Raw genomic sequence first — 57,671 nt, 5'->3', positions numbered from 1 at the left:
TAATGAACTAGACATTAAAGAAGACTGGGAAAAGAGAGATTTTAGAAGAATTTGGGGTGATGTCCAACTATTTGAACATACTAAAAACGGAGAAACTTCCGTTGTGCCAATACCTGGTCCCTATACCAAATTTTGGCGTGAGCATTGGCTTAGACGGTTATTAGAAGCGCAAACACAAATCCGTCACACAGCACCAGAAAATATGCGCGATATTACTTTAATAACTTTAGAAGAACTGAGTGCTATTCGCCGTATATGGCTAGAAGAAAAACATGAATTTGACGATAGCTTACCCCGCATTTATCAAGAAGTAACTGGCGAAGAATTTAAAGATCCGCGTCCTGGCGCTGACCTGAGTCTATTAGGTAGCGATGAATGGGCTGTACTAGAAGAAATTTGTGCAGATGATGCAATGCACTTGGAACTAATGGCGAAACTTTTGGATACAGAACGCCAATTTCGGAAAATGTCCCGTCGTGTGGGAATTTACGACACCTTAGAAAAATGCTTTGCTACCAGTTCCCGTTCTAAAGATGAAGCAGTGAAAAATGCTCATTTAAAACGAGATTTGAAAACAGCTGTTGAACAAGGTGATGTTGAAAAGGTCAAGCAGCTAACTTTAGCAGACTTTACCGCACCAGATACGCCAGTGGACACAACCAATGTTACACAATCTGATCTTGAAACAAAGACATGGGCAAGCATGAAATTTAAAAATCAACAGACAAAGCCATAAAGGATTTTCAAATGAAAACATCCCAATTGTAGGGGCACGGCACCGATAAGTTGTCTATCTTACCCCAAGTCTTTGGATGCCGTGCCCCTACTGATGATTCTCATCTTCGTCAGCGTCTCCCAAGTAAAGCCTGATAAACTCCTGCGCTGCGACTGGGTTAATTTTTTTCAATGCATCCCGAATTTCTAGCACAGTATCGGCAACAGGGTCTCTAATCTCGTTTACCCAACGGTGAACATTTGGTCGTCCTGTTCCCATCGTTACTGCTAACTTGTTTTGGCTAATGCCATAAATGTCTAACACCTGTCTCAGCGCTTTTCCTGCTTTTCCCATGCCTTTGATTGTGTCAAAGGCTTATGACCTAGTAAATGTTACCGATGGGTAACTAAAGGTTTAAAATAGTAATGTTGCCATTAGGTAACAGAGCATCTTACCAACAAACAGGTAAATCCCAATGACGAAAAGCTTTTTGGCAGATGCCTTTCCAGCATCTACACCTCTTGTTTCATCTGATAATTCTCAAGAAACAACGCCAGGAAGAGAGTCTGTAAAAGTAGTAATTTTTGGAACTAAATCAGGCGTCAACAACACAATTCTCACTCTCTACAAACTAGGTTTTGCGCAAGTCAACGAATGGAGTCCTCTATTACCGAGTCCTAACCCTGGCGAAGTCATGAGTATATTAACAAGGCATATTGTGACAACCTGATTTGATTTCAATTAATGAAAAATATGGTAGTGTGGGCATTGCCCACACTACAAAAAAGAGATGATATTGGGCAATTTTAATTTGCCGAAAATATTATTTTATCTTCACTCTAATTGCAATGATATTTCTTGAACTAGTTCTACAAAACTTTGGCCCCTACGCTGGAAGACAAGTAATCAAACTTGACCCAAGAAGTGGAGAAAATGCCCGTCCAATTATTCTTCTAGGTGGGATGAATGGTGGTGGAAAAACTACTCTTATGGATTCTATACGCCTTGCTCTATATGGGCAACGTGCTCAATGCTCTACTCGTGGTAATCTCAGCTACGCAGATTTTTTAACTCAATGCGTTAATAGTAAGGCTAACCCTACTGAAAAAACTAGGATTGAATTACTGTTTGAACATATTGAAGACGATAAGCCAATAAAATATCGCATTGTTAGAACTTGGGAAAAAAACCCTAAAGACGGTAAAGATGCACTAGGAATTTTAGGCGATGATGACACCTGGCCTGTTGATTCTCTAGTGAATATTTGGGATGACTATATAGAGAATCTTCTACCTTTAGGTATTTCTAACTTATTTTTATTTGACGGGGAACAAGTTAAAGAACTTGCAGAACAAGAAACACCACCCCAAATTGTGATTGAAGCTATTCGCGGACTTTTAGGTTTAGAGTTGGCGGATAAATTAGCAGTTGACTTGGAAATTTTAGTCAATCGTAAACGTAAAGAAATTGCTGATACTAAAGATTTAGCTGACCTAGAGGAAATTGAACAAAGGTTAATAGAACAACACGAAGATTATCAAGTTATAGAAGAAAAGTTAGCTAGTTACAAAAATCAAGTTGAAGAATTAGAAATTATCCAGCGAGAAGCTTTAGATAAATTTGTGTCTGAAGGCGGCAAAATCGCGGCTGAACGCAATCAGCTAGAACAACAACAAATGGAAAGAAATACCGCCGCCGAGAATATTAGACAGTCTATGTGTGACTTAGCTGCTGATGTTTTACCATTGGCGTTAATTCCTAATTTACTGAGTCAGGTACAAGTACAGGGAGCAAAAGAATTTCGCTATCAACAAGTACAGTTAGCCAGAGATGTTTTACTAGAGCGAGATAAACGTTTACTTAAATGGCTCAGTGAGTTAAAAATTACTTCAGAGCAGGTTGATAAAATTCAGTCTTTTTTAGTTGAAGATGTTGATAATTTATATACAGATTACTCTCAAGTGGAAGCTCCTTGGTTATTAGCTGACGAGGAAAGTTTAAGCCAATTAGATAATTTCATATACCATGTAAAAAATGCTAAAACTTCGGCAAAACAACAATTATCTAATCTCAAAAATCTAGAAGAAGAACTAATTGTTTTAGCTAGACAAGTGCAAACAGCAGCAGAACCTGAAGCTTATCAAAAGCTGCGTGATGCCGTAGAAGAAGCACAAAACCAAGTTGCTCAAGCTAAAGCTATTTATGAAACGACTCGCCAACACTTAGCTGAATTAACAGATACTCTAGAACAGACAAAAAAAGAATTAAAAGATTATACCGAAAAAAATATTGATACTAAAAATAGAGAACATATTATTACTTCAGCCGCTAAAGTTCAAGAAACGCTGAAAGTTTTTCGAGAAAAACTAACTCTGAGAAAACTTAATAAATTAGAAGAAGAGGTAAAAAATTGTTTCCTTTATCTACTACATAAATCTGATTTAGTCTATCGCATCGCTATTGATACCAAAACCTTTGCCTTATCTCTTTTCGATTTTGATGGTAAACCTGTCCCGAAACATCGCCTGTCAGCAGGGGAAAAACAACTTCTGGCGATCGCATTCCTTTGGGGACTTGCCAAAGTCTCTGGACTCCGCCTACCAGTAGCAATAGACACGCCTCTCGGCAGACTCGACTCCTCTCACCGCCAAAACCTAGTCGAGAAATACTTTCCTGCCGCCAGCCATCAAGTGATTTTGCTTTCTACTGACACCGAAATTGGTAAAAAAGAAGTAGAGACACTGAGAGAAAATGAAGCGATCGCCCACGAATATCTCCTCAAATACAACTCCAATACTCGCCAAACAACTATACAACCTGGATATTTTTGGTAACTCTATTTCTCTGTGTTCTCTGCGCCTCTGTTGTTCGTTACTTAATAACCTATGGAATCCCCAATCGAAAGAATAAAACTTTCTCAAACAGCCAAAGACCAACTACTCAAACTCCGCCGCAACACCAAAATTGACCAATGGAATATATTATGCCGTTGGGCATTTTGTCGTTCCCTTGCAGAACCCACTCCACCTTCCCCCGTACCCATTCCCCAAGATAGTAATGTGGAAATGACCTGGCGCGTCTTTGGCGGCGAAATGTCAGATATCCTCCTCCTAGCCTTGAAGCAACGCTGTCATAACGACGGCTATCTTACCGACAAAGAAACCCTGGCCACCCAATTTCGCCTGCATTTACATCGGGGAATTGGTTACTTAGCTGGCGATCCAAATATCAAGAAAATTGAAGATTTAATTGAATTAGCACTGAAAGATTGACAGGATATAAAACATGGTGCGTTATGCTGCTGCTAACACACCTAAATCCTTTCAATATCTTGAAATGCTCTTATGGTAGAGAGCTATGTAGAAATTGAGCGTCATCGAGCTGCGATCGCCCGTATTGACATCTCTCGCCCTGTACGATTGGCGATAGAATCGGCAATCATCAATCAAGAGACTACGTTTTTTGATTACGGTTGCGGCTACGGTGGCGATGTCCAGCGTGTGGCAAACTTAGGTTACACCAGCGCAGGTTGGGACCCATACTACTATCCCGATGAGCAAATTACCGCCGCCGATGTTGTCAATTTGGGTTATGTCCTCAACGTTATAGAAGACCCCCAGGAACGGCGCGAAAGCTTAATTAAAGCTTGGGAACTCACCCGCAAAGTCTTAATTGTCGCTGCTCAAATTCTCATTAATGCTCCCAGTAAGACACAATTAGCTTACAGCGATGGCATTGTTACCCGTCGCAATACTTTTCAGAAATATTACGAACAAGAAGAACTCAAAACTTACATTGATGAAGTACTGAATGTAGATGCTGTACCCGTGGCTTTAGGCGTTTACTTTGTATTTCGAGATGAAACTGAAAAAGAAAATTACAAAGCTATTCGCTTCTTTTCTCGAAGTTCTACCCCACGAATCCGCATCCCTAGCAAGCGGTTTGAAGATTACCAAGAACTTCTCGCACCATTGATGGCTTTTTTCACCAAACGCGGGAGATTACCAGTCAAAGGTGAATTGAGCAATGAACAGGAATTACTGAGTGAATTTGGTAACTTCCGCCGTGCTTTTAGTGTAGTATTACAAGCTACCGATGAAGCAGAATGGGATGCGATCGCCTACCGTCGTTCTTTGGATATCCAAGTTTATCTTGCCCTCACCCACTTCGAGCAACGTCCGTCATGGCATAAGCTAGCTCCAGAAATGCGACACGACATCAAAGCTTTTTTTGGAAGTTATGAAGAAGCTTGTGCAGTCGCCGACCAAAAACTTTTTAGCTTAGGTCAACCTAGAGTTGTACAAACAGCCTGCGAAAAAAGCAAAATTGGCAAACATACCCGTGGTGCTTTATATGTCCATGTTTCTGCCCTTACAGAACTCGATGCTTTGCTGCGAATTTATGAAGGTTGCGCCAGCCGTACCATTGGGCGTGTAGATGGTGCCACCTTAATTAAATATTGCACCGACAAACCGCAAATCTGCTATCTGTTTTACCCCGACTTCGACACTGATCCCCATCCCGCCTTAAAAGCCAGCATCATTATTGACTTTCTTACTTTAAAAATCACTCACCGCGACTACCAAACCAGAGCAAATCCCCCAATTCTGCATCGTAAAGAAACCTTTGTCACACCCAACTACCCGCGCTACGAAGAATTTGCTAAACTCACCCAACAAGAACAGCAATTAGGGCTGCTCAAGCAAAAAAGTGATATTGGCACCCGTGAAGGTTGGAAAAAATGCCTTGCCGCACATGGGGTAGAAATTAGAGAGCATCAGGTTTATCAAGTTTAATTTGGGCATTGGGCATTGGATATTGATGACTAGTTACCTTATCCCTATACCCCCTTCCCTATTCCTTATTTTGTATATTTGCGTGAAATCATCCGGCAGCTATGGCAAGATAACTGCAAATCACAAGAGGTAGGAAGGAAGTTTCAAGTATGAATGTAAATCAGTCGCTGCTAAAAGTTTTTAGCAGTCGTAAGATGGGAGCTTTGTTATTTTTGGGGTTTTCATCTGGGTTACCGTTATATCTAACCAGTCAGACATTACAAGCTTGGTTGACGAAAGAAGGAATTGGCTTGGCTGCGATCGCAGCTTTTAGTCTAGTAAAATTGCCTTATTCTCTAAAATTTCTCTGGTCGCCTTTACTTGATAGATTTGTACCCCCGTTTTTGGGGCGACGTCGAGGCTGGCTAGTGATTACCCAAGTAGCATTACTATTAGGTATCGTTGCGATGGCTTTACAAAATCCATCCCAAGGACTGCAACCTTTGGTAATTGCTGCGGTAGCCGTTGCTTTTTTTAGTGCCAGTCAAGACATTTTAGTTGATGCTTACCGTACTGATATAGTTGAAGCCCAAGAAAGAGGTGCTGGGGCTTCGATTTATCTATTGGGGTATCGGATTGCCATTCTGGTTACAGGTTATGTCACCTTGTTTTTGGCAGATAGAATGCCTTGGCAAGTAGTGTACTTATTGATGTCCCTATTAATGCTTGTAGGCGTGGTAAGTTCTGTATTTGCACCCGAACCAGTTTTACAGAATCGACCTCCTCAAACTTTATACGCTGCTGTTAAATTACCTTTTGTGGAATTTACCCAACGTAATGGTTTACTTCAAGCACTTTTAATTCTAATTTTCATTGTTATCTACAAGTTAGGAGATTCCCTATTGAAGAATGTATCTACCCCATTTTTGTTAGATAAAGGCTTACATTTCACTCAATCCGACATAGCATTTCCTGGAGCTTTAGGAATTTTTGCCACCATTGTTGCTACCTTGGCAGCAGGTGCAATAATGACCAAAATTGGTGTTAATCGCTCTTTGTGGATCTTCGCTATACTTCAAGCTGTCGGCAATCTAGCCTTCTTTGCATTAGCACTTGTAGGTAAAAATTACTATCTAATGATAGCTGCTGTAAATATAGAACAATTCTGTGCTGGCTTAGAAACAGCTGCTTTTGTAGCATTTTTGATGAGTCTTTGTAACCCTAGCTTTTCTGCGACTCAGTACGCTTTACTTTCCAGTTTGCAAGGTTTTAGTAGAGATATCCTTACGGCTCCCGCAGGTGTATGGGCCCAAGCCACAGGCTGGTCTACATTCTTTCTGCTCACAGCACTAGCAGCTTTACCAGGATTACTGTTGTTACCATTTTTTGCCCCCTGGAACCCCAAGCCAGTAGCAATTCCTAGACCAGGATTAGAAGAAGATGAGGATGTATGGGAAACCAAGTAGTGATTATTGTCGGGACGTTTATCCTCTTGCTGACTGGCCTGCTACTAGGCTACGTTCTCTCGCAGTTAGTATTAGGATTTCTAGGCTTTAACCTACTAACTTTGTTGGGAACACTCAGCCTGATTTTAATTTTTGGTACCCTGTACTATGTTTTATTTTGGCAATTGCGTAGAGAGCAGTCACAGTCATTTAATAGTGGAATTTCAAATCAGACAGATGACTTTCTTTATGAAAGCGATCTCAAAAATAGACTGATTGCTAGATTAGATGGTGACATAGACACTGCTGAACGCTTAATTGCGCAAGCCAAGCAAAATTATCCTGGTATGGAGGAAAATTGGTATGTTGAGAAAGTCATTGAAGACTGGGATCGCGATCAACGCTAACACGGCTGTGCTTCGCGATCGCTGATAGCTTTTGTTTGTTATTGCCAGAACATCGCTAAAATAAATCAAGAAAACTTTACAAATCTACAGCTAGTTTCTTAAAAAGCTACCTAGCTTTTTCTTATCCAAATATGGCTATTTTTCGTCAATACATTGCTCCTTTGCTGGTAGTGCTAGTATTTATCCTTGCCCTAGTAGCAGTCAGCGCCCGCATCTTTTTACCTTCTGATATGGCTGCACCTGCACCAATTGAAGAAGTAGGGTTAATTGTCCCAGCCCATAACTCAATTAGCTAACCCAAATTAGTGTCAAAAGTGCCTGAGCAACTGCTACCAGGGTACAGTATTCGCCTTGGCTCCGCCTTGGATCGGGCGCTACTGGTAAAGTTCATGCAACGAAGTTACCAGGATATTTTTCCGCAAGGGGATTTTTCCCATCTCGCCCAAACAGTCGAGCAATACTTTTCTAGTAATACGCCTTTGTGGTGGGTAGATGAGGAAGCAGGGGAAGAAGGTACAAAGAGGGGGGGACGGGGGGACGCAGGGAAAGAACTCTCCGTGTCTCCGTCTTACCATGTCTCTGCGTCTTCTCCCGTTGCTTGCCTGTGGGTAGGAAATGCCATAGATCAAGTCGGAGGAAGCCGTCATGCTCACATCTTTCTTCTCTATGTTGTGCCAGAACATCGGCGGCGAGGTATTGGTACAGCTTTGATGAGATATATAGAAAATTGGGCAACTCAAAGAGGCGATCGCCAGATTGGGTTACAAGTATTTCAATCCAACCAAGCAGCATTGAATCTTTACAATCAACTTGGTTATCAAACCCAATCCCTATGGATGGTAAAATCACTCAATATGGAAAAATAAACTAGTGCAGTCTGGCAGAAACGCTTAGGCAGTTAAAATGTGACTAAAAAGCAGCTTTTATAAACATTACACCCTTCTGCTACGGCAGTTGCCACAAGTCTGGGACTGAACGCACTGCCTCTTCTGCCCTTCTGCCTTCTTGCACTATTATGTATGACGAAGACGACCTAAGCCTACTCGATATCGAAGTGGAGCTAGAAAGCCCCTTAGATCGCATGGAACCACTTGCTGAATCAGAAGTGGCAAAACCCGATCCAGAAGTGATGCTAGCTCTGTTAGAAAATGCCCAGCCGCAGCAACGAATGCTAGCAGCGCGTGCTTTTTGTGACATTGAAGATGCACGTGCTACACCCCATCTCATCCGTTTGTTAACTGATACCTGCCCCTTAGTGCGGGTGAGTGCAGCCTATGGTATTGGGCGCAATCCCAGTGACGATGCAGTAGAGCCTTTGATTGCTCAACTGAACCGGGATTGGAATGGTTATGTGCGTAAAGGTGTGGTTTGGGCTTTAGGAAATTGCCGCGATCGCCGTTCTTTAGCACCCCTAGCCGACGCCTTAAGAACTGATATTTCCGCAGTGCGTTTGTGGGCTGCCAGTGCCTTGGCACAGATGGCAGAAGTCAGTTATGAAGCCATCATAGGCGCAATACCACCACTAATCGAAGCCTTAGTTAAAGACCCAGTAGCCCCGGTGCGGAGTAACTCCGCCTGGGCAATTGGACAGTTGTGCCGCGAACTACCATCTAACATAGTTTATGGCACAGCGATCGACGCTCTAATTCAAGCTTTTGCCGAAGACCAAGATTTAGGTGTCAGAGAAGACGCTAAAGCCTCATTATTAGGTGTAGGCGACCCCCGTGGTTTGCAGCTAATCGAAACTTTAGAACAAGAAGGATGGTTCTAATTTGATTGAAAATCCCTCGGCTATTTGTTGAGGGATTCTTTGATCGTGCAGTTAGCCATTTGCGAAAGCCTAGAGGTCACTTTTGGGAACTTCTTCACGAAATTCTATAACCAATTGCATAGTTTCCACTACCAAATCACGTAAATCCCGGTTGAGAGCTACAGTACCTTGAGGTCCAAACCAACGGTCAAAAATCGTGACATATCGTTGATTACCATTGACGAATCCTTGCATGAACTTGACAAGAGAATAGTTAACTGTATCCAATAATTTGGAGTTATTTTCAGGCACCATGCAAGCGATACCTTCTCGTGAATAGGGGCGATCGGGTACGATCGCAAAAGCATCTGAATTTTTTTGCTTTTGCAGCCATGCTTCTAAAAGAATGCTATCGGATGAGAAAGCATCAAGAGTGCCTTGTTGCAAAGCAGTGTATCCCTCTGCCCTAGTTTTAAAATACACCAGTTTAGCTTGAGGTTGTACACGAGCGATCGCTTGCTCATTTGTAGTTCCTGCTAGCACCCCAATTCGTTTACCAATCAGGGATTCAGGAGAACCTAGATTACTTCCTTTCTTGATTAATAATTGAGTTCCAGTCACACCGTAGCTGACAGAAAAGTCTACTTTTTTATCACGCTGCCATGTAAAGCTACTAGCGTCGCAGACAATATCAACTTGTTGATTAACTATTTTAGGAATCCGCTCAGACGGACTAAGACCCACTAATTGCAGTTTAATTTTTTTTCCTAGCTCTTTTTCTAATTGCTCTTTAATCAAAGTCAGCATATCTACAGAATAGCCATTTAACTTTCCTTGACTATCCACATAGGCAAAAGGCATTGCATCTCTACTAGTACCAGCTGTTAATACCCCCGTTCTGGCTACTTTTTGCATCACAGTCTCAGCAACTACCATATTAGGCATGAATGTTGCAAATGTGAGACTTAAAATAGGAATAGCGATTTTTTTATACATAAGCTTGAAGAGTAGGTCGTTTTTTCAAAAATTAAATCTGATTTATATATCAAGCTCAAGAAGTTATCACTATCGAGTACATAGTAAGGTTATCTAGTAACTATTCTTTATATTATTACCAGGGAAAGCACTTATTTTGTAGAGAGAAAATAGTTGATAGTCTTTCAATACTGACAAAAGCGATGTCTAACGACAAGCGGCTCCGCATCTATGTTCGATTAGTCGCACCATTCTATGGTGGTCTAGTCGGTGGTGTCGGTTTCTGTGCCGTTGAACTGGCGTTCGCGCAGCGTATCCGTAGGATTCACTCGAAGGGTGACGGCGGGATTTCGAGATCGGAAAGTGAGTATTTATTCACAAAAGATTGAACTATTAAAAAATAATTAAAAAATTTGCATAATACTTCTGTTAAGTGCTGACAAATAAGTGCTTCCATTTGAAGTACTGGCACAGTCATCAAGTGTCAATTCAGCTACAACAGGATTACAGTATGCTCCAATACACTGAAAAGCCCTGCTATGTTTGCAAGAAGATGATTCGTTACCGCATGGAGGTTGAAATTACCCCAGGTGGAACTAGTAAAATTTTTTGGCAGCCAATTGGTCTGACACCAGATCAACCAGATATCAACAAATGTCCCATATGTCGAAAGCAGGTGTCTAGATTCTTTGGCTATTCTTTGAGAGCATCGCTAAGTGCGAGTTAAGTAACTCAAACAGCAATTTTACATAGGTGGGCATTGCCTAGAAAGGCTGATGCGGTAAACATTTGAGGTATGATGCAATACCCACTTTATGACTTCTGTCTTAATTATTTTGCAAATCGCTGTAATTTACTAAAAAAGGTATTTTTTGAATTACTGTTACTCATCAGTTGAAACCATAAATATGAGTTTTGCCTGAGGATATGCTGTATTTATGTTGGGCTAATTTCTAGCATCTTTTAAGTCGGAACTCAGCCTGATATTTGGTAGCTACAGGATACTTCAGACAGCAAATTAAGGAACTCAATTATTGTGCAATTAGGCACGGGGTGATACTGATGATGAAAACTCCAACCCAGGAAGAAATCAGATTAGCAGCAGCCCACAATCATCAAGCCCATTGGCGCAGATGGGGCCCATATTTGAGCGATCGCCAATGGGGTACAGTACGTGAAGATTATAGCCCCAATGGTGCTGCCTGGGACTACTTCACTCACGATCAGGCTCGTTCTCGCGCTTATCGTTGGGGTGAAGATGGTATTGCTGGGATTTCTGATAATCATCAACGGCTGTGTTTTGCGATCGCGCTTTGGAATGGCGAAGATTCAATTCTCAAGGAAAGAATCTTTGGATTGACTGGAACAGAAGGCAATCATGGGGAAGATGTTAAAGAATATTACTTTTATTTGGACAGCACCCCGACTCATTCTTACATGAAGGCGCTGTACAAATATCCCCAAGCCGCTTTTCCTTACTCTCAATTAGTTACAGAAAATCAACGGCGAAATCGCCAACAGCCAGAATTTGAACTTTTAGATACGGGTGTATTTGACGAAAACCGCTACTTTGATATCTTCGTTGAATATGCCAAAAATTCTGCTGAAGATATTCTCATCCAAATTAAAGTAGTCAATCGGGGGACAGAAGCAAAGACCCTGCACTTGTTACCTACCCTCTGGTTTCGCAATACTTGGTCTTGGAATGGAGATAGCGATCAACCTACTCTCAAACAAATAAATTCAGGTAATAATTGGCAAATTATTGCAGCTTCTCACCCAACTTTAGGAAACAGGTGGCTGTATTGTCAGCAAGCAAGTGAGATTCTGTTTACAGAAAATGAGACAAATAATCAGCGATTGTTTGGCACTGTCAATACCTCTGCCTATGTAAAAGATGGCATTAATGATTACATTGTATCTGAAAATAAACAAGCAGTAAATCCTGATAAAGTAGGTACAAAAGCCGCTGTTAATTATATTGTTACTGTTGGTGCAGGTGAAACTCAAACTGTCAAATTGCGGCTGAGCGATGTACCAAATTTAACAGAACCTTTTAACTTAGAATTCGACACCATTTTTTTGAACCGACAGCAAGAAGCAGATGAATTTTATCAACGCATTACGCCATTTCCTCTGAATGCAGATATGCGTAATGTGCAAAGACAAGCATTTGCGGGAATGCTGTGGAGCAAGCAATTCTACCACTATATTTTAGAAGATTGGCTCAAAGGCGATCGCAATTCACCACCCCCACCCCCAGAACGTTGCAAGGTCAGAAATCACGAATGGTTCCATCTCTACAATGAAGATATTCTTTCTATGCCTGACAAGTGGGAATATCCTTGGTTTGCGGCTTGGGATTTGGCATTCCATACTATTCCTTTGGCAATTATTGACCCTGAGTTTGCCAAATACCAGTTAGATGTGCTGACGCGGGAATGGTATATGCATCCCAATGGGCAAATTCCAGCTTATGAGTGGCAATTTAGCGATGTTAACCCCCCTGTTCATGCTTGGGCAAGCTGGCGGATTTACAAGATTGAACAAAAGGTATATGGACGTTCAGATAGACAATTTTTAGAACGGGTGTTTCAGAAATTGATGCTCAATTTCACCTGGTGGGTGAATCGCAAAGATGCTGAAGGAAACAACGTCTTTCAAGGGGGATTTTTAGGTTTAGATAATATCGGTGTATTTGACCGTAGCGCTACCTTACCCACAGGTGGACACATCGATCAATCTGATGGTACCAGTTGGATGGGGATGTATTGCCTGAATATGTTGGCGATCGCGCTGGAATTGGCAAAAACTAATCCTGTCTACGAAGACATTGCCACAAAATTCTTTGAGCATTTCCTCTACATTGCCGATGCGATGAACAAAATCGGCGAACTAGAAGCCAGTTTATGGAATGCTCAAGATGGATTTTACTACGATGTGCTGCATTTACCAGAACGGCAGATTACTTTAAAAGTCCGCTCAATGGTGGGACTAATTCCCCTATTTGCAATTGAAACCATTGAACCAGATACCTTAAATATGCTTCCTGGCTTCAAAAGTCGCTTGGAATGGTTCATTAAAAATCGCCCTGACTTGAAGCAAAATGTCGCTTGTATGGTAACCAAAGGCGTGGGCGCTAGAAGATTACTAGCGATCGTCTCACGGGATAAACTCAAAAGCATCCTGCAAAAGATGCTTGATGAAAACGAGTTTTTTGGCCCCTACGGCATTCGCGCCCTTTCTAAATTTCATGCCGAACATCCCTATATTTTTGATGTGGATGGTTCTAAATTTTGCGTAGATTATGAACCTGCTGAATCTAGCAGTGGTTTATTTGGCGGTAATTCTAACTGGCGCGGCCCCGTTTGGTTTCCAGTCAATTTCTTGCTGATTGAATCCCTACAAAAGTTTCATTATTACTTAGGTGACGATTTCCAAGTAGAATGTCCTACAGGTTCTGGTAAAATGATGACATTGTGGGAAGTAGCATCTGAACTATCTCAAAGATTAATCCGAATTTTCTTGCAAAATGCCTCAGAGCAAAGACCCGTTTATGGTAGTACCCAAAAGTTCCAAACCGATCCGCACTGGCGAGATTTAATTCTTTTTTATGAGTATTTTCATGGTGATAACGGAGCAGGAATTGGTGCAAGCCATCAAACTGGATGGACAGGTTTGGTTGCTAAACTCATTCAGCAATTTGGTGAATATGAAGCACAAAATCAGGAACCTGAGATAGATAAGAAAACTCAAGCGATCGCCTTAGTATAAGAATCCATAAATCTACATTATTCATACCAGTAGAGCAGACTTGATGTCTGCATCTACTTGCTTGACATGGCTGGAAATTAAAATCTCACCTAATAACAGGAGACAAATAAATTGAAGACTGAACAAAAAGAGAATTCGCGCTTGCGTTGGATTAATTTAAATTCAGCGATCGCATCAGTCGATGAAGGTACAGATATAATTGACGGACTAAATCAAAATCCGAAAACTTTGCCCTGTCGTTATTTCTACGATGATCGAGGCTCAGAACTATTTGAGCAGATTTGCGATCTACCAGAATATTATCCGACTCGCACCGAGCAAGCTATCTTAGAAACCTACGCTGCCGAAATTGCTCAGATGACAGGTTCTTGTCATTTGATTGAACTAGGTAGTGGTAGTTCCCGTAAAACTCGTCTGTTACTAGAAGCATACAGTGAGATTGTTCAAGAACTAGAGTATTACCCAATTGATGTTAGTAGCGGTATCCTCAAAACCACAGCCTTGGATTTGCTACGTCAATACCCCAAATTGAAGCTTTGCGGTTTAGCAGGAACTTACGAACAAGCATTAGCCCAACTTCCCCCAGCAGAATTAGAGAATCGGATGCTGATTTTCTTGGGGAGTACCTTGGGGAATTTAAATGACGAGCAATGCGATAAGTTCTTAACACAAGTTCAACAAGCTCTAAAACCAGGAGAATTTTTTCTGTTAGGGGTAGATTTGCAAAAGCCGATAGAAATTATCGAAGCGGCTTACAACGATTCCCAAGGAGTCACCGCAGCCTTTAACCTCAATATCCTCAACCATCTCAATCAACGTTTTCAAGGTAATTTTTCTCTAAACAATTTTGTTCATTGGGCTTTCTACAATCGAGTAGACAATCAAATTGAAATGCATCTGCGGAGTTTGACAGATCAAACCGTCATCCTAGAAGCTTTAGAGTTTGAAGTCTCGCTCCAAGCCGGAGAAACAATTCGTACCGAAATCTCCCGTAAATTTCACATACCAACATTAATCTCGGTATTAGATAACCATGCATTCCAAGCATTACAAGTATGGACTGATCCCCAAGCATGGTTCGGCTTGCTACTTTGCCAACGCCAATGTACAACTAATGAGTGTCCATAAAGGTTTTTAAACGCAGAGGAATGCAGTGTTTTTCTGCGTTCTTCTTCGTGTCTATCCGCAAACCTTTATCCTTCTTTAATTTGCACACCCGCCTGAACTGGGTCAAAATCTTCAGGAAAATGAGTATTGCGATCGCAATCTGCTTTGTCTAACTTTGCTCCTGCTAAATCAGCTTGGCGAAGATTGGCTGAAAATAACAAAGCTCCCCTCAAATCAGCATCTCTAAGATTAGCAGCACTTAGATCGGCAAAGCTTAGGTCAGTACCTCTGAGATTAGCACCACTGAGGTTAGCTGCACTGAAGTCAGCATAGCTAAAGTCAGAACCTTTGAGATCAACACCTTGTAAATTAGCATCACCAAGTTCCGCTTTGCTAAAGTTTCGTTTTCCCAATGCGTAGCTCTCCAGAATCTTAGCTACAGTATTAATAGGCTGTTGAGAATTTATTTCAGTCATAGAACAGCCTCAGAGGTTGTTTTATCGGCACTTTTGGTTAATTTGCTCCTATTTAGGATTAGAGCACAAAAATCGTTTACTGTAACATTGCTTCAATTTTTCTCTTGATTTCAAAACAATAGCCATCGGTACAGTTTCATAAATAATTCAAAGGAGGGCGAACTCGTGCCATCCCTTAATTTATTGACTGTTTTTAATCCCTCAAACTATTGGCGAAGCGGTATTTGCAGTATACCCTGGCAAGCGATCGCCCAACAATTTCAAATTTCACCAGAGGAACTCGTATTAAGCGACTTGCGTGACCTTTCACATCAACCGCTAAGTGCTCAAATTGACCGAATTGATCCTGAAGATCCTTCCCGTGATACCCTGATTTTCCAATTACCCCGCCCCATTCCTCCAGGAACAGAAGATAATGTCTTAGCCTCAACCTTTATCCGCTTATACCGGGATAAACCAATACACCCAGAAATCGGTGAGCCATACTTAGAAGTAGTATATGGCCCTGATAGACGAGAGAGGGGAGTCCGGTTTGTAAATAACCGCTTGATTATCTGGTTTAATTTAATACCTGCACCAGAAGATAATGAACGCAACTGGTTTTCTGGTTCAGCTAGCAGCGTCCAGTTAGATCGCCAAGAAATGCTCGATCCATTCCCGGCCGCAATGGGTGAATGGTTAGATCAAGATCCAGAGAAACGTTGTATGCAGGTGAATAAACTCCAGTTACCGGGACTTTCTTATCCCAAATCACCTTACTATCAAGTCTCTTTGTTCAATCATTCTTATCGACTAGTATCTCAGTCAAGTGGTTCTGTCCGCGCCACAATTACCATTGCTTCCGAACCCTTTGATTATATGGGGCCAGATCCGATTACTGGTCACAATCGTCATTTATTGTGTGAACTTTATCGAGTTATTAGCTTATACGCTGGCGCAGATTATTTGATTGAGGAATTATTTGTCAAAGGAAAACCCAAAGCGGAAGAAGACAGGGTAGAAGGTGCAGAAATAGTCAATCTTGACTTTGGACTACAATACTTTGCTCACATGAATATGGGACAAACCCAGGAGATTGAGCAAGTCTTCCCTGTTCCTGATTGGTTCGCCGTCGGCTCAACAGCAGAACCCTATGCCGCTTACGGTTTAGCAACTAATTTGCATATCGAATCGGTAACACATCCTCATGAAGGCAATAAAAGTTGTTTTTCCTGGCAGTTATTACCTGGTAAATCTGCAAAATGCCTGCACTTATTTATGCGCGATCAACCACAAGGATTTGACGCACGAGTCGGTCATTATTGGTACGAGTTGATTTACAGGCCCCTTAAAGCAGAAATTTATCACGATACTGCTGTAAAAAGTCCAATTCAAAACAATAGATTGGTTCCTGCGCGATCGGGCAAATAAATAAGCTAACCTGCCTTTAAGTTGCATAATCCTTAGCCTCATACCAATTCCAGGAAAAAATGAGACGCGTAGGTTGGGGAGCCACTCACGTGAGCGGGTTTCCCGACTTGAGTGAAGTGGCGTTTGAACTCAGTGAAACCCAACAATTACAAGACTTTGAAGTGTTGGGTTTCGTTCCTTAACCCAACCTACATCCACATCATATTTTTTGTGAAATGGTATCAGAAAGACGCGATGAGGCAGTCGCAGTCCTGGTGGTTGCCGTCGGTTGCGTTGCAGTCAGTAACTCTGTTATGATTCGGGGTTGATCTCTGCCATCCGATCGCACAACCAGTCATCATGAGTTGGGTCTGGTCTAAGGAGCGGTTATGCCAAACCCAAAGACTACAATCGATGCTTAGGTCCAGCCGCCCAAAAGCCTCAACGGTCTTCGCTAGGGCCGCCTTCACATCCTCGGCTTGCGTCACGTCGCACCGGACGGCGATCGCCCGTTTGCCGAGTTCCTTGATCAGGCGGGCCGTCTCTTGGTTACCCTGTTCTGAAATGTCAGCGACCACTAGATTAGCGCCTTCACGTGCAAACGCTAGCGCCGTAGCTCGACCGATGCCGCTCGCTGCCCCGGTCACAAATGCAACCTTTCCTGTGTAGTTTCCATTCTTGTTCGTCGTCATTATTTTTCTCCTTTAATTTTTCACATAACAATTGCCTAACCCGCTGCTTGCACCTGTGATAACGGCTTTTCCTTTAGTGTTGTTGCTGATCATTTCTCCTCACTCGGTATCGGATTCCTGTAAACCTATTTCCCGAACTTTGAATTCTTCCACGTCAGTCAACAAGAGATACTTCCTGATCAACTCTTCGTCAAACTCGGCACGGCGATTCATTTTGTTCAATAAATTTCGTCGTTGCTCCAGCACTTCCAGGTAAATGGATTGATAGCCTTTTAATGAGTTTTGCCAGACGAAATTTGATTCTTCGAGTTGGCGATCAAAAAACTTCAGATCGATTTCGAGCTTCTTGAACAAATTATCCAAGTGTTCGTTGCGCGCCCGCTCTGGGCTGTATTTTTCTTCTAGGAAACGAAGCGAAGCCTGCGCTAATTTCTTTTGAATGATGATTTCCTGCTTTTGTTCAGGGATGAGGGTGAACCTATCCTTGAGGTTGACTTTACGGATCAGCCAGGGAAGCGTTAATCCTTGAAAAACCAGGGTGATGAGAATGACGATAAACGTGATAAAGAGAATTAGGTCACGATAGGGAAACGGCTGTCCTGCTTGAGTGAGTATCGGGACGGAAAGTGCAGATGCCAGCGATACCACACCGCGCATTCCTGCCCAACCGAAAATCAGCGGCCCTCTCCATCCCGGATTCGGGTCTGACACCGTGATAAAACGACTCATGAATCTCATCAAAACAGAAGTTCCTAATGTGCAAAGCAGCCTGGTTACAATCAGCACGAAAGCGATGATCGATCCGTACCAAACGGCACTGCCTAAACTAATGTTTCCCAGCTGCCGGATGACAAACGGCAATTCGAGTCCGATGAGCAAAAAAATCAACCCGTTCAAGACAAAGACCAGATTATTCCATACATTTAAACCCTCAACCCGGCTCCGATAACTCAGCAAACTATTGCGCTTGCTGGATAAGAGTAGTCCACCACTGACGACCGCTAGCACGCCCGAAACATGAAAGTGTTCGGCAAAATAATACATGCAGTAGGGCGTAACCAGTGTGAAAACGATTTCGATGCTGGACGTTGTGGGTAATAAACGGTGAATGCCGTAGAAAATCAATCCAACAACGAGACCGATCGAGATTCCCATTAAAATAACGAGAACGAAGTTGACGGCTGCCTCTTGAAAATGGAACTGTCCGGTGATGACTGTCGCCAACGCGAAGCGAAACACGATCAGCGACGAGGCATCGTTGAGCAGACTTTCGCCTTCGACAATGCTGACCAGCGACTTCGGCACGCTTACCCGCCGCATGATCGTCGTCGCGGAAACGGCATCAGGCGGTGAGATAATGCCACCTAAAAGAAAGCCCAGCGCTAAAGTAAAACCGGGAATCAACCCACTTGAGACAACTGCGATCGCGCATGACGTTAAGATGACGATCACAAAAGCAAAACCGATGATTAACCCTCGCCATTTCCAGAATTCTTTCCACGAGACTTGCCATGCCGCTTCATAAAGCAGAGGCGGAAGAAAAATCAGGAAAACCAGTTCCGGGTTGATGGTAATATTTGAAAACGGAGCGATGAAACTCAGCGCGAGTCCGCCCAATACGAGCACGATCGGGTACGGTAGTCGCAGCTTAGTGGCGATCATGACCAGCCCAAGAATGATCAAGATGAGGCAAATATATTGAATGAAAATGCCTTGCATAAAGTGAATGTTGCAAAGAAGAGTAACGCTTGTTTGTTACGAGTCTGGGGCTGGGAGTCGCTATTACTCCGTCGCCACTTCATTCAGGCAGTTCAAGGCATTCAGTGTGCGGGGATAGCCGACCCAGGGCAATAATTGCGTCATCAGATCCAGCAGCATATCTTTGCCGTTTCCAACATTGAGATTGCCTTGAATGTGTCCCTTTACCTGGGATTCAACTCCACCGAGAGCGATGAGGATGGAAAGGGTGATGAGTTCTCTAACTTTAATGTCTATGCCATTGCGGGTGTAATAGTCGCCAAAGCAGTTGGCAGATAGAAACTTTTGAATGTGTAGCTGATCTTTGGGCGATCGCTCATACATTTGCTCGATCGTTTCACCGAATATGGCTTTCTGCACTGCCAGACCTTTGTCATAGCGGGTTTCGAGGCTGGTGGTCGATTGCCCTGGCAACGGTAATTGAATGCCTCGGCTCGTCAGCACTTCATTCGTGGCATGAACGAAATCAAATGCTTTTGCCATCCCCACGTAGGGTACCGACTGGTACACAATCTCTTTGATTTCGACAGGTGTGACTCCGACATTGAGCGCAGCGCCCACCATGAATTTGAATTCGCTGATTGCCTGACTGCCAATGATCGATGCCAGAATCAGCATGATCCTTGTTTTTGTATCCAGCTTGCTCAATGCAATGACTTCATCGAAGGCGAAGTTGTCAAAGACTTCAATCAGTTCAGGGTCAGTGACTTTCAGGGTTGATTTGTGGTTAGGAAACAGTTCCTCGTGATTGTTGTGTGCCGCTTCGCTGACTCTCGCAGCTTGAGTTCTATCAGGCTGTTGTGTATTGGTCATACGTGCCTCCTTTGTGTTAAATGACAGCGACAGGCAGAATTTCTGGCTGCTGTCTTGCGATTATCGCTGTCATAATATCCGTCTACACTCCTGTTCGCTTTTCCAACTCTTCCGGATAGCGATCGCCTTCCACTTTAATTTGCGCCAATGCCTCGTCGATGCGCTTCAACTCATCCTGTGTCAGTTCGATGTTTGCCGCACCAATGTTTTCTTCCAGTCGATGCAGCTTAGTTGTGCCTGGAATTGGGACAATCCAGGGCTTTTGCGCCAGTAGCCAGGCGAGCGCGATTTGCGCTGCTGTAGCTTGCTTCTGGTTCGCTACCTCTTTTAACAGATCCACCAACACCTGATTGGTATCGAGCGCCTCTGGTGTAAACCGGGGAACGATGCTGCGAAAATCGGATTTGTCGAATTTTGCGTCTTTGCTGATACTGCCCGTCAAGTAACCTTTCCCTAAAGGACTAAACGGCACAAAACCGATACCTAATTCTTCCAGAGCAGGCAACAACGCTTCTTCCGGTCGCCGCCACCAAAGGGAGTACTCGCTTTCAACCGCCGTGACAGGTTGAACGGCGTGTGCCCGACGAATAGTTTGCACACCCGGTTCTGAGAGTCCCCAATGTTTGATTTTGCCTTCACGGATCAAATCCTTGATGGTTCCGGCTACGTCTTCGATCGGCACTTCGGTATCTACCCGATGCTGATAGTACAAATCAATCACGTCGGTCTGCAATCGCTTGAGCGACCCTTCTACAGACTCTCTGATTCGGGATGGATGACTGTCCTGCACTTGCTTGCCGTCTTGTAACTTGATGCCAAACTTCGTGGCGATAACAACGCGATCGCGATAGGGTTTGAGCGCTTCACCCACCCATTCTTCATTGGTAAAAGGTCCATACATTTCGGCAGTATCAAAGAAGGTGACACCGCGCTCCACGGCGGCTTGAATTAAGGCGATTGCATCTTGCTTGTCGAGGGTATTGCTGTAGGCAGAGTTCAGCCCCATACAGCCAAATCCAATCTCCGAAACCTCTAAATTGCTGTTTCCCAGTTTTCGTTTTTGCATTGTTTGAACTCCTGTCTTTGCGTTAAGGTCACGTCGCACCAGACAGCGATCGCACCAGAGTCTAACCGCCAGCACTATCCTTACCAAGGCTGGGTAGTTGGGCCAATCGTAAATTCGTTCACGTTTGTGTCTTCTGGCTGGTCAATCGCAAACGCCACAACATTGGCTACTCGATCGGGTGAGATGCCATGTTGCTCATACAAGGCTGTCATTTTTTCAGCCGCATCTTGGTGGGTAATCTGACTTAGCAACTCAGTGTTAATTGCAGCAGGATAAATTGTCGCAGTACGAATATTAGTTCCTTCTTGAGCAGACTCTATGCGTAGAACTTCCATGAAATCGCGTACAAACCATTTCGTCCCACCATAGATCGCGCCCCCTGGATAAGCTTTTAATCCAGCAACCGATGAAGTTGCGATCGCCTGCCCAGACTTTTGGCTAATAAACGTTGGTAACACAGCCGCGATACCATTTAGTACTCCCTTGATATTGACATCCACCGTTTGATTCCATTCATCAGTTTTCAACGCAGAAAGTGGAGAAGTGGGCATGATGCCAGCGTTCAAGAAAATAACATCGACGCCTCCAAATGTGTCCTTGGCAAGTTTGACAATATCAGCGTTATCTGACGGGTTAACCACATCCATCACTTGATAGATTGCTTGTCCGCCAGCTTTTTGAATTGCATCAGCCAGTTGTCTCAATTGATACTCGCGTCGCGCGCCCAATACGACTTTAGCGCCTTTGCTTGCAAGCAATTTCGCACTTGCTTCACCAATCCCTGATGACGCGCCAGTAATAATCACAACTTTGTCTTTAATCATCTTATTTCTCTTTTGGTTGAGTCACTACTGAGTTCCGCTTTCTTTGGACTTGCCAATAAGGCGAGGTTTCACCTCAGTTATTCCGATTTAAGGGATGCCATATCAATCACGAAGCGGTACTTCACATCAGACTTGAGCAGTCGCTCATAGGCTTCGTTGACCTTCTGAATGGGAACCACTTCGACATCCGCAGTGATGTTGTGCTTGCCGCAAAAGTCGAGCATCTCCTGGGTTTCGGCAATGCCGCCGATGCTAGAGCCAGAGAGACTGCGGCGAGCCATAATTAGGCTAAATGCTGCAACATCCAGAGGCTTTTCGGGGGCACCGACCAGCGTGATGTTGCCATCGAGGCGGAGCAGGTTGAGATAGGCGTTGATATCGTGCTTGGCGGAAACGGTGTCAAGGATGAAATCGAAACTGCCCGCGTGCTTCTGCATTTCTTCGGCATTGCGGGAGACGACCACTTCATCAGCACCAAGGCGAAGCGCGTCTTCTGTCTTGTCTGGCGAGGTGGTGAAGACAACGACATGAGCACCGAACGCATGGGCAAATTTCACCGCCATGTGTCCCAGCCCACCAAGACCAACCACGCCAACCTTTTTGCCCTCGGTAACACCCCAGTGGCGTAGCGGTGAATAGGTTGTAATCCCAGCGCAAAGGAGGGGTGCAACTCCAGCCAGGTCGAGATTGTCTGGGACGCGCAGAACGAAACGTTCATCGGCGACAATGCTATTGGAGTAGCCCCCATAAGTGACTCCTCCCAGGTGCTTGTCTGGGGAGTTGTAGGTGAGGATCACATTTTGGCAAAACTGCTCAAGTCCAACCTTGCAATGGGGGCAGGTCAAATCCGAATCGACCATACAGCCGATCGCAGCCAAATCGCCGGGTTTGTACTTCGTAACTGCCGAACCAACCTCAGTCACACGACCAACAATCTCATGACCAGGAACGATCGGGTAGACTGTGCCGCCCCACTCGTTCCGCACTGAATGGAGGTCGGAGTGGCAGACGCCGCAGAAGAGAATTTCAATTTGGACATCGTGTTCAGTTAGATCGCGCCGATCAATCGTGGTGGAGGACAGTGGTGATGTTGCACTGACCGCAGCATAAGCTTTCGTGTTGTACATAAATGGATACTCCTATTGATTTACGTTGAGTGTTTGGTATTGCTCGTCGCTGACCTGTTCCATCCACTCCACGGGCTTGCCGTCGAGTGCCTCCTGAATGGCAATGTGCGTCATCGCTGTGGTTGGGGTAGCTCCGTGCCAATGCTTCTCACCTGGCGCGAACCAGATTACGTCTCCAGGTCGAATTTCTTCCCTTGGATCACCCCATCGCTGCACCCAGCCGCAACCTGCCGTCACGATCAGGGTCTGGCCCAACGGGTGAGTATGCCATGCTGTCCGAGCGCCAGGCTCGAACGTGACACTGGCACCAGACGTGCGTGCTGGATCGTTTGCTTGGAACAGGGGGTCAATGCGTACAGTGCCAGTAAAATACTCGGCTGGCCCTTTGGCGGAAGGCTGTGAGCCACTTCTTTTGATGTCCATTTGCTTAATTCCTTCACTTGATGCCATTTGGGTTGCTAGCCCAATCGTAGAGATTGAGCACTTATGCTTGCTCTATCTGTAGGGATGGATTATTTTAAGTAGCAAGGTTAGCCTTAACAGCATTTTGGTTGTTAGTAGGCGAGTCTCTTGCCTAATCAAAACTGAGTTTTCTATTGAATAAAAATCTAGAATTGTTACAAGAAGCCGGAATCATTTTTCATTGCTTTAGCTTCATTGTAAGAATCCTCAAGGGCAAGCAATAGAACAATCGTCTAAGATTGTTGTACAATCCTGCAAACTTAGAAATGAATGCTGCCAAAACTAGAGAAAAGTCCGATCTAGATTTAATGAACGACCCGCAGGCAAAGCGCGAGGCAGACAGAGCGCAAGCTAACAGAGACGAATTGACTGAGCGTATTGCACGGGCCATTCGTGATGATGGGATGATAGAGCCACTGACAGGATTGCACTTCAAACGCTCCTCCTCACCTGGGGAATGCGCTCACGGTGTCTCTGTCCCTGCCTTTTGTGTAATTGCCCAAGGCAGTAAAGAAGTGCTTCTGGGCAGCGATCGCTATCAGTACGACCCGATGCATTATCTGCTGGCTACAGTCGAACTGCCGATTGTCAGCCAAATTTTGGAAGCGTCCAAGGAAAAACCGCACCTTAGCCTTCGTCTCGAGCTCGACCCCACGCTCGTTAGCTCGGTTATGGTCGAGGCAGGGTATCCTTCATCACGCAGCCGTACTGATGTCAAAGCGATTGACGTAAGTCCGTTAGATGCAAATCTGTTGGACGCTGTGGTGCGGCTAGTCAGGCTTCTAGATTTCGCTGCTGAAGCTCATGTTCTCGCACCACTGATTAAGCGGGAAATCATTTACCGACTCCTGATGGGAGAACAAGGTAACAGGCTCCGTCATATTGCAGTTCTGGGTGGCTACACTCACAACATTGCCAGAGCCGTCGAGCGACTTCGTAAAGACTTTAACGAGCCGCTTCGTATTGAAAACATTGCACGAGAGATGGGAATGAGTGTTTCAGGCTTTCACCATCACTTTAAGTCTGTCACTGCAATGAGTCCCTTGCAGTTTCAGAAGCAACTGCGGCTCCAAGAAGCTCGCCGTCTGATGTTGGGGGAAAACCTCGATGCTACCAGTGCTGCTTACCGTGTGGGTTATGATGATGCCTCGCACTTCAACCGAGAGTACAAGCGGCTGTTTGGTGCACCACCGATACGGGATGTGGAGCAGCTGCGAGAAGCTGCTAGGGAGACTGCTAGTTCAATATGATCTCCTCAAGACATCTAATCTTGCTAGAAATCGTTTCCACGATCACTCTTGCTACAGAGCGGTTGATTTCATCGCTCTGTAGGAGTTAATTGCAGCAAATTAGAAATGCTATATGTGTTCACCGACACAACAAAAACTGAAAAAATATTGTATTTTATGATACAAATATAAAAACTTCTGTCAAGTCTTGTCCACAAAAAAATGAGTTTGGGAAACCTCACCAACTATCCCTACCTTAGTACCCGACGAGTGATTATGGGTAGTCGCGGAGCTGTTGCAGCCAGTCAACCGTTAGCGACTATAGCTGGTATGGAAATGTTATGGGCTGGTGGTAGCGCTGTTGATGCTGCCATAGCTAGTGCGATCGCACTTACCGTAGTAGAACCTATGGCTAATGGCATTGGTGCCGATGCTTTTGCTTTAGTTTGGGATGGAAAACTGCACGGTTTAAACGCCTCTGGGAAAAGTCCGCAAAAACTCACCTTAAAACAATTTGCCGGACTAAATGCTGTACCGAAATATGATTGGCGTGCTGTGACTGTACCGGGTGCTGTTTCCGCATGGAGAACCTTGTGGGAACGTTGGGGACGTTTACCTTTTGAAAACTTGTTTGCACCCGCAATTCGCTACGCCGAGCAGGGTTTCCCGGTATCACCAATGGTTTCACTGGCTTGGAAACGGTTGGAGCAAAATTATCTTTCTCTAGTTGGTAAAGAATTTGACTGTTTTAAACAAGTATTTTTTCCCAATAGTAGAGCGCCAAGAGCCGGAGAAATTTGGCATTCTCCCGCACATACTCAAACTTTGCGTGAAATAGCTGCTACTGGTGGCGAAAGCTTTTATCGTGGGAAAATTGCTCAACAAATTGCAGACTTTGCTGCCGATACTGGTGGATACTTAACCAAAGATGACTTAGCTGCTCATAAAGCTGAATGGGTGCAACCAATCTCCACAAACTACCGAAATTTGACAGTTTGGGAAATTCCGCCCAATACCCAAGGAATTGCTACTTTAATCGCCTTAAACATCCTTTCTGGCTTGGAATTGTCTCGTTATCCCCGTGAATCAGCAGAAAGTTACCATTTGCAAATTGAGGCGATGAAACTAGCTTTTGCAGATGTGCATAGATACATCGCGGATGAACGTTTTTTAGCAGTAACTGCGGCGCATCTTCTTTCCTTAGATTATGCGGCAAAGCGCCGTGCTTTAATTACAGAACAAGCGATCGCCGTAGCTCAACCAGGATTACCAAAAGGTGGAACTGTATATCTAGCAGCTGCCGATGGCGAATTAATCGTATCTTTCATTCAATCCAACTTCACAGGCTTTGGTAGTGGCATTCTCCCTGCGGCTACTGGGATAGCTTTGCAAAATAGAGGCTACGGATTTAGTCTCGATCCCCAACATCCTAACCACTTCGCTCCAGGTAAACGCCCTTTTCATACCATTATCCCCGGCTTTTTGACTCAAGATCATCAACCGATTGGGGCATTTGGTGTGATGGGGGGAGCCATGCAACCACAGGGACACCTGCAAGTAGTGGTAAATTTGGCTGATTATGGTTTAAATCCCCAGGCTGCTTTAGACGCTCCTAGATGGCAATTTGTCTCTGACTCTACAGTGTTGTTAGAGCAAACTGCATCCCAGAAAATAGCACAGGGATTAGTCCAACGCGGTCATAATGTACAGCAAAATCCCGATGATTTCTTTGGTCGTGGTCAAATTATTTACAAGCAGAATCAAGTCTTAATTACTGCCTCTGAGTCTCGTGCCGATGGTTTGGCTTTGGCCTGGTGAATGAGGATAATCTGGAAGCGATCGCACTCAAAATAAAATATCATCTCAAAATCATTGGTAAGCTAACCCGCTTTTAAGTTGCAGAATCCTTAGCCTCAGAAAGACGCGGCGACGCGGAGAAAGGAAGACGCAAAGATGCAATTTTAATGATTATTAGCTTAAGAGTATAAAAATGTCATACCTTTACCAACGGAATGTTATGAGTCTAATACCAATTTGAAAAAAGAATGTGGCAAATACCCTTGTTGTAGCTTTTCTCTACATTCTCTGCGGTTTTTTTCTCCAAAATGCTCAATCAAAACCAAACACCATTAATAGACGCTATAAAAGCCTGTGCAGCACGTTCTCATGCTCCTTTTTACACTCCCGGACATAAGCGCGGTGAGGGAATTGCTCAACCTTTAGCTGATTTGCTAGGTAAAACTGTATTTGGCGCTGATTTAACAGAGTTAGCAAACTTAGATAATCTGTTTGCACCCCAAGGCACGATTCTCCAAGCGCAACAACTAGCGGCTGAAGCTTTTGGTGCTAAACAAACATGGTTTTTAGTCAATGGTTCTACCTGTGGAATAGAAGCAGCAATTCTCGCCACTTGTGGCACAGGCGATAAAATTATTCTGCCGCGAAATGTGCATTCTTCTGCGATCGCCGGTTTAATTCTCTCCGGTGCTATGCCAATTTTTGTTAATCCTGAATATGACTCTGTTTTAGATATTGCCCACAGTATTACACCAACTGCCGTACAATCTGCCCTGCAACAGCATCCCGATGCGAAAGCTGTGTTGGCAGTTTACCCAACATATTACGGCGTTTGTGGAGATTTAGAAGCGATCGCCCAAATTACCCATCAATACAATATCCCTTTACTCGTGGATGAAGCCCACGGCGCACACTTTGCTTTTCATCCCGAATTACCTACCCCAGCCTTAGTCGCAGGTGCAGATTTAACTGTACAATCCATCCACAAAACTCTGGGTGCAATGACGCAAGCTTCCATGCTGCACGTTCAAGGAAACAGGATAGACTGCGATCGCATCAGTATAGCTTTGCAATTAGTCCAGTCTAGCAGCCCCAGTTATATACTTTTAGCTTCCCTCGATGCCGCACGTCAGCAAATGGCACTGTATGGCAAACAGCTCATGTCTGGCACTTTGCAACTTGCGGATGCAACTAGAACCAAAATTAGCCAGATTCCCGGATTATCAGTTTTAGATATTTCCCAAGCGAAATCACCTGGCTTTGTAGCCTTGGATCAAACTCGCCTTACTGTCACCCTTTCTGGCTTAGGCTTAACAGGATTTGCTGCCGAGGAAATCTTAGACGAACAACTCGGCGTTACTCCTGAATTCTCATCACTGCAACATCTGACATTTATTATTAGTCTCGGCAATACCCAAGCGGATATTGAGCAGTTGGTTGAGAGTTTTACTACCTTGGCTCAGATAACCCCACCGCCACCAGAAAAAAAGGAGTTAATTTTATGGGATGATATTTTTAAGGTGAGTCATCCCGTGCAAATTTCTCCCCGCGAGGCTTTTTTTACCCCTACAGAAACTTTACCTCTAGAAGAAACGAGCGATCGCATCTGTGCAGAAATTGTTTGTCCCTATCCCCCAGGAATACCCGTTTTAATGCCTGGAGAATTAATTACCAAATCTGCCATTGAATACTTGCAGCAAATCCAAGCAACAGGTGGATTTATTACTGGTTGTCAAGATTTAAGCCTCACAACCCTTAAAGTTCTCAAATTATCAGCCTAGTTTGGAGAAAGACAGTCCACTAGACCAACGCATTTTATTCCATCGTTTTAAAACCTATAGGGCAGGTAAACTTATCTTCGTTGAAAACGGGTTTGGGAGGTTGCTCTAATGTGTCTTTCAGGGAGCGGCACATTATTGAGACAGTAAATTTATTCTTTTGATCGTAAGCAACTGCACCCACAAGGCTGCTACGGCCCTTCTTCATCAGACCTAACCCGAAAAAATCAGTTGGGAGTTCTTTAGTAGGAGTTGCATAGATAAATGACCTATCTTTACTCATTTCTACGGTATATCGATAGCGAGTCGTTGCTGGTGGTGCATCCCCATCTCCAAGCCCTAACGATCTATAAGATTCAGCAAAAGCTGATTGTTCCAAGAAATATGCTTGTTGTGCTCTGGTAAAACTGCCAATTGTCGCCCGACTGCCATCACTACAGCCACAGCTTGGTGAAACTTGAATAAAAAGAGTTAAAACTCCCACTGGTAACGCTCCAACTCCAACAAGTAAGAAGATTTTTTTTAAGCTGATTTGAGTACGGTCACTTTGCTCATTCACATCTGGCATATACAATTTCAAGAAGGAAAAAGTCTCTAGTTTAACGCTCTTCCGTCACTTTGGGGAGAGAAAATAAATGTAGGTTGGGGAGCCACTCACGTGGGCGGGTTTCCCGACTTGAGTGAAGTGGCGTTTGAACGCAGTGAAACCCAACTAGATCAAGGTTTAAGGATGTTGGGTTTCGTTCCTCAACCCAACCTACGCCTAAATTTATAAAAGTCCGGCATAATAAGGGTTGTAGATTTTTATCTCACGAGAGTGATTAAAGAGCGTTAAGTAGAACGTTGTGGAAAAACAAAACTATGTTTTGAAAAATCAAATAGGCTTAAACCCTCTTCCCTCCTGCCCTTTGGGTTCGCCAGTCGCTCATGGGGGAAACCCCCAAGACCGCGCTGGCTCACCTTCTAGCTAGAAAAAGAGCTTTGGGCGGAGGTAGCCAGCGTCAATGTTTTGCTGTGGTTGAAAAAATTCGCTTGACAGCAGGTAATTAACATCAGGAGTAGTTGAGGTGAATTATGATGCAATGGCAATCTCAGTTAGATTAACTTGATAACCGAGTTTCTCTAACTGTTTAATCAAACGCTTCTTCTTGAGCTGTGGTTTCTCATGGCACTCAAAGTAATCAGCACCGAGTTCAGAGTAAGGAGTATTACGTAGAATCAGATGATACGCAATCACTAGAATTGAGTGGGCTACGGCAACTGCTGCCCTTTTAGCCCCTCGTCGAGCAGACAAACGGCGAAATTGGGCAGCCAAGTAGGTTTTGGTTCTAGAGGCAGCCCATGCAGCTTGTACAAGGATAGTTTTTAAACTGCGATTACCTTGACGGCTAAAAGAAGATAATCTTTTGCCAGCACTCTCACAATTGCCAGGAGCTAAACCAGCCCAAGCAGCCAAATGAGCCGCGCTTTTAAACCGACTCATATCAGTACCGATTTCACAAACAATAACTTCCGCAGCTTTGCGGGCAACACCAGGTATGCTGTCAAGTAGTTCCACTACTTGCTCAAAAGGGCGGCAGTATTCCTCGATTTGTGAATCGAATTGTTGAATTACCGCGTCGAGACTTTCAACTTGAGAGAGTAATTGCGCCAGAATAAAACGATGATGAGGTTGAACTCGACCGATCAAAGCTTGGGTTAACTGCTCTTGTTTTGAACGCAATTGACCACGAGCTAATTGTGCTATTTGCTCTGGATTTGTATTGCCAGCAATTATTGCCTTGAGCATGGCACGTCCAGACACCCCCATAATATCTGTGGCCACAGATGCAAGTTTTATATTCGCTGCTTCCAGTACTTTTTGGATGCGGTTGACTAAATTTGAACGTTCGCGCACAAAATTTTGGCGGTGGCGAATCAAGTCCCGCAAATCTCGTTGTGGTTTCGGTGGAATAAAACTTGGACTTAACAACCCATGCTGTAATAGTTCGGCCAGCCATTGAGAGTCTTTAACATCGGTTTTACGCCCTGGAACGTTTTTCACGTGACGAGCGTTAACTAACATCACTTCTAAGCTCGTTTCTAATATGTTGAATACTGGTCGCCAATACTCCCCTGTACTTTCCATTGCTACATGGGTACAACCGAGACTCACCAACCAATCAAGCATATTCAAAAGGCTATTGGTATGGGTTTCAAATGTTCGAGTTTCTCTTCGACATCCTCCTTTTTCCTTGGGGGTAATTACACAAGCAGTTACTGTTTTTTTGTGTACATCAAGTCCTGCACAATGGGTGTAAACTACTTCCATAACTCACCTCATATCCAAACAAAGAAAACTTTTTTTTTGGTTTTAAGGTGGTACTCCAAAGATACTCAAATTGCTAAAATTCTAGCTGGCGTGCTTTGCGTGCCTGATTCTACACGCTTGCGACATTTGGTTGTGCTTGAATGAGTATCGCGGCTAGACTGACTTTCAGGCTAATTTTGCACTACTGAACCACAACCTCTATTTGGAGTACCATTGGGGAAAATATCATACTTTCATGCTTGGTTGTGGGTTTTTCCCGTGATTGACTGACTTGAAAATCAAACTTGGGCAAAAACTCAACAACGGTATGTGGCTGAAGTCGTTGAATGGCGACAGCCAAAACTAAAATATTGATTGCGGGTTTAACTTGCAACTGGAACAGGCTCAAGATTAACTTGATAACCAAGCTTTTCTAAGCGTTTAATCAAGCGTTTTTTAACACTTTCTGGTCGTTGTTTGTCAAAATAATCAGCTCCTAAATCTTTGTAAGGTTCTTGGCGGGATATGAGATGATATGCAATCACTAAAATTGAGTGTGCAACAGCAACCGCAGCGCGTTTTTTACCTCTGCGTGCAGCCAGACGACGAAACTGGGCAGCAAGGTAAGTTTTCGTCCGAGCCAAAGCATGGGCAGCTTGAACCAAAATAGTTCGTAAAACTCGATTACCTTTGCGGGTGCTGTCAGAAAGCTTTTTACCGCCACTTTCATAATTGCCAGGGGCAACCCCAGCCCAAGCCGCTAAATGTTCGGCACTGGGAAAACGGCTCATATCTGTGCCAATTTCCGAGACAATAATCTCAGCAGTTCGACGTGCGATACCAGGTATCGTGTCAACTAACTCAACTGCTGCCTCGAAAGGGTGGCAATACTCCTCGATTTGTTGGTCGAAAAGTTCAATCGATGAGTCAATACTATCAATTTGAGCTAGTAGCTGGGCAAGGATAAACTTTTGATGGGGACGAACTCGCCCCTCAAGAGCGGAAACGAGCAAATCATGCTTTTTGGTCATTGTCCCTTTTGCCAGACCCGCCATTAGTTCGGGAGTACTATTACCCTCGACAATCGCAGCCAGCATTGCTCGTCCTGATACCCCCATGACATCGCTTGCAACTGAGGCGAGTTTGATATTGGCGGCTTCGAGTACTTTTTGGACTCGGTTGACCAAATTAACTCGTTCGCGAATAAAGTTACTACGATGACGGGTTAAGTCACGCAAGTCTCTGTGCTCGATAGGTGGGATCAAACTGGGACGTAGCAGCCCATGCTGTAGTAGTTCGGCTATCCATTGAGCATCTTTGATGTCTGTTTTTCGTCCTGGCACCGCTTTCATATGGCGGGCGTTGACTAAAATAACTTCAAAGTTGCCTTCCAAGATATTAAAAACAGGCCGCCAGTACTCTCCAGTACTTTCCATCGCTACATGGGTACAATCATGACTTGTTAACCAGTCACAAAGATTTAACAAGTCTTTAGTCATGGTGCTGAATGTCCGAATCTCCTTGTGCCATCCTCTCGAATCATTGGGAGTGATGACACAAGCTACTACGCTCTTTTTATGTACATCCAAGCCCGCACAACGACTGTAGACTACCTGCATCTCCCTTGACCTACTACAAAAGCATCAAATTGATAGGGGAGCCAGTGCGGTCTTGGGGTCTCCCCAAGTTGAGCAACTGGCGTGGCTAATTCGTGGATATCTCTGTTGGTAGATTCTGACTTGCGTGCTTACTAAAACTTTCAAATAGTCTAGTAGCGACAATTGGCAATGCCTCTCGATATCCGGGTTCGACTGCCTCTCAGGCTCTGGCGCTCTACTGAAGGAACAACCTCGCTTGTATCAGCCTTATCTTGGAGGCTACCATATTTTCATTCATGGTGGTGAAATTTTTTCATTGGGACTGCCTCCTGCCTCATCCCAACGATAAATATTCACGCCGACCTACTTAGCTTCTCTGTTGAAAACTGATAACCACCTCAGCATTCATCACGAATTTACTACCAAAGTTTTTAAAGGGATAGTAAGTAATTTCAGCAAAGCCCAAAGTTTTCTTTAAGGGGAATCGCTAACTGCTTTCTAGGTATAAACTTTAGTAAATGGGCAAGGTATATTCGCCAAATGCCCACATAAACTATGCCACAAGAGTTAATTACTGGTGTAGATTTAGTGCTAGCTAGATGGTAATCTATTGTACATAAGTTAATAACTCTAGGTGTTATCTACAATGGGCAATTTGTAAACAAATCCTTTAGCATATCAAGTTAAGTTGAATTTTCGTTTGAACTAAGGATAGCAAACTCAACATTAATAATCTATTTGTTGGGTCCTGTTCTTTATATTATAAAAGTCTTCAAGCTTTTTTCAATTGATAATTGGTCCCAAATAAATAATATGAAAATGAAACTTTTAATTTCGGCTGTTGCTATTTCACTAATCGCCACTTTTAACGGAGTTGCTTTTGCTCAAACTCCTAATAATTCGACTGGGCCAACTCCAAATGCTCAAGATACAGACAAAATAAATAACATAAAGAAATTATTAGAAATAACTGGTGCAAGAAATCTTTCACGACAAGTCATCAATCAAATGTTCGTAGCCTTGAAAGGTGAATATCCTCAAGTACCGCAAAAATTTTGGGATACTTTTTTAGCAGAACTAAAACCAGATGACATGATCAATGAGTTTATTCCTATTTATAATAAATACTTTACCAATGATGAGATAAAACAAATTATTGCATTTTATCAAACACCATTAGGACAAAAAACACTTACGGTTATCCCCCAACTTTCAAGGGAATCAGCCGCAATTGGGATAAGATATGGAAAAGAAGCTGCCGCAAGAGCTATTAAGAAATTAGAAGCGGAAGGATATACGCCTCGTCGTCAATAACAACAGTTTATATAAATTAAACTCATCCCACCTCTTGTATGGGTGGGATTTTACATTAGACTTCTTGCATAAGTCGATGTTTTGAAAATCGAACCACACATAAATATCTGTGTTTATCGGTTTACCCTACGGGAAGCCACTTTGTGTCTACATCTGTGGTTTTTTTATTCTTATTCGGATTTTTGCAAGAAGTTTATTAATGGAAACTAGCCAGTTAAAAACGAAGGGTATACTCCCGTTAGTTAGAAACGTGGAATAAATAAAATCCAATTACCAAAATTAGATGGCTATTAAATCAAAGCAAAGTTCGATTCTGTATCTACTTCAAGTTCATAACCATTAGCTAATTTTTCAATTGCTCGATCAATCAAATCTAAACCTTGATTGACAGTTTCTACTAAACTTAGCTGTCCCCGCAAATCAGCAGCACCTACAAACCCTTTAGCATACCAAGTCATGTGCTTGCGAGCTTGACGTACACCGCGATCGCCTTTATATTCCCACAAAGCCTGTAAATGTTCTCGCGCGCATTCCAGGCGTTGAATTGGCGTTGGTGGTGGTAATAGTTCTCCAGTTTTCAAGAAGTAATCAACTTCTCCCACCAAAAAGGGATAACCTAGGGTTCCACGAGAACACATTACCCCGTCAGCGCCAGTCTGCTCTAAGCATTTCACCGCCGCCTCAACTGAGAAAATATCTCCATTACCAATGACTGGGATAGAAAGTACTTCTTTAACACGCGCAATCCATTCCCAGCGAGCATGACCATTGTACCCTTGGGCACGGGTGCGTCCATGCACCGTAATCATTTTCGCTCCGGCATCTTCCATCCGCTTGGCAAAATCGAGAATAGTAATTTCCTTGTCGTTCCAGCCAATACGGGTTTTTACGGTTACTGGTACATCAACAGCCTTCACCACTTCGCGCATAATAGCTTCTGCTACTTCTGGTTGACGTAATAGCGAAGATCCACCACCATTTTTGGTAATCTTATTTACTGGACACCCCATATTGATATCAACAGTATCAGCACCTTCCGCAACCGCTTTTACTGCTGCTTCTGCCAAAAAATCTGGACGACAATCAAATAACTGGATGCTAATTGGTCGTTCATTGGGGTCTACCTCCATGATTTTCGGCAACTCCTTGACATAATGCAACCCCGTAGCATTTACCATTTCTGTGTACATCATCGACTCTGGTGCATAGCGACGTACCAAACGGCGAAACACCATATCCGTCACCCCAGATAAAGGCGACTGCAAAACCCGGCTGTTGACTTCAAACGATCCAATTTTTAGGGGTTGGGAGAGTCTAGCTTTGAGACTAGGAGATAGAGTAAGCATACAAAGAATTCAAAATGCAAAATTAATAATATTTCTCTAATCAAGATGCGTCTTGATTGAATTTACTTGTAATTGAAGCGATAAGCCTTCTCCTAGCGGAGACGCTGCGCGAACGGCATAGCTTTGCTTAACGCCAAATATAATTTTCGTACAATCAAACCTGGCCCTGGTATTGGAATGATTCCCACTTGTTGCATCAAGCCTAGCAAGTCACTTTGACCCCAGTGTTCCACGAGTTTACCATCTACGATGCGATCAATATGAAAGAATGGGATGGTGATTTGCTTACCTGTGGGAGGAATACCTTGTAATTCTCCAAAATGAGTACCGCTAAAAGTACCGCGCGTCACGACTTTATCATCCTCAGCAATTACATCTTCAAATCGGTGCATCCCATCAGGAAAGGCAGAACGAAAAGTCATCAGTACAGATTGCATGAACGCTTCACGATTCAGCGGTTCGCTAGCACCTGGTATGTGAGCAACAAAATTTGGGGCAAGAGATTCCTGCACTTTGTCTAAATTGCCTTGATCGAAGGAGTTGTACATTTGCAATACAATCGACTTATTTTGTTGATCTGACATAGACATCCCGGACTAGCATCAAATAATTCCAAGCGAAAATATTCTCAATCTCCTCTCAATTGAGCAGCTTGTTCAACTTGTTCAATTTCCAAATCTAAAACTTGTGATATTTGTTCTATTGTCAAACCCAAAGCTAAAAGTCGACTTACAGCTTCTAATTTTGCTTCCAAGCGTCCTTCTTGCTTGCCTTCTTTCAAGCCTTCTTGTTTAGCTTCTTGATAGACTCTTGTCTGCTTCAACTCACTTAAACCAAACATACCTTCTATTTCCTCTCGACTCATAGTCGGAAACTTATAAACCAAGATTGTCTCTATCAATTCTAATAACTGCCGTTGTTTTGATTCTGTATTAATTTCTTGTTGGCTTCTGTCGATTAGCTCCCTAGCAGTGAGAATTGCTGTATCTTCATCTTCGACTATTAATTTAATCGTAGCAATACCAACTGGTAGTGATGCTGTTTCACCTAATTCATCAAGATAAATACGAGTAACACGCTGACTAGTAAATAATTCGCTGTAATTATTGATATCTGATATGTCTAGACTGCGCGTGGGAAAAATCACTACTCCTTGCCAGGAATTCTGCGGTTGATTTTGACGCAGGTATAAAAAGATTTCTGACAATAAGCGTGAGTAGATTTCTGTGTCGGGTTGAAATTGGACTTCGACAAAGTAAATTGGGTTTATTTCTCCTTGTGTAGGCAGAAACACACCATCTATGCGAAATGCAGTTTGCTTAATTTCGATCGAGGAGAATTGATAAGCCTCCGCAGTTTGGGATGGGTTGCCAATTAATTCAAAAAATATCTCTGGAAATTCTCGAAAAAGACGATAAAAAATGCTGTCAGTTTTCACACTCAATGCATAGCTTAAATTTGCGCTCTTGCGATTTTACCGCGTTGGGGATGGGGGGTGGAAAGTCCAATTTAAAGTGGCGATCGCTTTCTGAGTCGTTTCTACTAAAACGAATGGCTTTGCCAATCCTCACAATCAGCAAAGCCATTTTTATGTGTCCCAGCTTGGTTGAAGATTAAACGAGTGTGTAAACCTTAGCCTCCCAAGGGAAGATTCCTTCTCTACCTACCCATTCTGATGGCACTATTCGTTCTTGAGTAATTTCTTTCCACTGCTTACCAGATGGGGTTGCAGGCCAATTAGGAACTTTGTATTCATAACCCCCAGGAGTGCCGTAGTCAGAGAAATTTGCCACCACAACTACTAAATTATCGGCTTGATTACCACGCTGCCAAACTAAAACTCGTTTGCCGTCATTGAAGTCACTATGAATAAACTGAGTATCATTCACAGCTAAAGCATCAGAAGATTTGCGCAAGTGAACCAATCGCGCAACATATTGAAAAATGCGTTGTCGCCAATCGTCTTTCACACGGCTGTAGTTAACTGGGTCAATCTGTTTATAGCTACCATGCTCGTCTGTGAGTCCTAAATCCTGCTGATCGGCGAATTCGTCTCCAGCGAGAATCATCGGAATGCCCACAGCAGTTAGCAAGCAGGCAAAGGCTAGCTTAATGCGTGGTTCAGTATTATTAATGCCATTACTAGCCAAGTAATTAAAGAAACGTTCGTTACCATAACCACCAACATCATGGGAAGTTAGGTAATTCACAGCTTGAGAACCATCTGTAAAGCCTAAGTTCTGGCAATCAATAAGTTTGCGGACACTCCATTCAAAGCTAGGTTCATCCCAAGCACTTTTACCTAAAATTACCTGGCGGATGATTTGCTTGAATTTTTCGTTCCAAAGTCCATCTAAACGATTTTGATGCACCAGAGATAAAGGTACACTTAACTCTTCTCCAACTACGAGGAAGCGATCGCCTCCTCCTCCCCTTTTATCCCATAAGGTGCGGGCAAAGTCTTTAAACTCTTGCAAAAAGTCGTAATTGGCAACATTGTTTACACTATCCAACCGCAAACCATCCACCCGGTAATATTCCAACCAGTGAGCTATATGGGTCTTCAAGTATTCACGAGCTGGCACAAACCACGATTTTTGCCCAGTAATTGGGTGGTAACCCTCCACCCAATAGTTGTACTTAAATAAATCTCCACCAAAGCCATCTCTATTACCTTGCTCTGGATCGCCACTACCCCACTTGAGGTAAAAATCCAAAAAATTAACGTTATGGTAAGGATTATTTCGCGAGAATGCCATCACAATGTCGATAAAAAACCGCAAACCATGTTGATGACAAGCTTTAATCAGGTTAGCTAAATCAGTTGAAGCTGTAGGTGCTGACTGACTATCTGGGCGTCCTAAATCGAAATCCGCTGCAAAATAATTTGCAGTACCGTAACCCCAATTCAAATTATCATCACTATCTTCAGGCGGTAGGAGTTCCAAAGCATTGACTCCAAGTTCCACAAGATGAGCACGGTTATTTAAAGTCCGAATTGCCGGAAATGTCGGTGCGATCGCTTCTGGGATCAACAGTGCTAAAACATCGCGAAATGTGCCATTTCCTTCTTCAATCGATCCATTGGAACTAATTTTTGTCCAACGGGTAGGTAATTCATAGATCACCAAGCGATTATTGGTTGGTAGCGTATCTAAAGAGGTATCGCCTTCCCAATTCACAGTTTGTCCTTCGGGATCGCAAGGAATCAGCGTTCCATTTTGATATAGCACCACGCTTGCGGGATCAAAGCTGGCAACTCCCCCTGGTTCTGACGGTGTAGGTGCAGATTTCCGCCGATCTACAGTTGTAGCTGTGGGATCGGTGCAATAAAGAATTTGGCTGGCATTGGCGGGGTCATAAGGTTCTGTGTTGCGGACTTTAAACCAGTAAAAGTAAACTTGTCCTTCTTTAAGACCACACTCTTGCGGTGAAACTTCCCACAGTTCTGGGAATTCTGGAGATTGATGAAGCGGAAATTCTCCTAATTTAGTTATTTGACTGGAATCTTTGGGATTGCTGCTGCCAATGTAGAGAGAGGGAGCTGTTGCTAAATAGTTGGGACGCCACAAGACAAAGTGAGTCTTTTTGCGGCTCAATAAATCAATAACCATTGCAGAAACCTCTGATTGATAAAAGTTAGCTAAAGGATGAAATGTAAACTATGAGCTTAGAAGTGGCGAAATGTTCATCCTTCCACCTTTTTTGGTCAGTTATGTAGTTCTTACAAAACCGTCGAGTGTTATTCCAGATCGGGCGTTAAATTTTTCCGACAAATGTCTCGTGGATAACTTGCAGAGATTGCTTATACAACTCTGCCCCTAATGAGCTAGCTTTTAATCTAGTTCATTAGAGAATGTAGCAGTAAAAATACTGAAGCACAACCCATAGTTTCTCAGTGTGCCAAATTATAGTTATTGGCAACTTTTGGTGCTCCTGGTTGGGGTAACGCAGAAGGCAGATATTTATATTTCACAAGATGTTAGCGCAATGGTATAACTCAAATTTATACTGAGGCAAACTTGCATATTTAGATACTATTACTCACCTCTAGTATTGCCTACATCCAGCCGCAGATACTCAACTTTGATACAAGCATCCATGATGACGTTTAACCCAGCATCTAAAGCTTTTTGTGCTGATGCACGATCCGATATACCTAGTTGTGCCCACACAGTCTTAGCATTAATGGAAATTGCTGTTTCTATAATTTCTGGTAGATACTCAGAACGACGAAAGATATTCACAATATCCACACTATCTGGAATTTCCGTCAGGGAAGGATAGCAAGGCTGTCCATCAATTTCTTTAACTAATGGGTTAACGGGATAGACGATGTAACCTACTCGCCTCAAAAATTGGGCGATTTGATAGCTGGTACGATCGCGTTTATCCGAATGACCAACTACAGCGATCGCTTTGGCATGGGTTAACACTTCACGCAAGGCGTTGTGATCATCTTTAAGGTTTGGCATAGTCAGTGAGCAGCGATCGCTTAACCAAAGTTACACTTTTTATGACAAATCAAACTCTGGGACTCGAACCACATCTTTATAATTATTTACTTTCTGTCTCTTTGCGAGAATCAGAAATCCTGGCTCAATTGCGCCATGAAACAGCCCAGCATCCGATGGCTAGGATGCAAATTGCTCCTGAACAAGGACAATTTATGGCGTTGCTGGTGCAATTAATAGGTGCTAAAAAAACTTTAGAGCTAGGAGTATTTACGGGGTACAGTACGCTGGTGGTGGCTTTAGCTTTACCCAGTGATGGCAAGGTGGTAGCCTGTGATGTGAACGAAGAGTTTACAGCGATCGCTCGTCGTTATTGGCAGCAAGCAGGGGTGGCAGATAAAATTGACCTGCATATTGCCCCAGCTTTAGAGACTTTGGATAGTTTGCTAGCAGCAGGTGAAGCCGAAACCTTTGATTTTGCGTTTATTGACGCTGACAAGAGCAACTACGATGCTTATTATGAGCGATCGCTGCAACTGGTACGTGCGGGTGGGCTAATTGCGATCGATAATGTGCTGTGGTCGGGAAGAGTTGCCGATCTTCAAGTGCAGGATAACAGAACCCGCAAAATTCACACCTTTAATCAAAAGTTACATCAAGACCAGCGGATTACTCTGAGTCTAATACCCATTGGGGATGGTTTGACACTGGCGCTAAAAAACTGAACTTTCTTGGAGAGCATACTTCTAATCTTAAGATTTACTGCGCAATGAATTTTTATTCTTTGCGTATCTAAATGTGGAATAAATTTCTGTATTTATATTGGTGTTTATTAATACTAAAGTTATAAAGATGAGATAAATAAGAGATTTTTTTAAAAGAAATTCTCAATTATTAAAAACTAGATTTAACAAAGATTATATGAAGTTTTCAATCTTGTTTAAAATAAAGCTAAAATACCATTTCCAATTAAAAGTTTTAAGCAATAATGAAGAGAATAAAACTCCGCCGCAACTTCTAAAGTCTTGCTGCAACGAAGAAGGAAGAAATTGAAACACCAAGATAGAGAAGGTAAAATGCTTGCGCCTCAAGCATATTAATGAACTAAAGATTAATCAGGACATTTACCTTTTACCTTGTCTCTCCCTCGGCGTTTCCTACTGTGCTAGATGTACACAATATATAGTTTTTCATTTTCGGTAAAAGTATTCTAACGATCAGTTTTTATGTATAATACTGAACCTGAAAGTATACAACTCATACAAAAAGGTTAATTCACGCTTATTTCTGCAATTTAGAGAAAAAATAAAAATTTTAAATTTAATTGGAGAGTAAGCTGATAGTGAATGAAAAAGTTTTTTGGGTAGGAATTGGTTGTCAGCGAGGTGCATCAACACAGTTGATTGAAAAGGCAATTCAGCAAGTGTTTAAAGAAAATCAACTAAACCAAAGTGCGATCGCAGGTATTGCTACCATCGACAATAAAGCCTCAGAAGTCGGTTTAGTAGAATTTTGCCAGCTATACAATTTATCTTTAAAAACCTTCCCTGGAGAAATTCTTCGTCTCGTCAGTGTCTCCAACCCGGCTAAAATCACCGAGCAAGCAATAGGAACTCCTAGCGTAGCCGAAGCCGCTGCTATTCTGGCAGCTGCTAATATCGAGTGCCAATCCAAGACAGTAAATGAGATATGTTCAACTCATGAGTTTCTCAAACTAAATGCAAGTTCATTTAACCTCACTCCGTCTTTGACTGCTGTAGGAGTAAGGTGCTTAGTTCCTAAACAAATTTTTCGGGTAGAGGAGGAACCAGGAGCAGTTACGATAGCCGTTGCTCAAGGAGTTTAAACAATGGCGAGTAAGCTAATAATCATTAAAATTGCACCGCGTCTTCCTTTCTCCGCGTCGCCGTGTCTTTCTGAGGCTAAGGATTCTGCAACTTAAAGGCGGGTTAGCTTATTATTCAACCACTCTCAGAAAATAGTTAATTACACTAGAAACAATCGCTAGCACAATCGATCCCAACAAAGCAGGTAAGAAACCTTTAATTTCAAAACCAGAACCAGGAGTCAGCGCACTAGCTAACCAGAGAGTCAAAGCATTGATCACAAAAGTGAATAAACCAAACGTGAGTAAGGTAATCGGAAACGCTAAAACACGCAAAATAGGTCGAATAAAAGCATTAACTAGCCCGATAACAACAGCAGCGACCAGAGCAGCCACGAAAGTCTTGATCTCGAATCCGTACACGATTTTAGAGGTGATTAATAAAGCCACCGCAGTACCGAGCCAAGTTAAGAAAAAGTGTTTCATAAGCAAGTTGTCATTGGTCATTTGTCATTTGTCATTTGTCCTTTGTTAAGAGTCTAAAGTCAACAGTCAACAGTCATTTCTCCGTGTCCCCGCGTCTTTGCGTCTCTTTGTCTTCCTCCTGCTTCCTTGTCCTCTTTGCCGTTAACGCTGGCGCTGCAATCGCCCCAAAAACACCTCCCATGTACCGCCACCAGCTACGCCATCAGCCTCTAGACCATAGCGGCTTTGTGCAGCTTTTACTGCTGCTTCTGTTGTTGGGCCAAAGTCTCCATCTACATCACTGTCCAGGAAACCCAACCTTTTTAATACTTCTTGCAATTTGCCTACTTCAGACCCACGGTTCCCCAAACGCAAAATTGGTAATCCTTCTGTGGTGTATTGAATACCAGGGGTATGTTCAAAACGAGGGATTTGTGGAGTACTAGTTGGCGTAGTCCGAGTTGTTGTAGTACGAACTGTAGTTTTTTGTGGCTTGGGATTTGTAGTCTGTCTTGGCTGGGCAGGTCTAGGCTCAGGTCTAGGAGTAGTTGTAGTCCTCCTAATGTTATTCGATTGGGAAGGTACAATTACTGTCGGTTTTGAGCTAGAGGTTGGCTTAGGTGAAGGAACTGTCGATACCGCTATTGGTTGGCTGGGGAATAATCTTTGCCAAGTAATGGGATCAACAATACCGTCTGGATTCAAACCAGCTGCTTGCTTAAAGCGAGAAACGGCACTAGCGGTAGTGGTGTTATAAATCCCATCCACTGCACCTGTGTAAAAGCCTAACAATTTCAGAGCTGCCTGAAGTTCAGATACACGTTCTCCTTGGCTACCAATACTCAGGGTAGGGCGGTTGATGTTTGCTGCCGGAGTTGCTTGGGAGATTATCTGTGGGGCTGCAATTGTTACCACGGTAGATGCAGCAATGAACACAGGCACAGAAGAAAATAGAAGTAACCAATTAAACTTGTTGGCGTTCAACAAGGAAAAAGGTTTTAAGAAATCTAAGTAGCTCAAGATACTTACTGATAAGCTGCCTTTCATGGTATATGCCACCGGAATCTTCTGATGCTAATAGTACAGCCGCTTGAGCCTAGAAAAAAGCAGGTGCGTTTTTCTTACGAACAAACTAAGCAATTGCACTATTAATTGCTTCTTCTGGACCCACTAAAGACAAGTAAGGTTCCTGTAAATATCGGCAAGCTGCTGCCATTGCATCTGCTACATTCACAGCAGCAATTAGCTCCTGAAAATTGTGGTCATATTCAATTCCCAATCTCAAAGTTTCATACCAGCCATATATGTGAGCAATTTGCCCGTTGGTTTGTTTACCTAGGGCGTACTGTCCCAATATCTTGTTCTTAGCAGCCTGGAGTGCGTTGGGGGATATCTCAGTACTACACAATAAATCTACTTCTTTCCACAACCCTTGGAGAGCAATACTGGTATTTTCTGGCGCTGTACCCATGTAAACTACAAACGATGCCGGATACAGCCTGGTGGGATAAAATGCGGATACTTCATAAGCTAAGCCTTGCTTTTCGCGCAATTCCACAAACAAGCGGCTAGAAAGCCCATTACCCAAGTAGGTAGACAGCAATTTCAAGGCGGCATAATCAGGAGAATTGACTGCTGGTCCTAAGTAACCGAGCATGACGATGGATTGCTGTGTCTGTAGAGGCTGAAGCTGGGACTGCGGTTGCACTTGAATTTCGGGCAGATTCAATATTGGTGACTTTTCAGATGGAGATTGCCAATCACCAAACACTTCTTCTACCAGTTTTACTGCATCAACTGGTGTAATTCGTCCAGCAATACTAATTACCACATTATCTGGACGAAAATGAGTCTGATGATAATTAACTAAGTCCGCACCAGTTAAGCTGCTCATAGTTATTTCATCGCCCAGTACCGACATCGCGTAGGGATGATTTTGGTACATTGCTTGTCGCAGTTGGTCGAAGGCAATGGTAAACGGTTGCTCTTTTTGAGAGCGAATATCTTGGAGTGCTAAACGCCGTTCAAGTTCGACTTGGGTTTCAGGAAATGTAGGCGATCGCAACATCAATCCTGCCAATGCTAAGATTTCCTGAAAATCTGAGGTAACAGTTTTCAGCGACAGCAAAAAATAATCATTGGCGGTATCAGTACTTAAACTTGCTCCGACTGATTCGACTCTTTCAGCAATTTCTAAACTGGAGAGTCCATCACATCCTTTTGTCATGACTGCTGACAACAGATGTGCCAGTCCGGCCTGTTCCCGGTTTTCAGCACAACTTCCAGCACGGACAAAAATTCGGGCTGCAATGATATCTGCCGCAGGGTTTTCTGCCACTAATACGACAATGCCATTGCTCAATACAGTACGGTGGATCGGAGAATGAGATAAAGATGGGTTCACAGTTTGAGTCATTAGTCAAGAAATGAAGCAGTCAATAGTCAACAGTCCTTAGCTAATGACTAATGACTAACAGGGTTTAAGGATAGTAACAGCGTAATTTTGCGGTGAAAGATACTGTTTAGCTAATTGTTGCAGTTCTTGGGCATCAAAAGATAAAACTTGTTGAGGATATGTAACTGCTAATTCTGCTTGGGCGATCGTATTGTAGTAACCATAAAGCCCAGTAAGCTGATTTGGCGTTTCTGTGGAAAAAGCATACTCATTACATAGCAGCCTGCGCGTGCGGGTAATTTCATGCTGGCTGATTGGTGTATTCTGCAATTCTTCCAAGTGAGCGCGAATCAAAAACTCAACTTTTTCTAAATGTTCTGGTTCAACCCAAGCAGTAATTGTAAATAAACTCGATTCTCGCTGTAAGGCGAAATTACTACAAATACCTTGTACTAATTGCCGTTCTTCCCGCAGATCGCGCACTAAGCGTGAGGTTCTGCCTTCCGCCAGTAACACTGAGAGCAAATCTAAACCATAGGCAGTCCGGAGTTGTTCTACTCCAGGTGCCAGCCATGCCATCAGCAACCGCCCTTGCTCTAGTCTTGGTAAATGCAGTTCTTGACGATGAATTCCCTGGATTACTGGCTGTTGTATTTTTTGCGACAGGGGACAATCAGAGCGTTCGGCAAAATTATCAAAAGAGCAATTTACCAAATCTAAGGCTGACTGTTCATTGATTCCTCCCACAATTACCACCGTCATATTTTCCGGTTGGTAATGGGCACGATGGAAACAGCGCATAGCTTCTGGAGAGTGCTGCATGAGTTCTTGCTCTGTACCCAGCACTGAACGTCCGTAAGGGTGATCCTGATAAACGCTCTGAATTAAAGATTGAAATCCTAACCAATCTGGATCGTCGTGATAAGAGCGAATTTCCTCTAGTACCACATCCCGTTCGCGGCTAAATTCATCTTCTGGAATTGCTGCATTCAGCAACAGATCCCCCAAATGCGGTAAAGTCTCTTGCAGGTAAGGAGCTGCTGTTGTCAGGGAATAATGGGCATAATCATAACTTGTAGCCGCATTACTCACTCCACCTTTATTTTCAATGTTATAATCAAAGACCCCAGGCGGTAATGTCGCTGTACCTTTAAAGATCATGTGTTCTAAAAAGTGAGCCATCCCAAACCAAGGTTCAGGCTCTAGGGTTGCTCCAGCACGCACCCAAACATCCGCCACAACTACAGGGGTAGTCGGAATCTCTTGGTGAATCAACGTTAAACCATTGTCCAGATGGAAAACCGAGGCTGGGAACACGCAATGAATAGGTTGTTGTTTTGACAATTTTTTGTAGCTTTAACCACAATTTAACGCAATTTTGCAATATTAACTCTGAAGCGTAGCTAATTCAGAATCAATTTATACAGATTTGGTTTTGATGGGTGGCTATTGTTGATTCTTCATACAATTTGGCATTTGATATGTGGATGATGAAATTATTTAATAAATTTATCTTTCTATATTAAATAATTAAAGCTCCCAAAGTTGCACTTTACTTTGGGAGCTAAAAATTTTTGAGTTCACCGCGACGCCGTTTTACCTAAGTTTATGACCTGGTTAAACCAGGTGGGTATCTAAATCTCTCGTTTAAAGTTTCCGGGTACTTGCCCGGTCTACTGCCACGAGAACTCTTGATTCCCTTTTCTTTAAAGACATAGATCAAAAAACTTGATGGCAGTCACCAACGTCGTAGTGCAACTAACTCATTATAGCCTTCAAAACTTGTTGTGTGCTCAATATAGAAATTTTCTAGCAAATTCAACCGGGATACCAGATAGATTCTATGGTACGAGCGATCGCAATTGCCGCATCTCGATTTTGGCTATCGAGTAAAACGGTGACGTGTCCTAGCTTACGCCCAGGACGGGATTCTTTCTTGCCGTACCAGTGGATATAGGATTGAGGAATTTCTGCTATTTCTTGGCGTTTGCTTTGGTAGTCGCTTTGGGAAGTTTCGTAACCGAGAAGGTTAACCATAACAGCACTAGGAGTCTTGAAAGCAGGATTACCCAAAGGTAAACCACAAACTGCTCTTAGCTGTTGTTCAAACTGGGATGTTTCGCAAGCGTCTAGGGAAAAGTGTCCAGAATTGTGGGTACGGGGGGCGATTTCATTGACTAAGACTTTACCATCTGTGGTCAGAAATAGCTCAATCCCAAAAACTCCTACCACTTGTAGATTATTTAATAAAGTGTGTGCGATCGCGTCTATTTCTGCCGCGTGATTGGCCGTAATGTCTGCTGGTGCAATCACACGCCGACAAACCTGTTGTTCTTGTTGCGTTTCGACAACTGGGTATGTAACTACCTCTCCATTCACAGAACGAGCTGCAATTACCGCCAGCTCTCTTTCAAATGGTACAAATTCCTCTATTAAAAATAGTGGTTGATTGACAGTTTTTTCTGTACTAAAGCCAGCTAGCTTTTTCTGTAAACTAGCCCAATCCCTAATGATAAAAGTACCTTGGCCATCATAACCGTGGCGTCGGGCTTTGAGGACTACAGGAAAACCCAAATGTTCAATTTTAGATTGCAGTTCTTCTGGTTGGACAGTATTATCTAGAGCAAAAAAATGGGGAACTGGTAATCCCAATTCTTGTAAATAGCAACGCTGGTGATATTTATCTAACAAGGGAGCCAAAGCTGCTAATCTGGGACGAAAACAAACACCTTGATTTTCTAAAGCAGATAAAGCTTCTAGGTTGACAAACTCGTTTTCAAAGGTGATGACATCGCATTTTTTGGCTAAAACCTCTGTAGCAGCAGCGTCATCAACGGTCGCAAAAACTGTTTCCTGGGCAATATTTACTGCTGGATCTTGCCTACTGGGAGTTTGTACTATTAATTCCAAGCCTAACTTCTTTGCCCCATCCCCCATCATCCAGGCCAGTTGCCCGCCACCAATTATACCAACACGCTTCATTGACATCCTAAAGAATCACGAGTTTGCACACCAGTCTTGGAATTGACACCACTGGCTTTGGCGCACAGTTCTTTGATTTGAGCCTTATCCAAAACGGCATCAGTGAAATCTGCACTGCTGATGTTCACATTAGTAAAAATTGCACGTAATAAAAGGGTTTCTTTTAAAACAGCATCGCTTAAATCAGATCCAGTTAAGTTTACCTGATCCACCATTGCATTTGTTAAGTCTGCTCCGTGCAAATTTGCTTGTGTCATCACCGAAGCACTCAAAACTGCTCCCCGCAAATCCGCACCTGCAAAGTTAGCCAGCTCTAAATTGGCATTAGAAAACTCTGCTGCTTGTAAACTTTGCCCCGAAAAATCACGTCTTGTTAACTCTGCATTGCTAAATGACAGCGGATGAGTCCAATCTGCCAGTGCAGGGGAAGCAATGAACAATACCATCATCCCCAAAATTAATGCCAACCCTTGCCGCCAAAACATATCCGCTAGCTCATTTGGTATCTAGTCACTGACTTGAAATAGTACTGAGTACTGAGTGCTGAGTAAAAAATATCAGCCTTTTTCCCCAGCCTATATTATGTAGTTCGCGCTCACTGCCTTTTAGCTTATCGCATTTCGACAAGAGTCATATAGCAGAGTTAAGGAGAGTAATTGTCTGACTACAAAACTAAATGGGGAGAAATTAACTAGCGATCGCTTAATATTTTGTTACATTCTTTAGGTATCACTAAAATACTAAAACATTGCTGGTTAGAAACCGTTCCAGATTTATCGGGTTGAAATAATCGCTCACCTACAAGCAATCAGCGATAATTTGTTTACAATTCTTGACTTAAAAAATAGGTTTTTAGAATATATATTTTTTTTATGACTATTTTAGATTTCAGCAACCACCCATAGAGCTATTTACAATAGTTTACTTATTTAGCTTCTGGTTAAGATTATTGTATTTTGATTTAACCAACCTCAATCGGCTGTTAGTCTTGTAATTAAGCTAAGCATTGTTTAAGTGTATTTTTATAAGTCACAAATGCTTATAAAGCTTTATTTAAGTGGAGAGTCAGCTTTAAGTTTATAGCAGTTAAATAACTGCTGTTGGTTCTCCTAAGTATTTATATTCAAAGAACTACACAAATTCAACAAGTTACACTAGCAACCCGATGATGAATCATTACGCTATCGAATGGATTGAGGCATGGTGCCTAGAAAATGGCTGGACAGATTTATTTGTTGAGCGACGCAATAACTACTGGGCTTTTCCTCCAGGCGGTGTAATGCCTGAACCAATTCCAATGCACGTGCTCAGATTGATTAAAGCTGAAAAGGGGCTAACTGTTGAAGAAAGATGTTGGTCTATATCAGCAATAATTGGCACGCTTGTAGCTGTATTATCTACGATCTTCTTTAAGTGCCCTATGCCATTAGTATTAGCTTTTGCTTTTAACGCGATTACCGTGGCCCAATTTGAACTTGAAGATGCCTAGATTCTTACTCTGGGTCTCACTAATCATCAAGCATAATATTTTAAAACTGCTCTTAACTAAACACTCAGCAAGAGCAGTTTCTAATTTATATAGATAGCAAATAAGCAGATTTACAAAAAAGCTTGATTGAAAAGTAGTAGGAAATAGTCAAGAACTTCCAATTAAAAAATGTCTTATTCTCCTGGAAACAAGGGAAGAATCAGATATTTTATTAAGCTAATAATCATTCAAATTGCATCCCCGCCTCTCTCTGAGGCTAAGAATTATGCAACTTCAAGACGGATTAGCTTAGTTCTAAGAATTGAATAACTTATTTTTTGCCAGGTCATAACATGTTAAAGTCGTTATTTAAACATGACTTATTAATATATAAAAGTTAAGTTAAAATTAACTCTTCCTTTGTATAGAATTAATGTCTACCCAGTAATTTTGGTCAAGCAAAGTAATATCTGACACATTCAAATTAGCAGAAAAATCAGGTTGTTAAAGTCTGATTTAGCAAGGGTATCCTTGATAGAGTTTGCCTATCATTGCCCTATTTTTGTAGTGTCATATGTTTCTCTGCTTTCATTGACCTATTTATTCAGGGATAAAGGAAGGATGCTAAAGTACGGGAACTTTGAGCGGTTGCTACACAATCCCATCAAGCGGCGCAACCTGATCGTTGGGGCAGGAGTATTTACTGGTTTAGCGATCGCTAGCCAATTTTCTCATCAACGTGCGATCGCTAAAGGCAGATTTTCTGATTATCCTTTTAAGCTTGGTGTGGCATCAGGCGATCCTGATGATACCAGCGTAGTTTTATGGACTCGTCTAGCGCCCGAACCGTTAAATGGAGGTGGAATGCGACCTGTGAATGTGCCAATTCGCTGGGAAGTAGCAACCGACCCCAACATGAAGCGGATTTTGTCCAGAGGTACAGAACTGGCAACGCCAGAACTAGCTCATTCAGTTCGGGTAGTAGTTGAAGGACTCTCACCTGATACCTGGTACTGGTATCGGTTTATTGTAGGCAATGAAGCTAGCCCAATTGGCCGAACTCGTACTACTCCAGCATTGGGTAGCAACTCCAATAAATTGAAGTTTGCACTAGCAAACTGCCAAAATTATCAACAGGGATACTATACTGCCTACAAATACATGGCTCAGGATGACCTCGATTTAGTAGTCCATGTTGGTGACTACATCTATGAGGGAGGAATAAGTCCTATCAGTCCTACCATTCCCAGACAACATAATAGTTCAGAAATTCTGACCTTGGAAGATTACCGCAACCGTCACGCCCTCTATAAATTAGACACCAATCTCCAAGCTGCTCATGCAGCCTTTCCTTGGATTCTAACTTGGGATGACCACGAGGTAGAAAATAACTACGCCAACTTCATCTCAGAAGTTGATAACGAACCAGATCAAGATCCAGCAATTTTTCTACAACGGCGAGCAATTGCTTATCAGGTTTACTACGAACATATGCCACTGCGTCCCTTCTCGCGCCCAGTAGGCCCTGATATGCAACTTTATCGGCGATTGAATTTTGGTAATCTGGCGACATTTCATGTTTTAGATACTCGTCAATATCGTACCGATCAACCTTGCGGTGATGGTACTAAAGAACGTTGCCCAGAAAATCTTGACCCACAAGCAACTATTACTGGTAAAGCTCAAGAGGAATGGTTATACGATGGTTTAAATAAATCAGCCGCTAAATGGAATATTCTGGCTCAACAGGTGATAGTTGCTCAAATCGACAGAACAGCAGGAGAAGGCAGTACTTACAGTATGGATAAGTGGGATGGGTATGTGGCTTCCCGCGATCGCCTGATGCGTTTCTTAGAACAGCGCAAACCATCTAATCCTGTAGTTTTAACAGGTGATGTCCATAACAATTGGGCAATGGATTTAAAGGCTAACTTTAATGACCCAAACTCCGCTATAGTTGGCAGTGAATTCGTTGGTACTTCAATTAGCTCTGCTGGAGATGGATCGGATACTATCCCCAGCTATGTCAACAGCACTGATAATCCACACATTAAGTTCTATAACAATCGACGCGGCTATCTCCGCTGTTCTGTAACTCCCACCACCTGGAGGACAGACTATTTGGTGCTATCAAACGTCACAACTCCATCTGGTACGATTAGTAACGCTGCTTCATTCATAGTTGAAGACGGTCGTCCGGGAGTACAGCGCATTTAACTAGCTGCCTTGATTTTGGATTGTAGAGACTTTCTATACAATGTTTCTACAATCCAACAAGTTGTTGCAAGAATCTCAATACGACTGATTAGCGCTCTTCCGTCACTTTGGGGAGAGAAAATAAATGTAGGTTGGGGAGCCACTCACGTGGGCGGGTTTCCCGACTTGAGTGAAGTGGCGTTTGAACGCAGTGAAACCCAACTAGATCAAGGTTTAAGGATGTTGGGTTGAGGAACGAAACCCAACCTACGCCTAAATTTATAAAAGTCCGGCATAATAAGGGTTGTAGATTTTTATCTCACGAGAGTGATTAAAGAGCGTTAGGCACTGAATCACGCCTGCTGTAAATAATAATTAAACCGTTCTTGGAGTTGTTCAATTGTGAGGTTTTGAGTCCAATATTCAACTAAAGCATGACCAAAAGCCCAAGCGTTGCGATCGCTTGGGGTAGTATTTTCCAGCAGCAAGGGCCAGAGAGCTAGTAAATCAAAGTTGGGCTTACTAAAGTCACCTGTATTTAATAAAGAGAAAAGCTCATAAGCTATTTGCAGCTTACCAATCACAACCGGCAACTGTTCCACGGGAATTTTTTCTGCTAGCAAATATGCCAGAGTAGGCGAGCCGGTTGATATGGTGGAAATAAACTGAAGGACGGGACTTTTGAGCAGTGAAGTCAGTCCTTGAGTTGTCGCCATCTGGAAGGTGTAGTTGTCGATAATTTTCGCAGCCGCAACAGTACGGGCTTCCAGGTTACGTAAAAAACGAGCTAGACGCAGTTGTTTTGCAGGTGCGATCGCATCTACTAATCCTAAAGATAAAGTTTCTATTCCCCAAGCAGATCGATTAGTTTTGCTATCAGCTGTTACTACAGGCAAAACTAACTTAGAAAAATCCCCCAGCAATTGCACCCGATACTGTGTCGCTTCTCGAATCGAAATTTCCTTCGGGCGATCGCCCCATTCCCAGTTATAAGGAGGTTGCCATTCGCGGATCGGACGCAGACGATCTACTTGGGTAACTATCGTAATTACAGGTAGATCTTTAACTTCTGCCTTCATATCTTTGAGAAAGTCTACATCCATTTGCAGGGCAGGATCGAGAGCAGGTGTGACTAACAGTAGTAAATCTGCCTTTGTGGCATAGTCTAAAACTAGTTCTCGAAAATCAGCACGGTCGACTTGCTCATAACCAGGAGTATCCCAAAGTGTCAGGCTTTCTTTACTGGAAGTCTGCCATTGATAACTTTGAATTTGATCGGTACTAGGCAAAACATCAACCGCTGCTAGTTCTGACTGAAATAAAGTGTTAATTAAACTGCTTTTTCCTGAACCTGTGCGTCCTACAAGCAGAATATTCACAGGTTTTTGGGCAACTGCTGCCGTCGGTTCTGCTTGGGCTAAGATGTCTCGTAGGGTTTGAGTTTTAACCTTGGGTAGCGTCGGAGTTGGGGAAGAGAATTCAGCAGTTGGTAAAGTACTACCACTATAAAGCGCGATCGCCTGTCGGCATAAATTCCGCAAAGCGGCTTCCCGCAGCATTTGACTTAAATTTACTAATAATTCCTGATTAGCTTGGCTTGTGTAGCGTTGACTGGCTTTTTTTGCGAAAGCTGCTGCTGGATTTAATAGCCATTGTGCCCAGTTCCAAGCTTTAAATAGTTTCCGGGCGGATGGTTCTAACTTCCGGTAGACTTCGTATGCTTGGTAAGCTTGTCCAACTGTCACCTGATTGAGGGCTGGTGATAGCTTTTGTATCCATTGATCCAAGTCATCTACTGTTCCCCGGATTAACCCGTAGGCTTGGGTAACGTAAATATTTAATAGAGGATATTTAACCTCAGGATGGTAGATTTGAGCGATCGCTACAACCAAATTTTGACATCGCGTCCAGAAAGTTGGCCAATCTTCCCAAATCGGGCGATCGTTTTGTGCTGCTTGCAAAACTTCATTTAAGACTGCTTGGGCTTGAGTAGTAACGTCATTTCCGCTTGGTAATTGGTTACTATCTCCAACTGATGCCAATTCTTCGCTGACTTGTGCTAATGCTGCTTCTAGTTGCTCTACCTCTGGGCGAGTCCATTTAACCAGCAACCAACGCCAGCCGACAAATATCAGCGTGAACACAGCCCAGATCCAATTAATCCTCCATGCATGAATCTGGGAACCTGCGGCTACCAGTAAAAAAGTGATGATAAAAGCGATCGGTGTTGCTAGTACAACCCATTGCCAAAGTTTTAAACGCACCATTACCCCATACCTACCTGGATTAGACTTTTTATGCAACCTGCAAAAATCTTTCTATAAGAAGTCTATCTTCTCCAATCGGGACAGGATGTTAGTGTTCATGAAGCGATCGCCAACGCAAATGAAGAGAGCGATCGCAATTTGAATTTTAAATTTTTTGGGATGCTGTTCGGGGAAAGGCGGCACGACTAGCTAGGACGATTTCACAGATCGGGTTCGGAAGTCGCACCAGAGTCCCGCGAACAGCAAGACTGAGTTACTGAATAATCAAACGTAACATAATTGTTCTGTTTGTGAGAGTTGCTGAAGCAATAACTCCGCAGATTTGCTCAGTGAAGTGACGAAAATACCTGTTTCACCGTCTTGATGAGAAGTTATCCAAGTACCTTTGAGAATAACTTCCGTATTAGAAGCATCACAAGGGTAGATTTCTAAAATATTTTCTTGCTTTAGTTTCTCTAAACTTGCCAGATGAGATAATTCAGTAGGTAAAACAAAAGCAGCGTTACTAGATTCGATGTAAATATTAGTTGCAGAATGCAGAGCTAGTACAACTCTTTGATTTACCCAATCTACCAAAGATTCTTCAAGATATTCTAAACTAAAGCTATTTTCGGTGTAGGTAAGTTTTAACATATTGGCTGAGTGATATTTAATTTTTAGTTGTTTCATCTATGTATTGAGAATATTTCAGGGAATTTCCCCTAAGCCAACAAAGTGTCAGAAAGTGGAAAAGCTTGTAAAATCTGGCTTAGACAGTAAGGGAAGTTATCAAACTTGGGGGAATCCCCGAACTTTGTTTAGCTGAATAGATGCATTTAATAATCGCTATAGGTAGCCATAAAGTCTAAAAACTCTTTTACTACCTGCAATTGGGCTTCGTTGAGTAACCGCAAATGCTCACGATAATAACCATCAGAGTCAGTGAGAACAAAGACTATATAGCTTGTACAAACTAAATTTGCAGACTGATAATGTTTTAACCCCCAAACCATGTAAGCGGGAATATAGTAGCGAAAGCCTTTAGGATCGAAGAACGCAAAAACATCACAAAACTCTGCAATCCACTGTTCGGGGACATCTTGCCATTTGCGATCGCAATCTATTTGACGACCAATCTTTTGCGCCTCTTCCATACTATGCCAGTCATCTAGTGCCCTGGCTGCGTGTAGCGAAATACCATCTTCACGCTTGACACCATCAAAAGCAGCAGTAATCTTCTCAATAAGAGTTACACTAGCTTGTTTGCCTAAAGTCTCGATAGTTTGCCAATTAGGAACCCGCACATCATCAGTATTAGGACGACGTACATAGCCCAGCCATTCTTGCTCGCAAGCACCAAAAGCAATAAAGTTAAGTTGAGCTTGGCGTAAAGATACATGATTAGATCCGCCCCAGCCATATCCTGATTCATTATCATCATCTTCCCAAAAGCAAATTGGACAGATGAGGTACGTACCTGGTGGCTTTTCAGTTAGAGTCATGTAGCCACAACAAGGACAAGGATAAATTAGTTCGGTGTCCATGTTTCTATTGAGTTAGATTAATTAAATTGAGAGTTCTAGCCTGAATCAATGGCTATAAATTTAGATTACTCTGGCAAATTTCCCCTGAGCCAATAATATGTACATCATCTAAAAAGCTTACAAAATCTGGCTTACAGAGCTAGTAGAAGTTGTTAAGCTTGGGGAATCCCCGAACTTTGTCTTTCTGAATTTCACCAATGCGATGCCTTCGGCAACGTCTTCGACGAACGCGCCAGAGAGCAACTCTCTTTTGAGCCAGGGTTTCAATCCTCAATACGCTTGGTGTTAAGGATAATCGTAGCAACTGTCTTAAAAGTCAAGCGAGCATTGACCCACCATTTTGTAGATTTGTAATGAACTGTATCTATTAGTATTAAATATTGATTTTTTTTGTCATCAATTAAACTAGATAAACTTTTTTAGATGTTTTTATCATTGCTCGGAATTATCATTATGACTGTAGTTTAATTTAGGATAGTTAGAAAAGTTTATCTTTTTCTTAAATGCACTGAAGTTAAGAGAGGGAATCATACCATGCGGGAAATAAGTTTTAAAGCTTTAACTGAAGAAGACCGTCAGAGAAATCAATATCTAGACAAAACTAATCACGCACCTTACCCCACGATTGTCTTGATAGCAATGGGGACGTGTTTGCTGTTTACTCTAAGTGTATTATTAGGTGCTTTTTAGCTCCGATTTGTAGTGTTACAACAATTTAATTTTTTTGTAGTGAACTTCCAAGTACCCTCACCTAAATGACAGGAGAGGGTTTAATTTTGTTTATAGATAAAACGTTAAAAAAGATAACCAGCATGACCAACCCCATCCCTTAAAAATCCTGCCAATTTATTGACGGTAGTACAAACTTGTTATCGTCACAGAAGCCATACTGAAATCCCGCGAATAGCAAGACTGAAAAACTCAAGGTTGCGGCTGATAGTTGGGTGCAAAGCTAAATTAATTTAATCGCTTTGCCATTTTCCGTAACTAATAAATTATCAATAGACCCCTTGCAAAAATATATTTTTGCAAGGGGGGGAAAGGGAAAAGGTTAAAGGGAAAGGGTTTTGAGTTTCTTTCCCCTTTTCCCCTTTCCCTTTAACCGACTTCTGCAAGAAGTCTAATGCGATCGCGTAAGTGGGTTTTCTGAGATTTGTTCTCAAGCTGAGGCAATAAGAAATTAAAACTAAGTAGCGTTGTCGCGCAACGCACCGCTAACCATTCAAGATGCCATACCCTCAGCAATAACACACGTTACTAAATTAGGTTATTGCGTCCAGCTTGGAATATTCTTCTTCCTTAACTTTTGGATAACTGAAAATTTACTAATAATCGTTATTCATTGTGATAAATTCCAACTTTGTAATTGATACATTTTTGTAGTACTTCTACTATTAGTAATTTTTGCAACTTTGCTAAACACAAGTCATATAATTTATGGAATCTAAACCTCTACTGAAGCTAAACCGTCGCCAATTCTTGCTAACTTCAGCGCTTACAGGCGGTGGAATTATTGCTCACAATCTTGTATCACAATCAAGAGTTTTCGCCCAAGCACCTGCCATCATTACATCAGAAAAAATGCGCCCTGGCATACCCTATGGTGTAGCTTGCGGAGATATCAGCAATGATAGCGTTCTCATTTGGAGTCGTAGCGATCGCCCGGCACGCATGATTGTAGAATACTCTACCAACGAATCTTTTCGGCGGGTGCAGCGTGTTTTCGGGCCAAATGCTTTGGAAGATAGCGACTTTACAGCAAAGCTGAATCTCGAAAACTTACCCCCAGGTCAGCAAATATTTTATCGCGTAATATTCCAAAATTTATCAGAGCCAAATATATACAGCGCTCCTGTTGCGGGTACTTTCCGAACTCCCGCCAAACAGCGGCGAGATATATTTTTTGCTTGGAGTGGAGATACCGCCGGACAGGGATGGGGTATTAATCCTGATTTCGGTGGAATGAAAATTTACGAAACTATCCGCAAACTTAATCCAGATTTTTTCATCCATTCTGGCGACAATATTTACGCTGATGGCCCCATTCAATCACAAGTAACGCTGGACGATGGCACTATCTGGAAAAACATCACCACCCCAGAAAAATCTAAAGTAGCAGAAACTCTCACAGAATTTCGTGGTAACTATATATACAATTTGCTGGATGAAAACATCAGGCGCTTTAACGCTGAAGTTCCTATACTAGCTCAGTGGGATGACCACGAAGTAAGGAACAATTGGTATCCTGGGCAGATTATTCAAAACGACGATCGCTATACAGTCAAAGATGTTTCTTTGCTAGCCCAAAGAGCAAGGCAAGCGTTTTTAGAATATATGCCCATTCGCTATAAAAATGATAAAACAGACAAAGCTAAAATTTATCGCTCTTTCAGCTATGGGCCATTATTAGACATTTTCATGCTTGATGAGCGTACCTACCGAGGTTCAAACACTGAAAATCGCCAAACAATACAAAGTCAAGATACAGAATTTTTAGCTAGCAAACAAATACGATGGTTGAAAAAGCAATTGCAGCAATCAAAAGCAACCTGGAAAGTAATTGCTAGTGATATGCCGCTAGGGCTTGTAGTTCCAGATGGTAGCACTAACTTTGAAGCTTGGGCGAATGGAGATGGCCCAGCCTTAGGAAGAGAACTCGAACTCGCTGACTTACTACGTTTTATTAAACGCAACTATATTAAAAATGTTGTCTGGTTAACTGCTGATGTACATTATGCCGCAGCCCACTATTACGATCCGGCTAAAGCACAGTTTACCGACTTCAAGCCTTTTTGGGAATTTGTGGCCGGGCCCCTCAATTCAGGTACATTTGGGCCAAATAAACTTGACAATACCTTTGGGCCGCAAGTGAAGTTTGTCAGTATCCCTCCAGGTACAAAAGCAAATCGACCTCCAAGTGAAGGCTTACAATTCTTTGGCACAGTCAAAATCAATAGTTATACAAATGTGATGACAGTAGCATTGCTTAACTTGAAAGGGGAAACTCTCTACAGTGTAGATTTGCCACCTGAAAAATAAATCGCCAGCTGCAATTAGCATCTTGGAACTAGACTGAGTTTTAACACAGAAGCAAAAAAAGCGATCGCAGTCTCAATAATAGGAGTTAATGCATTAGACCTCTTGCATGAATCAAGAAAAAAGAGCAAGTTCATAGTTAATCAGTCCAGC

The 57,671-nt window shown here is 42.8% G+C and carries 53 protein-coding genes and 1 other RNA gene (1 of these 54 running past the window's edge); 24 read left to right on the top strand and 30 right to left on the bottom strand.

All coding sequences use genetic code 11. The features are described 5' to 3' along the window. Positions 1–736, top strand: the 3' end of a protein-coding gene (gene dndC, locus BV375_RS05790; protein ID WP_086758233.1) for a DNA phosphorothioation system sulfurtransferase DndC. Its footprint begins 899 nt before the window's first position; the window shows 736 of its 1,635 coding nt (coding positions 900–1,635); its start codon lies beyond the left edge, outside the window; its stop codon occupies positions 734–736. 87 nt (positions 737–823) lie between these two features. Here dndC and BV375_RS05785 read toward each other — a convergent pair whose 3' ends face one another. Beyond that, positions 824–1,069 carry a helix-turn-helix transcriptional regulator gene (locus tag BV375_RS05785; RefSeq protein WP_086758231.1) on the bottom strand — a complete coding sequence of 82 codons (246 nt, stop codon included), beginning with the start codon at positions 1,067–1,069 and terminating at the stop codon, positions 824–826. 121 nt (positions 1,070–1,190) lie between these two features. Here BV375_RS05785 and BV375_RS05780 point away from each other — a divergent pair, with 121 nt between their 5' ends. The 9 genes from BV375_RS05780 (at position 1,191) to BV375_RS05745 (ending at position 9,113) form a co-directional block, all read left to right on the top strand. After that, on the top strand, positions 1,191–1,445 hold the full coding sequence (locus BV375_RS05780) for a hypothetical protein (RefSeq protein WP_086758229.1): 255 nt from the start codon (positions 1,191–1,193) through the stop codon (positions 1,443–1,445). 118 nt (positions 1,446–1,563) lie between these two features. Continuing rightward, positions 1,564–3,549 (top strand): DNA sulfur modification protein DndD, encoded by a 1,986-nt coding sequence (dndD, locus tag BV375_RS05775; protein WP_086758227.1) that lies wholly within the window; start codon positions 1,564–1,566, stop codon positions 3,547–3,549. A gap of 51 nt (positions 3,550–3,600) precedes the next feature. Further along, the gene (gene dndE / locus BV375_RS05770; RefSeq protein WP_086758225.1) at positions 3,601–3,987 is read left to right on the top strand and encodes a DNA sulfur modification protein DndE; all 387 of its coding nucleotides are present in this window, start codon (positions 3,601–3,603) and stop codon (positions 3,985–3,987) included. Positions 3,988–4,059: 72 nt separating this feature from the next. After that, on the top strand, positions 4,060–5,511 hold the full coding sequence (locus BV375_RS05765; RefSeq protein WP_086758223.1) for a DNA phosphorothioation-associated putative methyltransferase: 1,452 nt from the start codon (positions 4,060–4,062) through the stop codon (positions 5,509–5,511). Between the two features lie 149 nt (positions 5,512–5,660). Continuing rightward, positions 5,661–6,956 carry an AmpG family muropeptide MFS transporter gene (locus tag BV375_RS05760; protein ID WP_086758221.1) on the top strand — a complete coding sequence of 432 codons (1,296 nt, stop codon included), beginning with the start codon at positions 5,661–5,663 and terminating at the stop codon, positions 6,954–6,956. Further along, positions 6,941–7,342: an ABC transporter permease gene (locus BV375_RS05755; protein ID WP_086758219.1), complete on the top strand. Its 402-nt coding sequence runs from the start codon at positions 6,941–6,943 to the stop codon at positions 7,340–7,342. Before BV375_RS05760 ends, BV375_RS05755 begins: the two co-directional genes overlap by 16 nt. A 131-nt stretch (positions 7,343–7,473) precedes the next feature. After that, positions 7,474–7,638 carry a hypothetical protein gene (locus BV375_RS36590; protein WP_166507383.1) on the top strand — a complete coding sequence of 55 codons (165 nt, stop codon included), beginning with the start codon at positions 7,474–7,476 and terminating at the stop codon, positions 7,636–7,638. A gap of 18 nt (positions 7,639–7,656) precedes the next feature. Then, positions 7,657–8,208, top strand: coding sequence for a GNAT family N-acetyltransferase (locus BV375_RS05750; protein ID WP_086758217.1), 552 nt, complete (start codon positions 7,657–7,659; stop codon positions 8,206–8,208). Positions 8,209–8,357: 149 nt separating this feature from the next. Next, positions 8,358–9,113 carry a HEAT repeat domain-containing protein gene (locus tag BV375_RS05745; protein WP_086758215.1) on the top strand — a complete coding sequence of 252 codons (756 nt, stop codon included), beginning with the start codon at positions 8,358–8,360 and terminating at the stop codon, positions 9,111–9,113. A gap of 69 nt (positions 9,114–9,182) precedes the next feature. Here BV375_RS05745 and BV375_RS05740 read toward each other — a convergent pair whose 3' ends face one another. Then, entirely contained in the window at positions 9,183–10,088 is a 906-nt protein-coding gene (locus BV375_RS05740) for an amino acid ABC transporter substrate-binding protein (RefSeq protein ID WP_086758213.1), read from the bottom strand. Between the two features lie 490 nt (positions 10,089–10,578). Here BV375_RS05740 and BV375_RS35785 point away from each other — a divergent pair, with 490 nt between their 5' ends. The 3 genes from BV375_RS35785 to egtD all read left to right on the top strand — a co-directional run bounded on the left by BV375_RS35785 (position 10,579) and on the right by egtD (position 14,969). Then, entirely contained in the window at positions 10,579–10,794 is a 216-nt protein-coding gene (locus BV375_RS35785) for a hypothetical protein (protein ID WP_143842008.1), read from the top strand. A 338-nt stretch (positions 10,795–11,132) separates the two neighbouring features. Next, positions 11,133–13,841, top strand: a complete 2,709-nt coding sequence (locus tag BV375_RS05735; RefSeq protein ID WP_086758211.1) for a glucosidase — start codon at positions 11,133–11,135, stop codon at positions 13,839–13,841. A gap of 111 nt (positions 13,842–13,952) precedes the next feature. After that, complete coding sequence (gene egtD, locus BV375_RS05730; protein ID WP_086758209.1) at positions 13,953–14,969, top strand: L-histidine N(alpha)-methyltransferase; 1,017 nt, start codon at positions 13,953–13,955, stop codon at positions 14,967–14,969. Positions 14,970–15,034: 65 nt separating this feature from the next. On the opposite strand, the gene BV375_RS05725 is transcribed toward egtD, so the two are convergent. After that, positions 15,035–15,424 carry a pentapeptide repeat-containing protein gene (locus BV375_RS05725; RefSeq protein ID WP_086758207.1) on the bottom strand — a complete coding sequence of 130 codons (390 nt, stop codon included), beginning with the start codon at positions 15,422–15,424 and terminating at the stop codon, positions 15,035–15,037. A gap of 165 nt (positions 15,425–15,589) precedes the next feature. Between BV375_RS05725 and BV375_RS05720 the strand changes: the two genes are divergently transcribed. Then, a complete protein-coding gene (locus BV375_RS05720; RefSeq protein WP_086758205.1) occupies positions 15,590–16,834 on the top strand; it encodes a hypothetical protein in 1,245 nt (414 codons plus the stop codon). A 221-nt stretch (positions 16,835–17,055) separates the two neighbouring features. Here the strand turns inward: BV375_RS05720 and BV375_RS38640 are convergent, their stop codons facing one another. From BV375_RS38640 to BV375_RS05685, 7 genes are all read right to left on the bottom strand, one after another. Beyond that, positions 17,056–17,505 carry an SDR family NAD(P)-dependent oxidoreductase gene (locus BV375_RS38640; protein ID WP_279432905.1) on the bottom strand — a complete coding sequence of 150 codons (450 nt, stop codon included), beginning with the start codon at positions 17,503–17,505 and terminating at the stop codon, positions 17,056–17,058. Positions 17,506–17,604: 99 nt separating this feature from the next. After that, positions 17,605–19,224, bottom strand: coding sequence for a Na+/H+ antiporter (locus BV375_RS05710; RefSeq protein WP_086758203.1), 1,620 nt, complete (start codon positions 19,222–19,224; stop codon positions 17,605–17,607). A 63-nt stretch (positions 19,225–19,287) separates the two neighbouring features. After that, positions 19,288–20,076, bottom strand: a complete 789-nt coding sequence (locus tag BV375_RS05705; protein ID WP_086758201.1) for a carboxymuconolactone decarboxylase family protein — start codon at positions 20,074–20,076, stop codon at positions 19,288–19,290. A gap of 82 nt (positions 20,077–20,158) precedes the next feature. Further along, positions 20,159–21,142: an aldo/keto reductase gene (locus BV375_RS05700; protein ID WP_086758198.1), complete on the bottom strand. Its 984-nt coding sequence runs from the start codon at positions 21,140–21,142 to the stop codon at positions 20,159–20,161. Positions 21,143–21,222: 80 nt separating this feature from the next. After that, positions 21,223–21,966 (bottom strand): SDR family oxidoreductase, encoded by a 744-nt coding sequence (locus BV375_RS05695; RefSeq protein ID WP_086758195.1) that lies wholly within the window; start codon positions 21,964–21,966, stop codon positions 21,223–21,225. Positions 21,967–22,043: 77 nt separating this feature from the next. Next, positions 22,044–23,093, bottom strand: a complete 1,050-nt coding sequence (locus BV375_RS05690) for an NAD(P)-dependent alcohol dehydrogenase (protein ID WP_086758193.1) — start codon at positions 23,091–23,093, stop codon at positions 22,044–22,046. 12 nt (positions 23,094–23,105) lie between these two features. Next, complete coding sequence (locus BV375_RS05685) at positions 23,106–23,543, bottom strand: cupin domain-containing protein (protein ID WP_243713855.1); 438 nt, start codon at positions 23,541–23,543, stop codon at positions 23,106–23,108. A 278-nt stretch (positions 23,544–23,821) separates the two neighbouring features. On the opposite strand from BV375_RS05685, the gene BV375_RS05680 reads away from it, so the two are divergent. From BV375_RS05680 to BV375_RS05670, 3 genes are all read left to right on the top strand, one after another. After that, positions 23,822–24,805: an AraC family transcriptional regulator gene (locus BV375_RS05680; protein WP_086758191.1), complete on the top strand. Its 984-nt coding sequence runs from the start codon at positions 23,822–23,824 to the stop codon at positions 24,803–24,805. Between the two features lie 201 nt (positions 24,806–25,006). Continuing rightward, a complete protein-coding gene (locus BV375_RS05675) occupies positions 25,007–26,602 on the top strand; it encodes a gamma-glutamyltransferase family protein (RefSeq protein ID WP_086758188.1) in 1,596 nt (531 codons plus the stop codon). Positions 26,603–26,889: 287 nt separating this feature from the next. Further along, positions 26,890–28,362, top strand: a complete 1,473-nt coding sequence (locus BV375_RS05670; RefSeq protein ID WP_086758186.1) for an aminotransferase class I/II-fold pyridoxal phosphate-dependent enzyme — start codon at positions 26,890–26,892, stop codon at positions 28,360–28,362. 34 nt (positions 28,363–28,396) lie between these two features. Here the strand turns inward: BV375_RS05670 and BV375_RS05665 are convergent, their stop codons facing one another. The 4 genes from BV375_RS05665 to BV375_RS05650 all read right to left on the bottom strand — a co-directional run bounded on the left by BV375_RS05665 (position 28,397) and on the right by BV375_RS05650 (position 32,268). Then, on the bottom strand, positions 28,397–28,927 hold the full coding sequence (locus BV375_RS05665; RefSeq protein ID WP_086758184.1) for a type IV pilin-like G/H family protein: 531 nt from the start codon (positions 28,925–28,927) through the stop codon (positions 28,397–28,399). 504 nt (positions 28,928–29,431) lie between these two features. Next, the gene (locus tag BV375_RS05660) at positions 29,432–30,670 is read right to left on the bottom strand and encodes an IS110 family transposase (RefSeq protein ID WP_086758182.1); all 1,239 of its coding nucleotides are present in this window, start codon (positions 30,668–30,670) and stop codon (positions 29,432–29,434) included. 181 nt (positions 30,671–30,851) lie between these two features. Further along, on the bottom strand, positions 30,852–31,043 hold the full coding sequence (locus BV375_RS05655; RefSeq protein ID WP_086758179.1) for a hypothetical protein: 192 nt from the start codon (positions 31,041–31,043) through the stop codon (positions 30,852–30,854). Beyond that, positions 31,033–32,268 carry an IS110 family transposase gene (locus BV375_RS05650; protein WP_086758176.1) on the bottom strand — a complete coding sequence of 412 codons (1,236 nt, stop codon included), beginning with the start codon at positions 32,266–32,268 and terminating at the stop codon, positions 31,033–31,035. The genes BV375_RS05655 and BV375_RS05650 overlap by 11 nt, the downstream gene beginning before the upstream one ends. Positions 32,269–33,060: 792 nt before the next feature. Here BV375_RS05650 and BV375_RS05645 point away from each other — a divergent pair. Next, positions 33,061–33,561, top strand: coding sequence for a DUF2059 domain-containing protein (locus BV375_RS05645; protein ID WP_086836071.1), 501 nt, complete (start codon positions 33,061–33,063; stop codon positions 33,559–33,561). 290 nt (positions 33,562–33,851) lie between these two features. Here the strand turns inward: BV375_RS05645 and dusB are convergent, their stop codons facing one another. The 5 genes from dusB to BV375_RS05620 all read right to left on the bottom strand — a co-directional run bounded on the left by dusB (position 33,852) and on the right by BV375_RS05620 (position 39,382). Next, positions 33,852–34,907, bottom strand: a complete 1,056-nt coding sequence (dusB, locus tag BV375_RS05640) for a tRNA dihydrouridine synthase DusB (protein ID WP_086758171.1) — start codon at positions 34,905–34,907, stop codon at positions 33,852–33,854. A 92-nt stretch (positions 34,908–34,999) separates the two neighbouring features. After that, the gene (locus BV375_RS05635; RefSeq protein WP_086758169.1) at positions 35,000–35,491 is read right to left on the bottom strand and encodes an ester cyclase; all 492 of its coding nucleotides are present in this window, start codon (positions 35,489–35,491) and stop codon (positions 35,000–35,002) included. Positions 35,492–35,535: 44 nt separating this feature from the next. Then, positions 35,536–36,345: an Rpn family recombination-promoting nuclease/putative transposase gene (locus BV375_RS05630; RefSeq protein WP_086758166.1), complete on the bottom strand. Its 810-nt coding sequence runs from the start codon at positions 36,343–36,345 to the stop codon at positions 35,536–35,538. Positions 36,346–36,520: 175 nt separating this feature from the next. Further along, entirely contained in the window at positions 36,521–38,521 is a 2,001-nt protein-coding gene (locus BV375_RS05625; protein WP_086758164.1) for an alpha-amylase family glycosyl hydrolase, read from the bottom strand. Between the two features lie 426 nt (positions 38,522–38,947). Then, positions 38,948–39,382: a CoA-binding protein gene (locus BV375_RS05620; RefSeq protein ID WP_086758162.1), complete on the bottom strand. Its 435-nt coding sequence runs from the start codon at positions 39,380–39,382 to the stop codon at positions 38,948–38,950. A 41-nt stretch (positions 39,383–39,423) separates the two neighbouring features. On the opposite strand from BV375_RS05620, the gene BV375_RS05615 reads away from it, so the two are divergent. Together BV375_RS05615 and BV375_RS05610 are read left to right on the top strand one after the other, a co-directional pair. Beyond that, positions 39,424–40,086 carry a class I SAM-dependent methyltransferase gene (locus BV375_RS05615; RefSeq protein ID WP_086758160.1) on the top strand — a complete coding sequence of 221 codons (663 nt, stop codon included), beginning with the start codon at positions 39,424–39,426 and terminating at the stop codon, positions 40,084–40,086. Between the two features lie 617 nt (positions 40,087–40,703). Beyond that, entirely contained in the window at positions 40,704–41,207 is a 504-nt protein-coding gene (locus BV375_RS05610) for a cobalamin biosynthesis protein (protein WP_243713854.1), read from the top strand. 111 nt (positions 41,208–41,318) lie between these two features. On the opposite strand, the gene BV375_RS05605 is transcribed toward BV375_RS05610, so the two are convergent. From BV375_RS05605 to BV375_RS05575, 7 genes are all read right to left on the bottom strand, one after another. Next, positions 41,319–41,672 (bottom strand): phage holin family protein, encoded by a 354-nt coding sequence (locus BV375_RS05605; protein ID WP_086758358.1) that lies wholly within the window; start codon positions 41,670–41,672, stop codon positions 41,319–41,321. Between the two features lie 141 nt (positions 41,673–41,813). Further along, positions 41,814–42,698, bottom strand: coding sequence for a peptidoglycan-binding domain-containing protein (locus tag BV375_RS05600; protein ID WP_086758155.1), 885 nt, complete (start codon positions 42,696–42,698; stop codon positions 41,814–41,816). A gap of 85 nt (positions 42,699–42,783) precedes the next feature. Further along, positions 42,784–44,067 (bottom strand): pitrilysin family protein, encoded by a 1,284-nt coding sequence (locus BV375_RS05595; protein ID WP_086758153.1) that lies wholly within the window; start codon positions 44,065–44,067, stop codon positions 42,784–42,786. Between the two features lie 54 nt (positions 44,068–44,121). Continuing rightward, positions 44,122–45,363, bottom strand: coding sequence for a pitrilysin family protein (locus BV375_RS05590; protein ID WP_086758150.1), 1,242 nt, complete (start codon positions 45,361–45,363; stop codon positions 44,122–44,124). A 259-nt stretch (positions 45,364–45,622) separates the two neighbouring features. After that, positions 45,623–45,805: non-coding RNA, 6S RNA (ssrS, locus tag BV375_RS05585), on the bottom strand. A 59-nt stretch (positions 45,806–45,864) separates the two neighbouring features. Then, a complete protein-coding gene (locus tag BV375_RS05580; RefSeq protein WP_086758148.1) occupies positions 45,865–47,028 on the bottom strand; it encodes a 5-(carboxyamino)imidazole ribonucleotide synthase in 1,164 nt (387 codons plus the stop codon). After that, positions 47,025–47,513 (bottom strand): pentapeptide repeat-containing protein, encoded by a 489-nt coding sequence (locus tag BV375_RS05575; RefSeq protein ID WP_086758147.1) that lies wholly within the window; start codon positions 47,511–47,513, stop codon positions 47,025–47,027. Before BV375_RS05575 ends, BV375_RS05580 begins: the two co-directional genes overlap by 4 nt. A gap of 680 nt (positions 47,514–48,193) precedes the next feature. On the opposite strand from BV375_RS05575, the gene BV375_RS05570 reads away from it, so the two are divergent. Both BV375_RS05570 and BV375_RS05565 read left to right on the top strand, forming a co-directional pair. Continuing rightward, positions 48,194–48,517: a hypothetical protein gene (locus BV375_RS05570; protein WP_208096001.1), complete on the top strand. Its 324-nt coding sequence runs from the start codon at positions 48,194–48,196 to the stop codon at positions 48,515–48,517. A 600-nt stretch (positions 48,518–49,117) separates the two neighbouring features. After that, the gene (locus tag BV375_RS05565) at positions 49,118–50,713 is read left to right on the top strand and encodes an alkaline phosphatase (RefSeq protein WP_086758143.1); all 1,596 of its coding nucleotides are present in this window, start codon (positions 49,118–49,120) and stop codon (positions 50,711–50,713) included. A gap of 332 nt (positions 50,714–51,045) precedes the next feature. Here BV375_RS05565 and BV375_RS05560 read toward each other — a convergent pair whose 3' ends face one another. The 4 genes from BV375_RS05560 to BV375_RS05550 form a co-directional block, all read right to left on the bottom strand. After that, positions 51,046–52,959 (bottom strand): GTPase family protein, encoded by a 1,914-nt coding sequence (locus BV375_RS05560; protein WP_086758141.1) that lies wholly within the window; start codon positions 52,957–52,959, stop codon positions 51,046–51,048. Between the two features lie 51 nt (positions 52,960–53,010). Continuing rightward, on the bottom strand, positions 53,011–53,142 hold the full coding sequence (locus BV375_RS38635; RefSeq protein ID WP_279432904.1) for a hypothetical protein: 132 nt from the start codon (positions 53,140–53,142) through the stop codon (positions 53,011–53,013). Positions 53,143–53,223: 81 nt separating this feature from the next. Beyond that, a complete protein-coding gene (locus BV375_RS05555) occupies positions 53,224–53,628 on the bottom strand; it encodes an alr0857 family protein (protein WP_339376876.1) in 405 nt (134 codons plus the stop codon). 146 nt (positions 53,629–53,774) lie between these two features. Continuing rightward, positions 53,775–54,482 (bottom strand): DUF6714 family protein, encoded by a 708-nt coding sequence (locus BV375_RS05550; RefSeq protein WP_086758139.1) that lies wholly within the window; start codon positions 54,480–54,482, stop codon positions 53,775–53,777. A 534-nt stretch (positions 54,483–55,016) separates the two neighbouring features. On the opposite strand from BV375_RS05550, the gene BV375_RS36585 reads away from it, so the two are divergent. Next, positions 55,017–55,172, top strand: coding sequence for a hypothetical protein (locus tag BV375_RS36585; RefSeq protein ID WP_166507382.1), 156 nt, complete (start codon positions 55,017–55,019; stop codon positions 55,170–55,172). Between the two features lie 747 nt (positions 55,173–55,919). Further along, a complete protein-coding gene (locus tag BV375_RS05545; RefSeq protein ID WP_086758137.1) occupies positions 55,920–57,521 on the top strand; it encodes an alkaline phosphatase D family protein in 1,602 nt (533 codons plus the stop codon). The last annotated feature ends 150 nt before the right edge of the window (positions 57,522–57,671 follow it).

The organism is Nostoc sp. 106C, assembly GCF_002154725.1.
Lineage (GTDB): Bacteria > Cyanobacteriota > Cyanobacteriia > Cyanobacteriales > Nostocaceae > Aulosira.
Note: the sequence above shows the minus strand (reverse complement) of the source record. Positions and strands in the feature narration are given on the sequence as shown.

What these genes read in the sequence shown, in the direction of transcription:
- BV375_RS05785 (WP_086758231.1), bottom strand. Translation starts at nt 1,069, where the DNA reads ATGGGAAAAGCAGGAAAAGCGCTGAGACAGGTGTTAGACATTTATGGC.
- BV375_RS05780 (WP_086758229.1), top strand. Translation starts at nt 1,191, where the DNA reads ATGACGAAAAGCTTTTTGGCAGATGCCTTTCCAGCATCTACACCTCTT.
- dndD (WP_086758227.1), top strand. Translation starts at nt 1,564, where the DNA reads ATGATATTTCTTGAACTAGTTCTACAAAACTTTGGCCCCTACGCTGGA.
- dndE (WP_086758225.1), top strand. Translation starts at nt 3,601, where the DNA reads ATGGAATCCCCAATCGAAAGAATAAAACTTTCTCAAACAGCCAAAGAC.
- BV375_RS05765 (WP_086758223.1), top strand. Translation starts at nt 4,060, where the DNA reads ATGGTAGAGAGCTATGTAGAAATTGAGCGTCATCGAGCTGCGATCGCC.
- BV375_RS05760 (WP_086758221.1), top strand. Translation starts at nt 5,661, where the DNA reads ATGAATGTAAATCAGTCGCTGCTAAAAGTTTTTAGCAGTCGTAAGATG.
- BV375_RS05755 (WP_086758219.1), top strand. Translation starts at nt 6,941, where the DNA reads ATGGGAAACCAAGTAGTGATTATTGTCGGGACGTTTATCCTCTTGCTG.
- BV375_RS36590 (WP_166507383.1), top strand. Translation starts at nt 7,474, where the DNA reads ATGGCTATTTTTCGTCAATACATTGCTCCTTTGCTGGTAGTGCTAGTA.
- BV375_RS05745 (WP_086758215.1), top strand. Translation starts at nt 8,358, where the DNA reads ATGTATGACGAAGACGACCTAAGCCTACTCGATATCGAAGTGGAGCTA.
- BV375_RS05740 (WP_086758213.1), bottom strand. Translation starts at nt 10,088, where the DNA reads ATGTATAAAAAAATCGCTATTCCTATTTTAAGTCTCACATTTGCAACA.
- BV375_RS35785 (WP_143842008.1), top strand. Translation starts at nt 10,579, where the DNA reads ATGCTCCAATACACTGAAAAGCCCTGCTATGTTTGCAAGAAGATGATT.
- BV375_RS05735 (WP_086758211.1), top strand. Translation starts at nt 11,133, where the DNA reads ATGAAAACTCCAACCCAGGAAGAAATCAGATTAGCAGCAGCCCACAAT.
- BV375_RS05725 (WP_086758207.1), bottom strand. Translation starts at nt 15,424, where the DNA reads ATGACTGAAATAAATTCTCAACAGCCTATTAATACTGTAGCTAAGATT.
- BV375_RS38640 (WP_279432905.1), bottom strand. Translation starts at nt 17,505, where the DNA reads ATGACGACGAACAAGAATGGAAACTACACAGGAAAGGTTGCATTTGTG.
- BV375_RS05710 (WP_086758203.1), bottom strand. Translation starts at nt 19,224, where the DNA reads ATGCAAGGCATTTTCATTCAATATATTTGCCTCATCTTGATCATTCTT.
- BV375_RS05705 (WP_086758201.1), bottom strand. Translation starts at nt 20,076, where the DNA reads ATGACCAATACACAACAGCCTGATAGAACTCAAGCTGCGAGAGTCAGC.
- BV375_RS05700 (WP_086758198.1), bottom strand. Translation starts at nt 21,142, where the DNA reads ATGCAAAAACGAAAACTGGGAAACAGCAATTTAGAGGTTTCGGAGATT.
- BV375_RS05695 (WP_086758195.1), bottom strand. Translation starts at nt 21,966, where the DNA reads ATGATTAAAGACAAAGTTGTGATTATTACTGGCGCGTCATCAGGGATT.
- BV375_RS05690 (WP_086758193.1), bottom strand. Translation starts at nt 23,093, where the DNA reads ATGTACAACACGAAAGCTTATGCTGCGGTCAGTGCAACATCACCACTG.
- BV375_RS05685 (WP_243713855.1), bottom strand. Translation starts at nt 23,543, where the DNA reads ATGGCATCAAGTGAAGGAATTAAGCAAATGGACATCAAAAGAAGTGGC.
- BV375_RS05680 (WP_086758191.1), top strand. Translation starts at nt 23,822, where the DNA reads ATGAATGCTGCCAAAACTAGAGAAAAGTCCGATCTAGATTTAATGAAC.
- BV375_RS05675 (WP_086758188.1), top strand. Translation starts at nt 25,007, where the DNA reads ATGAGTTTGGGAAACCTCACCAACTATCCCTACCTTAGTACCCGACGA.
- BV375_RS05670 (WP_086758186.1), top strand. Translation starts at nt 26,890, where the DNA reads ATGCTCAATCAAAACCAAACACCATTAATAGACGCTATAAAAGCCTGT.
- BV375_RS05665 (WP_086758184.1), bottom strand. Translation starts at nt 28,927, where the DNA reads ATGCCAGATGTGAATGAGCAAAGTGACCGTACTCAAATCAGCTTAAAA.
- BV375_RS05660 (WP_086758182.1), bottom strand. Translation starts at nt 30,670, where the DNA reads ATGGAAGTAGTTTACACCCATTGTGCAGGACTTGATGTACACAAAAAA.
- BV375_RS05650 (WP_086758176.1), bottom strand. Translation starts at nt 32,268, where the DNA reads ATGCAGGTAGTCTACAGTCGTTGTGCGGGCTTGGATGTACATAAAAAG.
- BV375_RS05645 (WP_086836071.1), top strand. Translation starts at nt 33,061, where the DNA reads ATGAAAATGAAACTTTTAATTTCGGCTGTTGCTATTTCACTAATCGCC.
- dusB (WP_086758171.1), bottom strand. Translation starts at nt 34,907, where the DNA reads ATGCTTACTCTATCTCCTAGTCTCAAAGCTAGACTCTCCCAACCCCTA.
- BV375_RS05635 (WP_086758169.1), bottom strand. Translation starts at nt 35,491, where the DNA reads ATGTCAGATCAACAAAATAAGTCGATTGTATTGCAAATGTACAACTCC.
- BV375_RS05625 (WP_086758164.1), bottom strand. Translation starts at nt 38,521, where the DNA reads ATGGTTATTGATTTATTGAGCCGCAAAAAGACTCACTTTGTCTTGTGG.
- BV375_RS05620 (WP_086758162.1), bottom strand. Translation starts at nt 39,382, where the DNA reads ATGCCAAACCTTAAAGATGATCACAACGCCTTGCGTGAAGTGTTAACC.
- BV375_RS05615 (WP_086758160.1), top strand. Translation starts at nt 39,424, where the DNA reads ATGACAAATCAAACTCTGGGACTCGAACCACATCTTTATAATTATTTA.
- BV375_RS05605 (WP_086758358.1), bottom strand. Translation starts at nt 41,672, where the DNA reads ATGAAACACTTTTTCTTAACTTGGCTCGGTACTGCGGTGGCTTTATTA.
- BV375_RS05600 (WP_086758155.1), bottom strand. Translation starts at nt 42,698, where the DNA reads ATGAAAGGCAGCTTATCAGTAAGTATCTTGAGCTACTTAGATTTCTTA.
- BV375_RS05595 (WP_086758153.1), bottom strand. Translation starts at nt 44,067, where the DNA reads ATGACTCAAACTGTGAACCCATCTTTATCTCATTCTCCGATCCACCGT.
- BV375_RS05580 (WP_086758148.1), bottom strand. Translation starts at nt 47,028, where the DNA reads ATGAAGCGTGTTGGTATAATTGGTGGCGGGCAACTGGCCTGGATGATG.
- BV375_RS05575 (WP_086758147.1), bottom strand. Translation starts at nt 47,513, where the DNA reads ATGTTTTGGCGGCAAGGGTTGGCATTAATTTTGGGGATGATGGTATTG.
- BV375_RS05570 (WP_208096001.1), top strand. Translation starts at nt 48,194, where the DNA reads ATGATGAATCATTACGCTATCGAATGGATTGAGGCATGGTGCCTAGAA.
- BV375_RS05565 (WP_086758143.1), top strand. Translation starts at nt 49,118, where the DNA reads ATGCTAAAGTACGGGAACTTTGAGCGGTTGCTACACAATCCCATCAAG.
- BV375_RS05560 (WP_086758141.1), bottom strand. Translation starts at nt 52,959, where the DNA reads ATGGTGCGTTTAAAACTTTGGCAATGGGTTGTACTAGCAACACCGATC.
- BV375_RS05555 (WP_339376876.1), bottom strand. Translation starts at nt 53,628, where the DNA reads ATGAAACAACTAAAAATTAAATATCACTCAGCCAATATGTTAAAACTT.
- BV375_RS05550 (WP_086758139.1), bottom strand. Translation starts at nt 54,482, where the DNA reads ATGGACACCGAACTAATTTATCCTTGTCCTTGTTGTGGCTACATGACT.
- BV375_RS36585 (WP_166507382.1), top strand. Translation starts at nt 55,017, where the DNA reads ATGCGGGAAATAAGTTTTAAAGCTTTAACTGAAGAAGACCGTCAGAGA.
- BV375_RS05545 (WP_086758137.1), top strand. Translation starts at nt 55,920, where the DNA reads ATGGAATCTAAACCTCTACTGAAGCTAAACCGTCGCCAATTCTTGCTA.